Annotated in this window: 52 protein-coding genes (2 of these 52 only partly in view); 29 read left to right on the top strand and 23 right to left on the bottom strand. The window is 69.5% G+C overall.

Annotated elements, in window-relative coordinates; translation table 11 throughout:
* Positions 1–178, top strand: partial view of a VOC family protein gene (locus ACQ4L4_RS28120; protein ID WP_377157031.1) — the end only. Its footprint begins 206 nt before the window's first position; only the last 178 of its 384 coding nucleotides appear in the window; the start codon falls outside the window, past its left edge; it ends in the stop codon at positions 176–178.
* A gap of 31 nt (positions 179–209) precedes the next feature.
* Here the strand turns inward: ACQ4L4_RS28120 and ACQ4L4_RS28115 are convergent, their stop codons facing one another.
* From ACQ4L4_RS28115 to ACQ4L4_RS28065, 11 genes are all read right to left on the bottom strand, one after another.
* Positions 210–686 (bottom strand): hypothetical protein, encoded by a 477-nt coding sequence (locus tag ACQ4L4_RS28115; RefSeq protein WP_431102056.1) that lies wholly within the window; start codon positions 684–686, stop codon positions 210–212.
* A gap of 180 nt (positions 687–866) precedes the next feature.
* Positions 867–1832, bottom strand: a complete 966-nt coding sequence (locus ACQ4L4_RS28110) for a tripartite tricarboxylate transporter substrate-binding protein (RefSeq protein WP_431102055.1) — start codon at positions 1830–1832, stop codon at positions 867–869.
* A 279-nt stretch (positions 1833–2111) separates the two neighbouring features.
* Complete coding sequence (locus tag ACQ4L4_RS28105) at positions 2112–3404, bottom strand: phenylacetate--CoA ligase family protein (protein ID WP_431102054.1); 1293 nt, start codon at positions 3402–3404, stop codon at positions 2112–2114.
* Positions 3404–3694 carry a hypothetical protein gene (locus ACQ4L4_RS28100; protein ID WP_431102053.1) on the bottom strand — a complete coding sequence of 97 codons (291 nt, stop codon included), beginning with the start codon at positions 3692–3694 and terminating at the stop codon, positions 3404–3406. The genes ACQ4L4_RS28105 and ACQ4L4_RS28100 overlap by 1 nt, the downstream gene beginning before the upstream one ends.
* Positions 3695–3808: 114 nt before the next feature.
* The gene (locus ACQ4L4_RS28095) at positions 3809–4675 is read right to left on the bottom strand and encodes an ABC transporter ATP-binding protein (RefSeq protein ID WP_431102052.1); all 867 of its coding nucleotides are present in this window, start codon (positions 4673–4675) and stop codon (positions 3809–3811) included.
* A gap of 44 nt (positions 4676–4719) precedes the next feature.
* Positions 4720–5982: an ABC transporter substrate-binding protein gene (locus ACQ4L4_RS28090; RefSeq protein ID WP_431105033.1), complete on the bottom strand. Its 1263-nt coding sequence runs from the start codon at positions 5980–5982 to the stop codon at positions 4720–4722.
* A 131-nt stretch (positions 5983–6113) separates the two neighbouring features.
* Complete coding sequence (locus tag ACQ4L4_RS28085) at positions 6114–7178, bottom strand: branched-chain amino acid ABC transporter permease (protein WP_431102051.1); 1065 nt, start codon at positions 7176–7178, stop codon at positions 6114–6116.
* A 33-nt stretch (positions 7179–7211) separates the two neighbouring features.
* Positions 7212–8141, bottom strand: coding sequence for a branched-chain amino acid ABC transporter permease (locus tag ACQ4L4_RS28080; RefSeq protein ID WP_431102050.1), 930 nt, complete (start codon positions 8139–8141; stop codon positions 7212–7214).
* Between the two features lie 28 nt (positions 8142–8169).
* Entirely contained in the window at positions 8170–9108 is a 939-nt protein-coding gene (locus ACQ4L4_RS28075) for an ABC transporter ATP-binding protein (protein ID WP_431102049.1), read from the bottom strand.
* Positions 9108–11054 (bottom strand): AMP-dependent synthetase/ligase, encoded by a 1947-nt coding sequence (locus ACQ4L4_RS28070; protein WP_377157042.1) that lies wholly within the window; start codon positions 11052–11054, stop codon positions 9108–9110. The genes ACQ4L4_RS28075 and ACQ4L4_RS28070 overlap by 1 nt, the downstream gene beginning before the upstream one ends.
* Before the next feature lie 149 nt (positions 11055–11203).
* Complete coding sequence (locus ACQ4L4_RS28065) at positions 11204–12031, bottom strand: hypothetical protein (protein WP_431102048.1); 828 nt, start codon at positions 12029–12031, stop codon at positions 11204–11206.
* A 261-nt stretch (positions 12032–12292) separates the two neighbouring features.
* Between ACQ4L4_RS28065 and ACQ4L4_RS28060 the strand changes: the two genes are divergently transcribed.
* A complete protein-coding gene (locus ACQ4L4_RS28060; protein WP_377161525.1) occupies positions 12293–12949 on the top strand; it encodes a Crp/Fnr family transcriptional regulator in 657 nt (218 codons plus the stop codon).
* A 60-nt stretch (positions 12950–13009) separates the two neighbouring features.
* Here ACQ4L4_RS28060 and ACQ4L4_RS28055 read toward each other — a convergent pair whose 3' ends face one another.
* Positions 13010–13600 (bottom strand): GNAT family N-acetyltransferase, encoded by a 591-nt coding sequence (locus tag ACQ4L4_RS28055; RefSeq protein WP_431102047.1) that lies wholly within the window; start codon positions 13598–13600, stop codon positions 13010–13012.
* Positions 13601–13934: 334 nt separating this feature from the next.
* On the opposite strand from ACQ4L4_RS28055, the gene ACQ4L4_RS28050 reads away from it, so the two are divergent.
* Entirely contained in the window at positions 13935–14618 is a 684-nt protein-coding gene (locus tag ACQ4L4_RS28050) for a response regulator transcription factor (RefSeq protein ID WP_431102046.1), read from the top strand.
* Positions 14608–15963 carry a sensor histidine kinase gene (locus ACQ4L4_RS28045; protein WP_431102045.1) on the top strand — a complete coding sequence of 452 codons (1356 nt, stop codon included), beginning with the start codon at positions 14608–14610 and terminating at the stop codon, positions 15961–15963. Before ACQ4L4_RS28050 ends, ACQ4L4_RS28045 begins: the two co-directional genes overlap by 11 nt.
* Before the next feature lie 25 nt (positions 15964–15988).
* Here ACQ4L4_RS28045 and ACQ4L4_RS28040 read toward each other — a convergent pair whose 3' ends face one another.
* Positions 15989–16546: a hypothetical protein gene (locus tag ACQ4L4_RS28040; RefSeq protein WP_431102044.1), complete on the bottom strand. Its 558-nt coding sequence runs from the start codon at positions 16544–16546 to the stop codon at positions 15989–15991.
* 276 nt (positions 16547–16822) lie between these two features.
* Here ACQ4L4_RS28040 and imuA point away from each other — a divergent pair, with 276 nt between their 5' ends.
* Genes imuA through ACQ4L4_RS28025 form a run of 3 tightly spaced genes read left to right on the top strand, consistent with a single transcriptional unit; the run spans position 16823 to position 22436 of the window.
* Positions 16823–17701 carry a translesion DNA synthesis-associated protein ImuA gene (imuA, locus tag ACQ4L4_RS28035; RefSeq protein ID WP_431102043.1) on the top strand — a complete coding sequence of 293 codons (879 nt, stop codon included), beginning with the start codon at positions 16823–16825 and terminating at the stop codon, positions 17699–17701.
* Entirely contained in the window at positions 17652–19046 is a 1395-nt protein-coding gene (locus ACQ4L4_RS28030; protein WP_431102042.1) for a Y-family DNA polymerase, read from the top strand. The genes imuA and ACQ4L4_RS28030 overlap by 50 nt, the downstream gene beginning before the upstream one ends.
* Positions 19047–19079: 33 nt before the next feature.
* A complete protein-coding gene (locus ACQ4L4_RS28025) occupies positions 19080–22436 on the top strand; it encodes an error-prone DNA polymerase (RefSeq protein ID WP_431102041.1) in 3357 nt (1118 codons plus the stop codon).
* On the opposite strand, the gene ACQ4L4_RS28020 is transcribed toward ACQ4L4_RS28025, so the two are convergent.
* Positions 22430–22828 carry a type II toxin-antitoxin system VapC family toxin gene (locus ACQ4L4_RS28020; RefSeq protein WP_431102040.1) on the bottom strand — a complete coding sequence of 133 codons (399 nt, stop codon included), beginning with the start codon at positions 22826–22828 and terminating at the stop codon, positions 22430–22432. The genes ACQ4L4_RS28025 and ACQ4L4_RS28020 overlap by 7 nt on opposite strands.
* Before the next feature lie 20 nt (positions 22829–22848).
* Complete coding sequence (locus ACQ4L4_RS28015) at positions 22849–23124, bottom strand: AbrB/MazE/SpoVT family DNA-binding domain-containing protein (RefSeq protein WP_431102039.1); 276 nt, start codon at positions 23122–23124, stop codon at positions 22849–22851.
* Between the two features lie 262 nt (positions 23125–23386).
* Here ACQ4L4_RS28015 and ACQ4L4_RS28010 point away from each other — a divergent pair, with 262 nt between their 5' ends.
* Positions 23387–24196 carry an esterase/lipase family protein gene (locus ACQ4L4_RS28010; RefSeq protein ID WP_431102038.1) on the top strand — a complete coding sequence of 270 codons (810 nt, stop codon included), beginning with the start codon at positions 23387–23389 and terminating at the stop codon, positions 24194–24196.
* 122 nt (positions 24197–24318) lie between these two features.
* Here ACQ4L4_RS28010 and ACQ4L4_RS28005 read toward each other — a convergent pair whose 3' ends face one another.
* Positions 24319–25365: a hypothetical protein gene (locus ACQ4L4_RS28005; protein ID WP_431102037.1), complete on the bottom strand. Its 1047-nt coding sequence runs from the start codon at positions 25363–25365 to the stop codon at positions 24319–24321.
* Positions 25366–25748: 383 nt separating this feature from the next.
* Between ACQ4L4_RS28005 and ACQ4L4_RS28000 the strand changes: the two genes are divergently transcribed.
* The 3 genes from ACQ4L4_RS28000 to ACQ4L4_RS27990 all read left to right on the top strand — a co-directional run bounded on the left by ACQ4L4_RS28000 (position 25749) and on the right by ACQ4L4_RS27990 (position 28984).
* Positions 25749–27185, top strand: coding sequence for a hypothetical protein (locus ACQ4L4_RS28000; protein WP_431102036.1), 1437 nt, complete (start codon positions 25749–25751; stop codon positions 27183–27185).
* 255 nt (positions 27186–27440) lie between these two features.
* Positions 27441–28331 carry a class D beta-lactamase gene (blaOXA, locus tag ACQ4L4_RS27995; protein WP_431102035.1) on the top strand — a complete coding sequence of 297 codons (891 nt, stop codon included), beginning with the start codon at positions 27441–27443 and terminating at the stop codon, positions 28329–28331.
* A gap of 158 nt (positions 28332–28489) precedes the next feature.
* The gene (locus ACQ4L4_RS27990) at positions 28490–28984 is read left to right on the top strand and encodes a copper chaperone PCu(A)C (RefSeq protein ID WP_431102034.1); all 495 of its coding nucleotides are present in this window, start codon (positions 28490–28492) and stop codon (positions 28982–28984) included.
* Between the two features lie 26 nt (positions 28985–29010).
* On the opposite strand, the gene ACQ4L4_RS27985 is transcribed toward ACQ4L4_RS27990, so the two are convergent.
* Positions 29011–29946, bottom strand: coding sequence for a LysR substrate-binding domain-containing protein (locus ACQ4L4_RS27985; protein WP_431102033.1), 936 nt, complete (start codon positions 29944–29946; stop codon positions 29011–29013).
* 162 nt (positions 29947–30108) lie between these two features.
* Between ACQ4L4_RS27985 and ACQ4L4_RS27980 the strand changes: the two genes are divergently transcribed.
* Together ACQ4L4_RS27980 and ACQ4L4_RS27975 are read left to right on the top strand one after the other, a co-directional pair.
* Positions 30109–31149 carry a zinc-binding alcohol dehydrogenase family protein gene (locus ACQ4L4_RS27980; protein ID WP_431102032.1) on the top strand — a complete coding sequence of 347 codons (1041 nt, stop codon included), beginning with the start codon at positions 30109–30111 and terminating at the stop codon, positions 31147–31149.
* Positions 31150–31383: 234 nt separating this feature from the next.
* Positions 31384–32373 carry a hypothetical protein gene (locus ACQ4L4_RS27975; protein WP_431102031.1) on the top strand — a complete coding sequence of 330 codons (990 nt, stop codon included), beginning with the start codon at positions 31384–31386 and terminating at the stop codon, positions 32371–32373.
* A 64-nt stretch (positions 32374–32437) separates the two neighbouring features.
* Here ACQ4L4_RS27975 and ACQ4L4_RS27970 read toward each other — a convergent pair whose 3' ends face one another.
* A complete protein-coding gene (locus ACQ4L4_RS27970; RefSeq protein WP_431102030.1) occupies positions 32438–33571 on the bottom strand; it encodes a hypothetical protein in 1134 nt (377 codons plus the stop codon).
* Positions 33572–33721: 150 nt separating this feature from the next.
* Between ACQ4L4_RS27970 and ACQ4L4_RS27965 the strand changes: the two genes are divergently transcribed.
* Both ACQ4L4_RS27965 and ACQ4L4_RS27960 read left to right on the top strand, forming a co-directional pair.
* Positions 33722–34294, top strand: a complete 573-nt coding sequence (locus ACQ4L4_RS27965) for a phasin family protein (RefSeq protein WP_431102029.1) — start codon at positions 33722–33724, stop codon at positions 34292–34294.
* Positions 34295–34449: 155 nt separating this feature from the next.
* Positions 34450–35052: a DUF642 domain-containing protein gene (locus tag ACQ4L4_RS27960; protein ID WP_431102028.1), complete on the top strand. Its 603-nt coding sequence runs from the start codon at positions 34450–34452 to the stop codon at positions 35050–35052.
* A 141-nt stretch (positions 35053–35193) separates the two neighbouring features.
* Here the strand turns inward: ACQ4L4_RS27960 and ACQ4L4_RS27955 are convergent, their stop codons facing one another.
* Both ACQ4L4_RS27955 and ACQ4L4_RS27950 read right to left on the bottom strand, forming a co-directional pair.
* The gene (locus ACQ4L4_RS27955) at positions 35194–36690 is read right to left on the bottom strand and encodes a carboxypeptidase M32 (RefSeq protein ID WP_431102027.1); all 1497 of its coding nucleotides are present in this window, start codon (positions 36688–36690) and stop codon (positions 35194–35196) included.
* 65 nt (positions 36691–36755) lie between these two features.
* Positions 36756–37238: a YqaA family protein gene (locus ACQ4L4_RS27950; protein WP_431102026.1), complete on the bottom strand. Its 483-nt coding sequence runs from the start codon at positions 37236–37238 to the stop codon at positions 36756–36758.
* A gap of 21 nt (positions 37239–37259) precedes the next feature.
* Between ACQ4L4_RS27950 and ACQ4L4_RS27945 the strand changes: the two genes are divergently transcribed.
* From ACQ4L4_RS27945 to ACQ4L4_RS27915, 7 genes are all read left to right on the top strand, one after another.
* The gene (locus ACQ4L4_RS27945; protein ID WP_431102025.1) at positions 37260–38174 is read left to right on the top strand and encodes a substrate-binding periplasmic protein; all 915 of its coding nucleotides are present in this window, start codon (positions 37260–37262) and stop codon (positions 38172–38174) included.
* A gap of 222 nt (positions 38175–38396) precedes the next feature.
* Entirely contained in the window at positions 38397–39518 is a 1122-nt protein-coding gene (dusB, locus tag ACQ4L4_RS27940; protein ID WP_431102024.1) for a tRNA dihydrouridine synthase DusB, read from the top strand.
* Positions 39515–39748, top strand: coding sequence for a helix-turn-helix domain-containing protein (locus tag ACQ4L4_RS27935; RefSeq protein WP_088406111.1), 234 nt, complete (start codon positions 39515–39517; stop codon positions 39746–39748). Before dusB ends, ACQ4L4_RS27935 begins: the two co-directional genes overlap by 4 nt.
* Positions 39749–39865: 117 nt before the next feature.
* Complete coding sequence (gene purH / locus ACQ4L4_RS27930) at positions 39866–41446, top strand: bifunctional phosphoribosylaminoimidazolecarboxamide formyltransferase/IMP cyclohydrolase (RefSeq protein WP_431102023.1); 1581 nt, start codon at positions 39866–39868, stop codon at positions 41444–41446.
* Positions 41447–41661: 215 nt separating this feature from the next.
* Entirely contained in the window at positions 41662–42180 is a 519-nt protein-coding gene (locus tag ACQ4L4_RS27925; RefSeq protein WP_431102022.1) for a porin family protein, read from the top strand.
* 263 nt (positions 42181–42443) lie between these two features.
* Positions 42444–43853 (top strand): coniferyl aldehyde dehydrogenase, encoded by a 1410-nt coding sequence (locus tag ACQ4L4_RS27920; protein WP_431102021.1) that lies wholly within the window; start codon positions 42444–42446, stop codon positions 43851–43853.
* Entirely contained in the window at positions 43850–45454 is a 1605-nt protein-coding gene (locus ACQ4L4_RS27915) for a GMC family oxidoreductase (protein WP_431102020.1), read from the top strand. The genes ACQ4L4_RS27920 and ACQ4L4_RS27915 overlap by 4 nt, the downstream gene beginning before the upstream one ends.
* A gap of 52 nt (positions 45455–45506) precedes the next feature.
* Here the strand turns inward: ACQ4L4_RS27915 and ACQ4L4_RS27910 are convergent, their stop codons facing one another.
* Positions 45507–48269: a hypothetical protein gene (locus ACQ4L4_RS27910; protein WP_431102019.1), complete on the bottom strand. Its 2763-nt coding sequence runs from the start codon at positions 48267–48269 to the stop codon at positions 45507–45509.
* A 251-nt stretch (positions 48270–48520) separates the two neighbouring features.
* On the opposite strand from ACQ4L4_RS27910, the gene ACQ4L4_RS27905 reads away from it, so the two are divergent.
* The 3 genes from ACQ4L4_RS27905 to ruvC are packed head-to-tail and all read left to right on the top strand — an operon-like array spanning position 48521 to position 50702.
* The gene (locus tag ACQ4L4_RS27905; protein WP_377157097.1) at positions 48521–49150 is read left to right on the top strand and encodes a lysophospholipid acyltransferase family protein; all 630 of its coding nucleotides are present in this window, start codon (positions 48521–48523) and stop codon (positions 49148–49150) included.
* A complete protein-coding gene (locus tag ACQ4L4_RS27900) occupies positions 49147–50133 on the top strand; it encodes a phosphatidate cytidylyltransferase (RefSeq protein ID WP_431102018.1) in 987 nt (328 codons plus the stop codon). Before ACQ4L4_RS27905 ends, ACQ4L4_RS27900 begins: the two co-directional genes overlap by 4 nt.
* 20 nt (positions 50134–50153) lie before the next feature.
* On the top strand, positions 50154–50702 hold the full coding sequence (gene ruvC / locus ACQ4L4_RS27895) for a crossover junction endodeoxyribonuclease RuvC (RefSeq protein ID WP_331616849.1): 549 nt from the start codon (positions 50154–50156) through the stop codon (positions 50700–50702).
* A gap of 15 nt (positions 50703–50717) precedes the next feature.
* Here the strand turns inward: ruvC and ACQ4L4_RS27890 are convergent, their stop codons facing one another.
* Positions 50718–51227, bottom strand: coding sequence for a cupin domain-containing protein (locus ACQ4L4_RS27890; protein ID WP_431102017.1), 510 nt, complete (start codon positions 51225–51227; stop codon positions 50718–50720).
* Between the two features lie 83 nt (positions 51228–51310).
* The gene (locus ACQ4L4_RS27885) at positions 51311–51649 is read right to left on the bottom strand and encodes a DUF805 domain-containing protein (protein WP_431102016.1); all 339 of its coding nucleotides are present in this window, start codon (positions 51647–51649) and stop codon (positions 51311–51313) included.
* A gap of 178 nt (positions 51650–51827) precedes the next feature.
* On the opposite strand from ACQ4L4_RS27885, the gene ACQ4L4_RS27880 reads away from it, so the two are divergent.
* The 4 genes from ACQ4L4_RS27880 to ACQ4L4_RS27865 all read left to right on the top strand — a co-directional run.
* Positions 51828–52205 carry a COG4315 family predicted lipoprotein gene (locus tag ACQ4L4_RS27880; RefSeq protein ID WP_431102015.1) on the top strand — a complete coding sequence of 126 codons (378 nt, stop codon included), beginning with the start codon at positions 51828–51830 and terminating at the stop codon, positions 52203–52205.
* 28 nt (positions 52206–52233) lie between these two features.
* Positions 52234–52767: an RNA polymerase sigma factor gene (locus tag ACQ4L4_RS27875; protein WP_431102014.1), complete on the top strand. Its 534-nt coding sequence runs from the start codon at positions 52234–52236 to the stop codon at positions 52765–52767.
* Positions 52768–52777: 10 nt separating this feature from the next.
* Entirely contained in the window at positions 52778–53674 is an 897-nt protein-coding gene (locus ACQ4L4_RS27870; protein WP_431102013.1) for an anti-sigma factor family protein, read from the top strand.
* Positions 53675–53738: 64 nt separating this feature from the next.
* Positions 53739–54860, top strand: the 5' portion of a protein-coding gene (locus ACQ4L4_RS27865; RefSeq protein ID WP_431102012.1) for an ABC transporter ATP-binding protein. It continues 636 nt past the right edge of the window; 1122 of the gene's 1758 nt are visible here — the first part of the coding sequence; the start codon lies at positions 53739–53741; its stop codon lies off the right edge, out of view.

The raw sequence follows: 54860 nt of genomic DNA, 5'->3' as shown, positions 1-54860 counted from the left end.
GCTGGCGGCGTCAACCCGCGCGCAGGTCGACGCGGTCTACGCCGCCGCCATCAGTGGTGGCGGCAAGGACGACGGTCGCCCCGGCCCGCGCGAGAACTACGGGCCCAACTTCTACGCGGCCTACTTCCGCGATCTGGACGGCAACAAGGTGGGTGTGGTGTGCCGGTCGCCGGCGTGACGATGCAGAACGCCGACAACGCTGACCGACATCAATCAGAGTCGGAGTCGGAGTCGGAGTCGGCGTCGGCGTCGGAGTCGGCGTCGGAGTCGACCGTTTCACACTCGAAGCGAATGCCGCTCTTCTCGTCGAGCCAGCCGTGGAGCCGGTGGTAGAACGAATCGTCGGACTCCCCCTTCCACTGCACCGGATCCCATGACACGGTGGGGATCGCCGTCGGTTTCAACGGCGATGCCTTGCTGGCGGATGCCTCGGACGCGCTCGCCCTGGCGTCGCGATTCATCTGCTCGGCGCGTTCCAGCAAGTCCGCTTGCTGGCGACCGCTGCTCAGCGGCCACTGTCGCTGCAGTTCAGCCATGCCGCTGGCATAGAGGCGCCTGCTCAGCGGATCCGTGTGGGGGTTGCCCTCGCTCAGGGCTTTCAGCCGTGCCCAGCCAGCATCACTCTGCGGCGAGGACTTCGGATGGCTTTCAGGCTGGGCCGGCATTGCCCGGTGAACCTGCGACACCGCGCACTCCCAATTTCCATGCCACATGTCGATCGCCCCATCGGCAAGTTGGAAAGGCAATCAGTTGGTGCACGGAACGCCAAGGTTCGCGTCATGCAGCAATGAAAAAGCCCGCCATTGGGCGGGCTCCGGAAACTGGCCTCGAAGCGGCGGAAGCCGCTTCGGCGGTTTGCCAGTCGTTCAGTCGGCGTACTGTCCGGCCGCCTTGATCACCGGCGTCCACTTGGCGATCTCGTCGGCGACGAACTTCTTGTGCTCGGCCGGGTTCACGCGGTTGTCGGTGACGATGACCGCGCCCAGCGCTTCCTCGCGCTTGTGGAACTCGGGATCTTTCAGCGCCGTCTTCAGCGCCGTGTTGATCTTGTCCAGCACGGCCTTCGGCGTGCCCTTGGGCGCGTACATGCCGTGCCAGATCGTCACGTTGAAGCCCTTCAGGCCGGACTCGTCCAGCGTCGGCAGCTTGGCGAGCGAACCGCCCAGGCGCTTGGGCGTCGACACCGCGTAGGCCTTGACCTTGCCGCCGTCGATCTGCGTCGTGGTGTTCGTCGTCTGGTCGCACATCAGGTCGACCTGGCCGCCGATCAGGTCGGTCATCGCCGGGCCCGTGCCCTTGTACGGGACCGTGGTCATGTCGATCTTGACCGAGCTCATGTACAGCAGGCCGCACAGGTGCGAGGCGGAACCCAGGCCCGCATTGGCCAGGTTGATCTTGCCCTTGTTCGCGCCCAGCCACTTCACCAGGTCGGCGTAGTTGGCGGCCGGCAGGTTGGGACGCGAGATCAGCGTCATCGGCACTTCGTTGATCAGGCCCAGGTACTCGAAGTCCTCCAGCGTCTTGTACTGCAGGTTGCGGTACAGGGCCGGCGAGGTCGAGATGCCGATGTGATGCAGCAGCAGCGTGTAGCCGTCCGGCGCGGCCTTGGACACCTTGGTGGCGCCCAGCGTGCCGCCGGCGCCGCCGACGTTCTCGATCACGATCGTCGCGTTGAGCGGCTTGCGCAGCGCCTCCGCCAGATCGCGCGCGACCTTGTCGGTCGGGCCGCCGGCGGCGAACGGGACGACGATGGTCACCGGCTTGTCCGGGTATTCGGCCCAGGCGGCGCCGACGCTCAGCGCGGCGACGGAAGCGAGCAAGATCTTCTTCATGGTGTCTCTTCCTCGTTGGAAGTGTGGGTGATGGCGCGGATGCTAGGTCTCCCTCCCACATTGCAACTTACGGAAACTACGTAAGCCGGGATACCCCCGAGCCGTGAAAACGAGGGGCCATCGGTGCCATCCCCCAACAAACTCCGAAGGGCTCGCCCTGTGCAAGCCTCGGCCCCAAAACCTCTGTGGGGCCGGAGTGGTGCGAGGGGGTCCAGGAGGGAGCCCCCTCGCTCCGCGGAGAGCCCGCGCCTGGCGGGGGCAGTCCACCCGCCGGGCGTGTCAATCGAACTTCCGAAGATCCTCGATGACTTTTCCGTCGTTCGGCAGCGCGCCCGCCGCGACGAACACCACCTCGCCACGCAGCTTGGTCACATCGCGCAGCGCCGCCGCCAGACCGTCCGCAAGACCTGCAAGCGCGCTGCCGTCGGTCTCGACGCGCAAGGTCATCCGGTCCTGCGCCATCTCGCCCTCGACGACCAGGCGCCCACGCCGCGCCTGCGGAAACCGCCGCAGCACCTCGGCCACCTGCCCGGCGTGAACGAACATGCCGCGCACCTTGGCGCTCTGGTCCGCGCGTCCCATCCAACCTTTGATGCGCACGTTGGTGCGCCCGGTCGGGCAGGTGCCGGGCAGCACCGCCGACAGGTCGCCGGTGCCGAAGCGGATCAGCGGATAGTCGCGGTTGAGCGTCGTGACGACGACCTCGCCCACCTCCCCGTCCGGCACGGGGTCGCCGGTGCCGGGCCGCACGATCTCGAGGATCACGCCCTCGTCGACGACCAGCCCCTGGCGCGCCGCGGTCTCGTACGCGATCAACCCGAGGTCGGCGGTGGCGTAGCACTGGAAGCCGGCGACGCCGCGTTCGCCGCACCAGTCGCGCAGCGCGGCCGGGAAGGCCTCGCCGCTGACCAGCGCCTTGCGCACGGACAGGGGCTGGCCCTGCTCCGCCGCCTTGTCCAGCAGGATCTTCAGGAAGCTCGGCGTGCCCACGTAGGCCTGCGGCCGGAGCTCGGCCATCGCCTGCAGCTGCAGCTCGGTGTTGCCCACGCCGCCGGCGAAGACCGTGCAGCCCAGCGCCTCCGCGCCGCCTTCCATCATGGCGCCGGCCGGCGTGAGGTGATAGCTGAACGAGTTGTGGACCAGATCCCCCGCGCGCAGACCCGCCGCATGCAGCGCGCGGCCGACGCGCCAGTAGTCGCGTCCGTGCCCTTCGGGCTCGTAGAGCGAGCCTGGCGACTGGAACACGCGACGCGCGCCGGCATCGCGCTTCAAGCCGCGCCAGCCGATCGTCGAGAAGCCGCCGAAGGGTTCGAACGGCACGCGCTCCGCGTCCGCGCGCACCGCCTGCTGGCGGGCCAGCAGCTCCGACTTGCGCGTCACCGGCAAGCGCGCCAGCGCGACGCGCGTGCGGATCAGGTCCGGCTCGACGTTGCCGAGCAGCTCAGCGAACGCATCGGTGTTCTGCCGCGCGTTGGCCACCTGGTGCGGCAGCGCCGCCAGCAGCGCGGCCTCGCGCGCGCCGGGATCGCGCGTCTCCAGCGCGTCGTAGAAATCAGCCGCGGCGGCGCCCATCACTCCTCCGCCCATTGCGCCAGGCGACGCTTGAGGTCGTCCTGCAGCTTGCGCACGTCGGCCGCGTTGCGGCAGACGCGCGTCTCCCAGTCGGGGCTGCGCGCCGGCTTCTTCGCCAGCTTCGCGGTGATCTGGCCGTCGCCGGCCGCGAGCTGGAGCACCTCCTGGTTCTCGAAGCTCCAGCCGGTGCCGCGCTCCGTCAGCGCGCGCAGGTCGCGCAGCGCGCGCCTCAACTGCACGAGGGCCTCCTCGGCCTTGAACGGCGGGGGCGCGAAGAAGTCGTTGTCCATGAACTGCTCTCCCATCAATCCTTCAAATCGAGCGATGCCAGAGAAGCCGGCGACGAGAGGGATGCCGGCGACCAGCCTCGTCGCGATGTCGTCGCGGTGTCGTCGCGGGCCTGCTCAGGCGAGCCAGCGCTTGCGACGCTTGTAGCTCTTCACGTCGCGGAAGCTCTTGCGATCGGTGCCGCCCATGCCGAGGTAGAACTCGCGCACGTCCTCGTTGTCGCGCAGGGCCTGGGCCTGGCCGTCCATGACGACGCGGCCGTTCTCGAGGATGTAGCCGTAGTCGGCGTATCGCAGCGCCATGTTGGTGTTCTGCTCGGCCAGGAGGAAGGTCGTGCGCTCCTTCTGGTTGAGGTCGCGCACGATCTCGAAGACCTCCTCGACGATCTGCGGCGCCAGGCCCATCGAGGGCTCGTCCAGCAGCACCATCTTCGGATCGGCCATCAGGGCCCGCCCGATCGCGCACATCTGCTGCTCGCCGCCCGAGGTGTAGGCCGCCTGCGAGGTCCGCCGCGTCTTCAGCCGCGGGAAGTAGTTGTAGACCTTCTCCAACGTCTGCGCGACCGCCGCCTTGCCGTCGGTGCGCGTGTACGCGCCGGTGAGCAGGTTCTCCTCGATCGTCAGGTGCGCGAAGCAGTGCCGTCCCTCCATCACCTGCACCACGCCCCGGTGCACGAGGTCCGCCGGCGTGAGCCGCTCGATGCGCTCGCCGCGCAGCTCGATCGAGCCCTTGGTGACCTCGCCGCGTTCGCCCGCGAGCAGGTTGGAGACCGCGCGCAGCGTCGTGGTCTTGCCGGCGCCGTTGCCGCCGAGCAAGGCCACCACCGCCCCTTCGGGCACGCGCAGCGAGACGCCCTTGAGCACCAGGATCACGTGGTGATAGATGACCTCGATGCCGTTGACGTCGAGCAGCGCGGGGGCCGCGGCGGCGGTCCCCGTCGCGCCGGACGACGCGGAAGCGGAAGGAACGGAAGTGGCTTGCATGGCGGTGGTGCTCAGGCAGGGTTCGGACGCGGCGCGGGAGACCTTCATCCGCAGCTGCGCGGCTTCAGGTTCTTGTCCTTGGCGTACTTGGCGGCGTACTCCTTGACCAGCGGATCGATGTGGGTCTTGTCCGACTGGTACCAGTCGGACGCGAGGTTCCACTTCGCGCCGTCCCACTGGACGATGCGCGCCCAGTCCGTGCCCATGTGGTTAGCGCAGCTGGTCTGCACCGGGCGCATGACCTCGCCGAAGCCCAGCGCCTTGAGCCGGTCCGCGCTCAGGTTCAGGTTCTCGAAGCCCCAGCGCACCTGCTCCGGCGTCATGACCTTGCCCTTGCCGAACTTCTCCTGCGCGGCGCGGATCGCCTCGACCTGCAGCATCGAGATCATCATCCCCCGCGTGTGCGCGATCGCGCCGATGCCGGTGGCCGGGCCGGTGCCCTGGCCCTTGTCGTAGACGAACTTCTTCAGCTCGTCGTGGACCTTGTCCTTGGCCGAACTGTTGTGCAGCGTGATCGCGTTGTAGCCCTTGGCGCCCGCGCCGATGTCCTTGACGTCGTGGTCCGAGCCGGCCCACCAGATCGCGTAGATCTTCTCGCGCGGATACCCGCTGGCCTGCGCCTCGCGGATGCCCGCGGGCGTCATCACGCCGGCGGACCAGAACAGCACGTAGTCCGGCCGCTGCTGGCGGATCTGCAGCCAGGTCGACTTCTGCTCGACCCCGGGCGGCGTGACCGGGTACAGCAGCACCTCGAAGCCGTCGGCCGCGGCGCGTTTCTGGATCAGCGGGATCGGCTCCTTGCCGTAAGGGCTGTCGTGATAGACGAGCGCGATCTTCTTGCCCTTGAGCGTGCCCTTCTCCTTCTTCGCGATGTCCTGCAGCATGACGTCCGCGGCGGTCCAGTAGGTCCCGAGCAGCGGGAAATTCCATTCGAAGACGGTGCCGTCGGCCGACTGCGACAGGCCGTACCCCGGGGTCTCGACGACCACCTTGTCGACGAAGGCCTTGTCGGTCACCGCGAAGGTGATGCCCGTCGACTGCGTGTCGAAGCCCGACGCGCCGCCGCCCTTGCCCTTCAGGCGCTCGTAGCACTCGACGCCCTTGGCGGCGTCGTACGCGGTCTCGCATTCCTCGAAGGCGAGCTTGACGCCGTTCACGCCGCCGTCGCGCGCGTTGATCAGCTTCAGGTAGTCCTGCTTGCCGTCCGCCCAGGGCATGCCCAAGGGCGCGAACTGGCCGGTGCGGTACACCAGCAGCGGGATGAACTGCTCGGTCGCGGCTTGCGCCTGCGCCACGGCGGGCAGCATCGTCGGCAGCGCGGCTGCGACCAGCGTTGCCGCGCCTAGCGCGCCACGCGCGAAGGTCTTCAAGCTCATGGTGTCGTCTCCTGGTGGTGCACTCTGCGGTGCGGTTTGAAATCTCGAGGGGTACTGCGAGTTCAATGCGGGAAAGGCCACAGCCTCAGCTTCTGGCGAGCGGTGGACCAGAGTCGGGCGAGCCCGTGCGGCTCGACGATCAGGAAGAACACGATCAGCGCGCCGAAGATCATGTGCTCCAGGTGAGAGGCCGCGCCCGTGGACAGCGGCAGCCCCAGCCAATGCGGCACGTGGTTCAGCAGCAGCGGCAGCAGCACGATGAACGCGGCGCCGAAGAAGCTGCCCGCGATGGACCCGAGCCCGCCGATGATGATCATGAACAGCAGCTGGAAGGACTTGTCGATGCCGAAGGCGGCCGGCTCCCAGGCGCCCAGGTGCACGAAGCCCCACAGCGCGCCGGCCACGCCGACGATGAAGCTGCTGACCGCGAAGGCCGTCAGCTTCGCGTGCACCGGCCGGATGCCGATCACGGCGGCGGCGACGTCCATGTCGCGCATCGCCATCCACTCGCGGCCGATGGCGCCGCGCACCAGGTTCTTGGTCAGGATCCCGCACACGACCACCAGCGACAGGCACAGCAGGTAGCGCTGCGCCGGCGTCTCCAGCGCCAGGCCGAACAGCTGCAGCGTGCCGACGCTCACCGAGCCCGACGACGAGTTGTTCGTCACCCACGGCACGCGGTTGGTGAACCAGTCGATGAAGAACTGCGCCGCCAGCGTCGCGACCGCGAGGTAGAGCCCCCGGATGCGCAGGCTCGGCAGCCCGAACAGCACGCCGCAGACCGTCGCAGCCAGGCCGCCGCCGATCAGCGACAGCAGCAGCGGCATGCCCTCGATGCGCACCTGCAGGTTGTAGGCCGCGTAGGCGCCCACGGCCATGAAGGCGCCGGTCCCCAGCGAGATCTGCCCGCAGTAGCCCACGAGCACGTTCAGGCCCAGCGCCGCCAGCGACAGCACGAGGAAGGGGATCAGCACCGCGCGGAAGGTGTAGTCGCTCGCCAGCCAGGGCACGGCGACGAAGGCGATCAGCGCGAGCGCGAGCACCGCCCGGCGGTCCTGCGCGACCGGGAACAGCGCCAGGTCCGCGCGGTAGCTGGCCTTGAACTGGCCGTTTTCACGATAGAACACGGTCGTCTCCTTGATCGCTCGTCGAGTGCGGACTCAGACGCGATCGATGATCTTGTCGCCGAAGAGGCCTTGCGGCCGCACCAGCAGGAAGCTCAGCGCGAGCACGTAGGCGAACCAGTTCTCGATGCCGCCGCCGACGGACGGACCGAGGTAGATCTCCGACAGCTTCTCGCCGACGCCGATGATCAGCCCGCCGACGATCGCGCCCGGCACCGAGGTCAGGCCGCCGAGGATGACGACCGGGAAAGCTTTCAGCGCCACGAGCGAGATCGAGTACTGCACGCCCAGCTTGCTACCCCAGATGATCCCGGCCACCAGCGCGACCAGCCCGCCGACGGACCAGACGATCACCCAGATGCGCGACAGCGGGATGCCGATGGACTGCGCGGCCTGGTGGTCGTCGGCGACCGCGCGCAGCGCGCGGCCGGTGCGGGTCTTCTGGAAGAACAGCGACAGCAGGCCCACCAGCGCCGCGGCGATCACGGCCGAGTACAGGTCTTCCTTGTTGAGCAGCAGCCCGCCCGGGAACGTGTCCTCGAGCACGAACAGCGGATCCTTCGGCAGGCCCACATCGATCTTGTAGGTCGAGCTGCCGAAGATCAGCTGGCCGGCGCCGTCGAGGAAGTAGCTGATGCCCAGCGTCGCCATCAGCAGCGTGATCGCCGGCTGGTTGACGAGGCCGCGCAGCGCCAGCCGCTCGACCAGCCAGGCGACGACGACCACGCAGGCCGCGGCCGCCGCCAGCGCCAGCACGTTGGCCAGCAGCAGGCTCTCGAAGCCGAACCACTGCGGGAACCATTCGGCGAAGCGCGCCATCGCCAGCGCCGCGAACAGCACCATCGCGCCCTGCGAGAAGTTGAAGACGCCGGAGGCCTTGAAGATCAGCACGAAGCCCAGCGCGACCAGCGCGTAGAGCATGCCCGCCATCAGGCCGCCGAAGACGGTTTCGAGGAAGAAGCCCATGATCGTTTCCTTTGCCTGCTTCCCGGCGTCACTCGCCCGCGCCGAGGTAGGCGCGGATCACTTCGGGATTGGCGCGCACCTCGTCGGGCGTGCCGTCGCCGATCTTCTTCCCGTAGTCGAGCACCACGACACGGTCGCTGATGTCCATGACCACGCCCATGTCGTGCTCGATCAGGACGATGGTCGTGCCGAACTCGTCGTTGACGTCGAGGATGAAGCGGCACATGTCCTGCTTCTCCTCGACGTTCATGCCGGCCATCGGCTCGTCGAGCAGCAGCACCTTGGGCTCCATCGCCAGCGCGCGGCCCAGGTCCACGCGCTTCTGCAGCCCGTAGGACAGGCCGCCGACCGGCGTCTTGCGATGCGCCTGGATCTCGAGGAAATCGATGATGCGCTCGACCTTCTCGCGGTGCTCGATCTCCTCGTGCACGGCCGGACCGATCCGCAGCGCCTGCCACAGCAGGTGGCGCTTCATGTGCAGGTTGCGGCCGGACATGATGTTGTCCAGCACGCTCATGCCCTTGAACAGCGCCAGGTTCTGGAAGGTGCGCGCGACGCCGCGCTCGGCCATGCGGCGCAGCCGCGTGCGGGGGCTCCACTGGCGCACGTCCTCGCCGCGATAGCGGATGTCGCCCTGCTGCGGCTGGTAGACGCCGTTGATGCAGTTCAGCATCGAGCTCTTGCCGGCGCCGTTGGGGCCGATGATGGCGCGGATCTCGTGCTCGCGGACGTCGAAGCTGATGTCGTTGAGCGCCTTCACGCCACCGAAGGACAGCGAGATGTGCTCGACCTCGAGGATCACGTCGCCGATGCGCCGGCCCGGTGCCGGGTCGCCTGCGGAGCGCGGCGATGCCGCGCCTTGCGCCGGCGTCGTCGGCGGCACGGCCTGGCCGGCCTCCTGGAACTGCGCGCCGGCCGGGGCCGCGGCGCCGCCGCCCGCTGCATTGACGGTCAGACTGGCGCTCATCAGGCGGCCCTCCGGGTGTGCGGGAAGGTGGTCGCCTCCTCGATGCGCAGGTCGGCGCTGACGCTGCCGCTGCGGCCGTCCTCGAAACGCACCGCCGTCTCGATGAACTGCGAGGTCTTGCCCTCGTAGAGCGCATCGATCAGCACGCGGTACTTGTCGGCGATCGCGCCGCGGCGGACCTTGCGCGTGCGGGTGAGCTCGCCGTCGTCCGCGTCCAGCTCCTTGTGCAGCACCAGGAAACGCGTGATCTGGCTGCCGGCCAGGCGCTCGTCCTGGGCGAGGTCGGCGTTGACCTTCTCGACGCAGTCCTTGATCAGGCCGAGCACCTCCGCCTTGCCGGCCAGGTCGGTGTAGCCGGCGTAGGCGAGGTTGCGGCGCTCGGCCCAGTTGCCGACGGCCTCGAAGTCGATGTTGATGAAGGCGCAGACGCGGTCGCGGCCGTCGCCGAAGGCCACCGCCTCCTTCACGAAGGCGAAGAACTTCAGCTTGTTCTCGACGTACTTGGGCGCGAACATGGCGCCGTCATGCGCGCCGCCGCGCAGCCGGCCGACGTCCTTGGCGCGATCGATGATCTTCAGGTGGCCGCCCGCGTCGAGGAAGCCCGCATCGCCGGTGCGATACCAGCCGTCGGCGCCGAGCACCTCGGCCGTCGCCTCCGGGTTCTTGTAGTAGCCCTGGAGCAGGCCCGGCGAACGCACCAGGATCTCGCCGTTGTCCGCGAGCTTGATCTCGACGCCGTCGATGGGCACGCCGACGGTGTCGGACTTGGCCTCATGGTCCGGCTGCAGGCAGACGAAGACGGCGGTCTCGGTCGAGCCGTAGAGCTGCTTCAGGTTGATGCCGATCGAGCGGTAGAAGCTGAAGAGATCGGGGCCGATGGCCTCGCCCGCCGTGTAGGCCACGCGCACCCGCGAGAAGCCCAGCGCGTTGCGCAGCGGACCGTAGATCGCGAGGTCGCCGAGGCGGTACTTGAAGCGCTCCCAGCCGCCGACCGGCTTGCCGTCCATCAGCGCCGGGCCGACGCGGTTCGCCAGCGCCATCGCCTTCGCGAACAGCCAGCGCTTGGGCGCGCCGGCGTCCTCCATGCGGATCATCACGCTGGTGAGCAGGCCCTCGAAGACGCGCGGCGGCGCGAAGTAGTAGGTCGGACCGATCTCCTTGAGGTCGATGCTGACGGTGCTGGCCGACTCGGGACAGTTGACGACGTAGCCGCAGGCCAGCCACTGCGCGTAGCTGAAGACGTTCTGGCCGATCCAGGCGCAGGGCAGATAGGCGAGGACCTCCTCGTCGGCGCCGAGCTTGTCGAAGCGCGCGCCGGCCTGGGCGCGGTCGATCAGCGAGGTGTGCGTGTGCACGACACCCTTCGGATGGCCGGTGGTGCCGGAGGTGAAGAACATCGCCGCCACGTCGCCGGCGCGGCCCGCGTCGACTTCGCGTTCGAACCAGCCGGGATGCCGCAGCGCATGCGCGCGGCCGTCGTCGCACAGGCCATCGATCGAGGCGAGTCCGTCCGCGGCGTAATGGCGCAGGCCGCGCGGATCGTCGAACCAGATGCGCCGCAGCGCGGGGCATTGATCGCGGATCTCGAGCAGCTTGTCGACCTGCTCCTGGTCCTCGACGACGACGAAGGCGACGTCGGCGTTCTGCAGCGGGTACGCGAATTCGGCGGCGACGGCGTCCTGGTACAGCGGCACCGGAATCGCGCCCAGCGACTGCGCCGCGAGCATCGAGGCATAGAGCCGGGGCCGGTTCTCGCCGATCACGACCAGGTGCTGGCCGCGCGTCATGCCGGCGGCGGCGAAGCCATGCGCGAGGTCGCGCACGAGCGCCGCCAGCGCCGCCCAGTCGAGCGTCTGCCAGATGCCGAGCTCCTTCTCGCGCAGCGCCGGCGCATGGGGGCGCTGGGCGGCGTGAGCGAGCAGCAGGCGGGGGAAGGTCTGTTCCACCGTCGTCTCCTTTGTGCTTCCCCGCTGTCGCCATCTCTGATGGAGGCGCTCTGGCCGCGGGGTTGCGCCGACTGTAGGCCGGCTCTTTGACGTCGTGTTGTCGTTGCGACGACAGTCCTAGGGAGACTTCGGGGGAGCGTTTTCCCGGATCAGACGGGCGTCCTCTCCGCGGCGTCCGTGCCTACGTGGCGGTCGACGGACTGTGGCGGTGCTGACGCGATGGTCAGCACCGTGCGTCCGCGATGAGACGCGAACCCAAGCCAGGGCAGCCCGAGAAGACGCGGAGATTCGGCGATCCGGATGGCGGCACACAAAGCCCGGAAGTCTCCCTGAAGCTCGGCCAGGGCGTCGGGCTTCTTCAGGTCAACGCGCCAGCGATGGTGGAACGCCGTGAGCCGCTGCGCCTTGATCCCTTGGTCGCGATCCAGGCAGCGGCCCCTGAGTTTCCCGATCAGGTATCCGAATTGGGCAACGTTACCGGGAATGACGATCTCATCCGGGCACGGCGATTCCGGTTCGGTCCCGTCGCTGGTCAAGTCCTTGACGGCGATCGACAGCATGCAACGGTTCAGGGACATCAATTCGTCGAGATAGCGCTGGCGCCTCTGCGTGGAAGCGCCGGGATCTTCACTTCGCGACTCCTGCGCCGCCTTCAGCAGCACCCCGGCCCGCTCCACGAAGCATCTGAGACCGCAGTGTTCGCTCTTCATGAGACGGTCGACCGTCTCCTTGACCACGATCGAGTGAGCGGCCTGCGCCTTGATCGCGGTCAGGACGTCCTCAGGGGAAGCGAGCCGCTTCGTGGCGTGCCGATCCAGCAGCGCGTCGGTCTGCCTGGTGATGCCATTCAGCTGCGAGCGGACCTCGGCGTGGTACTGGTCCTTGGCAAGCTGGTCCTCGGACGTCCACCGGCTGACCGGGATGGTGGCGCCAACAGCGATTGGAAAAGAAGGCGTCGTCGTTCTTGCAGAAAACATCAGGCCACACGTCAAAAAGGTAAGAAGCTGCGCTAGTGAACTGGGTTGTCAAACAGGTTCCTGCTCCGTGTTTCCCCCAGGGCACCGCGTCAGGTTCCTGTCATGCGCCGGCGCGATGAACGGGGGATGGCCCCGACCCCCGACACCGTTGTCCACGCCGCGCCAGGTTCCCCCCTGCATGCGGCCCTGCAGCCGCCCCTCTCGGGGGCTGTGCCGACGCAGCCGATCCGCTTGCGCGCGCGGGCCGCGAGCGCGCAGGAGATGAGCGCCATTCCGTGGCTGAAGGCGATCGAACCCGAACTGCGCGAACGCGTCGCCTCCAGCATCCAGGTGGCGGAGGTCGAGGTCGGCGAGCGGATCTGTCGCATCGGGCGCGAGGCCAACTTCTGGTTCGGTGTCATCGACGGACTGCTGAAGATGAGCAACGACGAGGCGGCGGCGCGGCAGGTCACCTTCACCGGCGTGCCGCCGGGCGGCTGGTTCGGCGAGGGCACGCTGCTCAAGCGCGAGGCCTACCGCTACAACATCCAGGCGCTGCGGCGCAGCGTGGTGGCGGGGCTGCCGCTGGAGAGCTTCCACGAACTGCTGGCCACCAGCCTGGCCTTCAACCGCTACGTGCTCAACCAGCTCAACGAGCGGCTCGGCCAGTTCATCGCCGCGCGCGAGATCGACCGCCAGAGCGACCCCGACCTGCGCGTGGCGCGCAACCTGGCGGCGCTGTTCCACCCGCAGCTCTACCCCGGGGTGAACGGACTGCTGCGCATCACGCAGCAGGAACTGGGACACCTGGTGGGGCTCTCGCGCCAGCGCGTCAACGAGGCGCTGCGCCACCTGCAGGAACAGCGCCTCATCGCCGTCGAGTACGGCGGGCTCAGGGTGCTCGATCTGGCGGGGTTGCGGGTGTATCCGCAGCAGTAGGGATGCGCTCGTCTGCCCCGTCGACGATGGACTCGACGACGACGGTCGAGGCGGTCGGCCTCACGCCCCGAACGGCGTCGCTTCCGGCGGTTCCTGCGGCAGCGCCGCGTACTGGCCTGCGTTGATCTCGTAGAGCAGGCTCGCGGCCTCGCCCGGGCAGTCGGCGACCGAGCCGGTCAATCGCAGGCCGACACGCTCCAGCGTCTTGCGCGCCGCCGTGTTGCCCGGCGGCAGCAGCGCGTGCACCGACGTCGCATGCAGGCTCTCGAAGGCCAGCGTCAGCGCCGCGGTCGCCATCTCCGCCGCATAACCCCGGCCCCAGTGATCGGACAGGAAGTGGAACTCCAGCAGCAGCGCCGGCGCGCCGCAGATGCGGCCCCGGCTCAAGCCGCCGAAACCGATCGCGCCGAGCGAGGGCTGCTCCCGCAGCGCCACCGCCCACGGCCCCAGGCCGTCGCGCGTCCACAGCGCGCGCCAGAGCTCCAGCCGTTCCGACGCGGCCGGACCACCCGCGTCGAATCGACGATTCGCGGGATCGGTCAGCAGGTCGCGGAAGGCGCGTGCATCCGCCGCGGCAGGCGGACGCAGGCTCAGCCGGCGGGTCGCGGTGAGCCGCTCGACGGCGGGGATGGAGATGAAGGGCGCAAGCATAGGGTTAACCCGCAAATTATGCGCCCAACCCGGATTTCAAGTGCAGCGTCGACCGGGCGGTCGGTGACAGGCCAGGACTTGCGTCACGAAACGTGACCAAGTGGATGGAACCGCAGAAGCTTTGAGCCGGTCGCGCGCCAATCGCCCACCTCGTGTCCGCATCACAGGGGGATGCCCCTCGCGAGGGGGTGCCGACAGCCCGCGGACAGGTCGAACGGGCCCCGCTCGCATAGCATTCCCGGCATCCGCGGGTCTCGCGGGGGGCTTCTCCCCCTTCGGCACCCGTCCCTCAGGACGACGCGGCGCCCGGCGCCGCAGGAACGAGAGCCTCGTGATGAAGCTGCTGGTCATCGAAGACAACCCGGACATCGTCGCGAACCTGTTCGCCTACCTCGAGCCGATGGGCTACGCGCTGGACGTGGCCCGCAACGGCCTGGGCGGCCTGGCGCAGGCCGCCGCCGGCTCCTACGACGCGATCGTGCTGGACCTGACCCTGCCCGGCCTGGACGGCCTGGATGTCGCCCGGCGCCTGCGCAAGGACTTCCGCCGTCCCACCCCCATCCTCATGCTGACCGCCCGCGACACGATCGCCGACAAGGTCACCGGCTTCGAGAGCGGCGCCGATGACTACCTCGTCAAGCCCTTCTCCCTGGTCGAGCTGGAGATCCGCCTCAAGGCGCTGATGCGGCGCTCGCACGGCCTGAACCTCAGCTCGGCGGTCAGCTACGCCGACGTCAGCTTCGATCCCGACACGCTCGAAGCCACCCGCGCCGGCAAGCCGCTGCAGTTGACGCCCACCGGCTACAAGCTGCTGTCCGCGCTGCTGCGCGAGGCGCCCAAGCTGGTCCGCCGCGAGGACCTCGAGCGCGAGGTCTGGGGCAACGATCCGCCCGACAGCGACGCGCTGCGCACCCACATCCACGCGCTGCGCGCGGCACTGGACAAGCCCTTCCCCATCCCGCTGCTGAAGACCCATCCGGGCATCGGCTACCGGCTGGTGTCGCCCGATGCGGGATGAGCCGCGGCGAGACCCCGGCGATCCACGCGGCCACCCTCGCGGCGATGCACGCGCCGGCCGCTCGACGGCCGCGCCGACCACGCTGCGCACGCGCGTGGCCGCCGCCTTCCTGCTGCTGACGCTGCTGGTCTGCGGCGCCTTCGCGGTCGCCGCGGTGCGCATCGCCTCGAGCATCGAGGACCGCCTCGTCGACCAGCGCCTGGACCGCACCGCCGACGAGCTGATCGCCCGCGAGAAGCAGGGCCTGGAAGCCGACCTGCCGCCCAGCGTCACGCTCTACAAGGGCGATGCCATCCCGCAGGCACTGCGCGGCAAGCCGCCGGGCAAGTACACGCTGCCGCAGGAGGACGCCACCTTCACCGCCCTGGTCCGCGACGACCTGGGGACGGTCTTCGTGCTGACCGACCGCGACGAGGACTTCGCCAAGATCGAGGCCGGCGTCTACGGCCTGCTCGGCCTGGCCTTCGTCTGCTGCCTGGGATTGGCGCTGTTCCTGGCGCAACTGACCGCGAGCCGCATCGTCGCCCCGGTCACCGCGCTGGCCCGCGCCGTCGAGACCGACACCGCGCCGCGCGAATATCCGCTGCTGGACTCGACCGACGAACTGGGCGTGCTGTCGCGCGCGTTCGCGGCCAAGACCGAGGCGCAGCAGCGCTACCTGGACCGCGAGCGCTGGTTCACCGGCGATGTCAGCCATGAGTTGAGAACGCCGCTGGCTGTGATGCTGGGCGCGGCCGAGATCCTGAAGGCGCGGCTGCACGATCGCGACGACATGGTCGAACTGGCCGAGCGCATCCGGCGCACCGCGGCCGACACCAGCGAGCGCGTTGTCGCGATGCTGCTGCTGTCGCGCGACCCGGCCAGCATCGGCGCGCCGCCGACCGCGCTGCTGCCGCTGCTGCGCCAGGAGATGGAACGCTGCCGGCCGCTGCTCAAGGGCAAGGAGGTCGAGATGACGCTGCATGCCGCGTCCGCCGATGCCGGCCTGGAAGTGCCCGCGCGGCCCGAGCTTGCGGCCATCGCGCTGGGCAACCTGATCCGCAACGCCTGCCAGTTCACCGACCATGGCCGCGTCGACATCCGGCTCGAGGCCGGCCGCGTGGTCATCGAGGACACCGGCATCGGCATCCCGCCGGCGGTGCGCGACCGGATCTTCGACCGCTTCATGCAGGTCGACCCGGCGGGCGCCGGCAGCGCGGGCCTGGGCCTGGCCATCGTCAAGCGCGTCGCCGAGCACCTGGGCTGGACCGTCAGCCTGGAAGCGCCGGCCCGTGGGGGGACGCGATTCGTGCTGGCGTTCGGCAGCGGTCATGCCGACGGCAACGAGCGCCGCACCACGAGCTGAGTCGGTCAACCACCAAGTGAGCGGTTCAACCGAGCAGCAGAGGCGTTGTTCCCTTCCGCTTGCAGTCTTGCAAGTACGCGTCGACGAACTGCTCATACACGGGACGCATCCTGAAAAGGCTCTCAGGATCCCGATCCTTCATGGCCAAGCCGGCGTCAAGCCACGCGCCCTGTTCAGGCGGGACGCGCGACCAGATTCCTTCGAGTTGCACAAATGCGACCTGGAGGTCGACGGCATTGCGGGGTGCATGCCGCCACGCCCCGCGTAGGTTGCTTTCGAACATGCTGTCCGGGTCACGGCATGCCACCAATGATTCCATTTCCTGCGCATGGCAGCGAAGCTTGGCCTCGGTGTCCGGGGACGGCGCACCCCGGCCCAATGTGTAGGCGGACTCACGCACGATGCCCGCCCGTTCGCGGTAGGCGTCCCTGACATCACGGGGGAGCTTCTTGTACGCCTTCTCGATCTCATCGATCCGGGCATGCGTTTGTGCTCGATGCGCCGTGTCCGGCGGCGCCGTGTCGCGGTGATGCGCCTGTTCGGAAGGGTGGGAGTCAGAGGGTTTGAAACGGTTGAGGAACATGTCGGCATTTCATCGTTGAGTCCTTCCAGTCCTCCGCCACCGCCCGAAAGTTCACCTCGAGATCCTGTCGCCCGCGATCTGTAAACGTCCTGGACGGGTCAGCTGCCCATCTATACTGTATGCAAATACAGTGTCGAAAATTCGCACCTTCCCATGCCATCCCTACCTGCCGGGGAGGGTCGCCTGTCCCCGCCTCCCAGCGGTGACGATGGACTGATCTCTCCCACCCAGAATCTCGTCCTCGATGCAGCGCACCATGCGCTGCGGATCGGGCCCATGCCACTTCCGCCTGCCGTGGCAGAGGCGATCTGGCGCGGCGATGCGCTGGGCCGCGGCACCGACACCGTCTGGCCGAGCGGCTTCGACGCGCTCGATGCCGAGCTGCCAGGCGGTGGCTGGCCGGGGCGCCAGTTGACCGAAGTGCTGCTGCCGCAGTTCTCGCTGGCCGAATGGCGGCTGGCGGGACCGGCGCTCCGACGCGTCGTCGCCGACGGTGCCGCGGTGGCGATGGTCGGACCGCCCAAGCGCCCCCACCTGCCCGGCCTGATGCACCTGGGGCTGGATGAGCGCCACCTCGTCTGGATCGACGCGCGCGCGCCGTCGGAGCGGCTCTGGTGCACCGAACAGCTGATCAAGTCCAACGCCGCCGGCGCGGTGCTGGCCTGGCTGCCGCAGGCCGCGCCCGAGCAGTTGCGGCGGCTGCAGGTGCTGGCGCAGTCATTCGAGGGACCGGTGTTCCTGTTCCGTCCGCTGGCAGCCCGCCATGACCCGTCGCCGGCGCCGCTGCGGGTGCTGGCGACGATCGATGTCGACTGGGCCCTGGACGTCCAGATCCTCAAGCGCAAGGGCCCCGCCCACGAGACTCCGCTGCGGCTGGCCTCGATCCCCGGCGGACTCGAGCATGTCCTGACCCCGCGGGTGATGCGGCCCAGCACGATGCGCCCGGTGGCGCCGATGACGGTGCCGGGCGTCGACGTGGCTGACGTGGCCGACACCGTCAACGAGTCGGCCGGCAAGGCCCAGGTCAGTGCCGGGCCCCTGCTCGAGACGGTGTCCGAATCCCTCCACGAGCCCGTTGCGCTCACCCTGTTCCCGGAGTTCTCCCATGTTGTGGGTCGCACTGATCCTGCCGCCTCGTCCGCCGGCACCGTTTGAGGACCCGTCGACCGCGCCCCCGCCGCATCCCTGGGGGATCTGCGCGGAGACGCAGGCGGGCCTGGCGGTGTGGTGCCTGCAGTTCACGCCGCGCGTGGCGCTGATGGAGGACGCCGTCGTGATGGAGGTCGAGGCCAGCCTGCGGCTGTTCCGCGGCCTGCCCGCGCTGAAGGCGCGCCTGAGCGACGAAGCGCCCGACCTGGGCGCCGTGGGCATCGGCTGGGCGCCGTCGGCCACCGCCGCGCTGGTGCTGGCGCGTTGCGGCGTGCTCGACCTCGGCGGGCGGCTGCTGCAGGCGGTGCTGGACCCGTTGCCGCTGCAGGCGCTGAGCGCCGGCGCGGAACACGCGGAACCGCTGAGCCGCGCCGGCATCAACACGCTGGGCCAGTTGCGGGCGCTGCCGCGCGGCGGCATCGGCCGACGCTTCGGCGCGGCGCTGCTGACGATGCTGGACCAGGCCTACGGCCTGCGGCCCGAGGCGCATGCCTGGGTCGCGCTGCCCGAGGACTTCCACGCCCGCGTCGAGCTCCCCTGCCGCGAGGACCACGCGCCCGCGCTGCTGCTGGGCACGCGGCCGCTGCTGATGCGGCTGTGCGGCTGGCTGGCCGCGCGCCATGCGGGCGCCACCGGCGTCACGCTGCACTGGATGCACGATTCGATGCGCGCCAAGGACGCCGGCGAAGGTGGTTGCCTCACGATCCGCACCGCCGAGCCGATCCGCGAGCTCGAACACTTCTGCCGGCTGATGGCCGAGCACCTGGCCAAGACCCAGCTGCTGGCGCCGGTCGGTGAACTGCGGCTGGAGGCGGTCGGCGTGCAGGCGCTGGTGGAGGACAGCGGCTCGCTGCTGCCCGACGTGGTGCGCACCGGCGAGACGCTGTACCTGACCCTGGAACGCATCGCCGCGCGGCTCGGTCCTGAGCGCGTGCAGCAGCCGGTCCTGGGTGACGATCACCGACCCGAATGGCAGACGCGCTGGCGACCCTGCGGCGACGGCCGGACGACCTCCCGCCGCAAGGGTCGGCAGGCGGCGGTGCGCGCGCCGGCCGTGCCGGAGCCCGCCTTCCTGCTCGACCCGCCGCTGCGGCTGGCGGTGCGCGAGCACCGGCCGCACTACCAGGGCCCGCTGACGCTGCTCGTGGGACCGGACCGCGTCGAGGGCGGCTGGTGGGACCGCATCCCCGACACGAAGGCGCATCGCCAGGTCACCCGCGACTACTGGATCGCCGTCAACGAGAACGCCGGCGTGCTGGCCGTCTATCAGGAACGGCTGAGCGGGACGGGCAACGGCGACGACGACAAGTCCGCCGTGCAGGCGTGGTTCCTGCACGGGATGTATGCCTGATCAGGCGCCCTCCGTTCGTACAGGCCGCTCACCATGTCCGCCCTCCCTGGCGCCTCGGTCCTTCCCGACTACGCCGAGCTGCGCTGCCTCAGCAACTTCAGTTTCCTGAAGGGGGCGAGCTGGCCCGAGGAACTGGTCCTGCGCGCCAAGGAGCTCGGCTACGCCGCGCTCGCGATCACCGACGAGTGCAGCATGGCCGGCATGGTGCGCGCGCACGTGGCCGCGAAGCAGCACGGCATGACGCTGCTGGTGGGCAGCCAGCTCCTGATTGAACCCAGCGGCGCCTCAGGGCGCGTCTCAGGCGCGGTCGGCGCGGTCGGCGCGGTCGGCACGTTGGGCGCGTTGGGCGAGCAGGATGCGGAGGACGAAGGCCCGTTCACGCTGGTGGTGCTGGCCTGCAGCCTGAACGGCTACGGCAACCTGTGCCAGTTCATCTCGCGGCTGCGGCGCTCGTCCGAGAAGGGCACCTACCGCTGCACGCGGGCCGACATCGGCCCGCAGACGCTGGACGACTGCGTCGTGATCGCCTGCCCGGACCGGCAGGCGACGCCGGCGCAATTGCTGTCGATGGCGCGCTGGCTGCTGACGCGCTTCACCGGGCGTTGCTGGCTGGGCATCGACCAGCCCCAGCACGCCGACGACGAGATCCGCCTGCTGCGCCTGCGCGAGGCCGGCGCGCTGACCGAGATCCCGCTGGTGGCCGTCGGCGACGTCACCATGCATGTGCGCAGCCGCAAGCCGCTGCAGGACGTGCTGACGGCCACACGCCTGGGCAAGCCGCTGACCGAGTGCGGCCAGGCGCTGGACCGCAACGCCGAGCGCCACCTGCGCCACCGCGGCCGCCTCGCGCTCAGCTTCCCGGCGGACCTGCTCGCCGAGACGCTGCGCGTCGTCGAGTGCTGCGGATTCAGCCTCGACGAACTGCGCTACCACTACCCGTCCGAGGTCGTGCCCGACGGCCAGACGCCTGCCGGTCATCTGCGCCGCCTGACCTACGAGGGCGCGGGCCGTCGCTGGCCCGCGGGCGTGCCGGCCGCGGCCAGCGAGCAGATCGAGCGCGAACTCGCACTGATCGAGGAACTGCGCTACGAGCACTACTTCCTGACGGTGGCCGACATCGTCCAGTTCGCGCGTTCACAGGGCATCCTGTGCCAGGGCCGCGGCAGCGCGGCGAACTCCATCGTCTGCTACTGCACGCATGTGACCGAGGTCGACCCGGAGCGGATGCAGGTGCTGTTCGAGCGCTTCATCAGCAAGGAACGCAACGAGCCGCCGGACATCGACATCGACTTCGAGCACGAGCGCCGCGAGGAGGTCATCCAGTACCTCTACCGCAAGTACACGCGCGAACGCGCGGCGCTGGCGGCGGTGGTGATCTCCTACCGCGTGAAGAGCGCGCTGCGCGACGTCGGCAAGGCACTGGGCTTCGAGCCCGAGGTGCTGGACACGCTGTGCGGCAACCATCAATGGTGGGACGGCCAGACCATCGATGCGGAACGCCTGCGCGAGTCCGGGCTCGACGCCGACGACCTCGCGGTACAGCAACTGGTCAAGATCACCTCGGAGCTGCTGGGCTTCCCGCGACACCTGTCGCAGCACCCGGGCGGCTTCGTGCTGACGCACGGGCCGCTGACGCGCATGGTGCCGGTGGAGAACGCGTCCATGCCGGACCGCACCGTCATCGAGTGGGACAAGGACGACCTCGACGCGGTGGGCCTGCTCAAGGTCGACGTGCTGGGGCTGGGCATGCTCACGGCGATCCGCAAGACGCTGGACTTCGTCGGCAAGCGCCAGCGTTATCCGTTCGAGCTGAAGGACATCCCCGACGGCGACGACGACACCTACCGGATGATCCAGCGCGCCGAGACCATCGGCGTGTTCCAGATCGAGAGCCGCGCGCAGCGCAGCATGCTGCCGCGGCTGAAACCGAAGGAGTTCTACGACCTGGTCATCGAGGTGGCCATCGTGCGTCCCGGGCCGATCCAGGGCGGCATGGTGCACCCCTACCTGCAGCGACGTCAGGGCTTCGAGGAGGTCGTTTATCCGCAGGGACTGGAGACGGTCCTGAAGCGCACGCTGGGTGTCCCGGTCTTCCAGGAGCAGGTGATGCAGATCGCGATGATCGCGGCCGGATTCTCAGGCGGCGAGGCCGACGAACTGCGACGCTCGATGGCCGCGTGGAAGCGCAAGGGCAACCTGGAGAAGTACCGCGCGAAACTGATCGACGGGATGCGGGAACGGAATTACCCGGTGTCTTTTGCCGAGCAGATCTTCGAGCAGGTCAAGGGCTTCTCGGAATACGGCTTCCCGGAGTCGCACGCCGCGTCGTTCGCGCTGCTGGTCTACACGAGCAGCTGGCTGAAGCGCCATCATCCGGCCGAGTTCCTCGCGGGCCTGCTGAACTCGCAGCCGCTCGGCTTCTATTCGCCGAGCCAGCTGGTGCAGGAGGCCAGACGCAAGGGCGCCGACAAGGAGGCTGTCGAGGTGCTCCCGCCCGACGTGATGCACAGCGAGTGGGACTGCACGCTGGAGCGCGCGGATGGACGCGTCATCCGGCCGGCGCGGCGCGGCGCGGCCGCACAGACGCTCGATGCATTGCCGCTGGACGAGGACGGCATCGTCCAGGAGGACGACGGCGACCCGCTGCTCGACGCGGACGAAGCCCTGGCGGCCGACGCGGCGCCGGTCAAGGTGCGATTGGGTTTGCGGCTGGTCAAGGGACTGCAGCAGGCCTCGGCGGCGCTGATCTGCCGCGAGCGTCGGAACGGTCCGTTCAACGATGCGGAGGACCTGGCGCGACGCACCGGACTGAACCAGCAGCAGATGACGATGCTGGCCGCGGGCGATGCGTTGACCAGCATCAGCGGCCACCGCCGCCAGCAGATGTGGGATGCGGCCGCGCAGCATGCGCCGCCGCCGCTGCTGGCTTGTGCGCCGGTGCAGGAGGATTTCCTCGCGCTGCCGCAGGCGCCGGAGGGCGAGGAGATCGTCTTCGACTACGCGTCGCTGGGCCTGACGCTGCGCCGCCATCCGCTGTCGCTGCTGCGGCCGCTGCTGCGCGAACAGCGCTGGATGTCGGCCGAGGAACTGAACGAGTTGCCCGACGGCCGACCGGCGCGCGGCTGCGGGATCGTGACGGTCAAGCAGCAGCCGGCGACGGCCAAGGGCACGATCTTCATTTCCCTGGAAGACGAGACCGGCGACATCCAGGTCATCGTCCACCGCGCGCTGTGGCAGCGACAGCGGCACGTCATGCTGCATTCGCGCCTGATGGCGGTGAAGGGCAAGTGGCAGCGCAGCGGCGACGTGCGCAACCTGATCGCCGGACACCTGCAAGACCTGACCCCGATGCTGGGACGGTTGAGGACGGAGAGCCGGGATTTTCATTGATCCGGATCCCCGGACGTCTGCGATGGCGCCTGGGCTTCGATCGCAAGGCTCCTCAGCACTCGAACCGCCTTCTTGTCGAATGTCATATGGATCTCTCCCCCCAGGGACGCCCCCTCGAAGGCAATCACGCCATCTGCAAAGTCGCCTCCGCAGTCCAGCACGTCCAAACCGGCCTCCACCGCCTCCCAATCCACATCGACAGCCCTGGCACTGAGCAAGGTTTTCATCACGGCCGCGACATCAGCAGTTGCAAATCCATAGGAATTCCGCAGCACCCACGCAAACTCACAAAGACATGAAACACCGATAGCAACCGCCTCAGCGGTCGAGAACAACTTCCGCGCAGCAGGTGTCTGCTTCAAGTCGTCCTCCACCACGATGCGAATCAGCACATTGGTGTCCAGAGAGACCCTCACGGCTCACTGCCCCACATCTTCTCGATTGCTTCGTTCATGTCCCCGATGGAGACATCCCCTTCCACCCGGCGCGGCTTGTGTGCAAGAAAGCCGACGATGTCCCGGATATCGCCGGTGCGGGCCGCCCTGATCACGCAACGACCACGGGACATGAGATAGACCTCCAACTGCCCTCCGGGCTTGACGTTGAGATGGTCAAGCAGTTCACGATCCATAGTGATCTTCCGGCGGCTCGACACGGTCATCGGTGGAACTTCGACAAAGTCTTTCATCTGCGGCACTCCTGGCCTTGCGAACATCAAGGACTGAAAGCCTAGCTCCGGGCCGCACTGAAAAACCGCCTCTCCCTCTGACTTCCGTCAATGGTGGGAGAGATCGCAGGCCATCCCCCGGATGTAGGTCCCGTCCGACGATCACATGCGACCTTGTGGGGATGCCCGTGGAACGCGGCCTGCGGAAAGATCGACTCAACTGTCCTTCTGCCGACCTCGCCGCCGACCTCGCAGGTCACGCCGGAAAGGCGGCCTCAAGACCATGAAGAAGATCGCCGCCCTTCCCGATGCGATGCCCGTCCCGGCACCGGTCATCTGTTCCCCGTCCTGGGCCCTGCTCGGCATCGAGCCGCTGCGTGCCGCGATGGAATACGCCAGTTGCCGCATGATGGACCGCAGCGGCCATCCGCCCGGCGACGGACACCCCGTCATCGTGTTCCCCGGCCTGGCCGCGGATGCGCAGTCGATCGCGCCGCTGGTGGGCTTCTGCCACGGGCTCGGTTATGCGGCACGCGACTGGGGACGCGGCATCAACACCGGTCCCATCGGCGACATCGACCTGTGGCTCGACACGCTCGCCGCCGACATCGAGGCGCTCGTCGCCGGACAGTCGCAGCCGGTGTCGCTGGTGGGCTGGAGTCTCGGCGGCATCTATGCGCGCGAGATCGCCAAGCGCATCTCGCTGCCGGTGCGCCAGGTCATCACGATCGGCACGCCGATCACCGGCGAGGCGACGCAGACCAACGTCAGCCTGATCTACCGCTGGGTCAACGGCACGCTGCCGGTGCTCGACGACGACTTCAAGTCGCGTCTCATCGCCGCGCCGCAGGTGCCGACGACCTCGATCTACAGCCGCAGCGACGGCGTCGTCGCGTGGCAGGCCTGCGTGCAGCCGGAGGACCATCCGATGGTCGAGAACGTCGAGGTCGACGGCAGCCATTGCGGCCTGGTCTGGAATCCCGCGGTGCTCAAGGTCGTGGCGGATCGGCTGTCGCATGCGCCGGATACGTGGCGTCGATACGGCGAGCACGTCGAAGCGGTGTCCGCGCTCGCGGGCCATCCGGTGAATTGAGCGCGCGGGACCAGGTCCCGCGCGCTCCCCGTCACTACCAGATCAACGCGATCAGGATGATGATGGGAATGGGCACGCCCAGGAAAAAGAGCAGCAACGATCGCATGTGAGTTCTCCTTGTCTCAGTCGATGAGGTCGCGTTGCCGACCGCCGAAGGTGGCCAGCAGACTTGCGGTGAACGCGCCGATCAGCAGCGCGACAACCATCCACAACGCCGTCGTCAGCGCCGTCTTGCGAGCGGCGTCGGCGGCTTCACGGGCACGGGTCTCCAGGGCTTGCGCCTCGGCGCGGGCCCGCTGCAGCGTCTCGGTGACGCGCCGCTCCGCCTCCGCTTGCGTCAGGCCGGTACGCTGCGCCACCAGTTGTCCCGCAGCGCGCGTGTCCTCCGGCGACAGCGTCCCGCCGTCGCGCAACGCACGCACCAGCAGGCGATTCAACGACGCCGACGACTGCTCGTCCGCATGGACCATCGAGGCATCCGGCCACGTACGCAGCGTCGCCGGATTGGCCCCGGCGGGCGTCGAGGAGGACGTCGATGCCGTTGTCGGCGCCGTCGCCGCGGGCCGCAGCAGCGTGTCCACGTAGTAGCCGAAATCACCGCTCCCCAGCGAGGTCCGCGCCGTGGTTCCCGAGGAAGCGCCCTTCGCGCCCGACTCCTCCGCCGCGGCGCCAGTGGCCGCCGTCGCGGCAGTCGCCGCGGTCGCCGCCGTGCCGGCCGCCACCGCCGCGCCCTTCACGCCGATCCCGGCGATCGCGCCGACCGAGGCGGTCAGCACGGCGGCGGTGAACAGCGTGGCCACTGCCCACGACAGCAGGCCATGGGCCGTGTCGCGGAAGTGGACCTCGTCCGCGTCGGTATCGCGCCATCTCACGCGCAGCCGGCCGGCGAGATAACCGCCCAGTCCCGACGCCGCCAATTGCGTGAACGCGAGCCAGACGATGCCCGCCACGCCCAGCGTCGCGGCGCTCGCGCCATCGCCGGCCCAGGGCGACGCGGCGGCCAGTCCCAACCCCGCGCCGAGCAGCAGCAGGATCAGCGACAACGCCGCGGCGGCAGCGGCGCCGGCCAGCACCGCGCCCCATGACACCGCGGAAGTCGACGCGCGGGGCGCGACGATGCCACCAACGTCGGCGTCGCCTGGATACCAGGCCTCATTCTTTGCCACCATGGCAGTCCCCTCGAGTTGTGATGAACAGCTACAGGCAAGGGGCGGGCCTGACGTTTCGTTACCCTCCTGGCCGACACCCACCGGCCGATACCCAGCTCCGCAGCTCCGCAGGTCCGAGCATCGGCACATCGGCACATCGGCACGTCGGCACGTCGGCAGGTCGGCAGGTCAGAAGCAGAAGGTCCACGGTCAGCGGTCAGCAGGTCAGCAGGTCAGCAGGTCAGCAGGTCAGCGGTCAGCGGTGAACAGGCCGACCCCGCGTAACACACGCACGTAACGCCCGTTACGCCGATGCCGTCACACCGCCGAAGCGCCCGGCGCAGAATGCGCCTCCAATGACCGCTCCCGCCGCCTCTCTCGTTGCCGCCGCTCCAGCCGCCGACATGCCTCTGCATCGCATCCAGTTGCTGCCGCAGGGGCTGCGCATCGACGGACTGCCCGAATTGCGCGGCCGGCTGCTGCCGCGCCTGCTCGCGGCGCTGCTGCAGGCGCACGAGCAAGGACTGGCGCGCATCGACAGCCCGTGCTCGCGCGCCGAACTGCGCGAGCGCATCGCCGGCATGGCCGAGCTGCATCGCACCCAGGTCTGGCGCGCGCTCGCGCTGCTCGACGACGGACCGCTGGCCGCGCTGATCGAGGCCAGCGCCCGCAGCAGCGGCCCGTTCTGGCTCAACGCCGCGCTGCTGCCGACCTGCCGCTTCGAGATCGACGGCGAACCCGCCACCGGCGAAGCCCTCGCCCGATGGCTCGGCCAGCAGCGCCCGGTGCGCGCGCCAGCCGCCGCGCCGCTGCTCCCGCTGGCCTACGCCGAGGCGCTCGCCCGCGCCGACTACCTGCTCGACCGTGGCGAGCTCTATCCCGCCCGCCTCGCGTTGCAGCAGGCCGCGCCGCACGTGCCGCCGGGAGACGACGCCGCCGCCGCCGCGCTCGGCCTGCGCCGCGCCCGCATCGCGCGCCGGCTCGGCGACTGGGCCGCACTGCAGGACGAGCTGCGCGACCTCGGTCAGACGCTCAACAACAGCCGCCTGCCGCGCCTGGAGCGACGTCAACTGCGCGCCCGCGTCGCCATCCTCGCCGCCTGGCACTGGTTCGGCAGCCTCGGCCAGGCGGCACCCGCGCTGGAGAAGCTCGACGAGGTCGATCCCGACGTGCTCGCCGCCGACTCCACGCTGCGCTGCGACCACGGCAACCTGCGCGGCATCGTGCTGCGCGACCTCGCCATCGCCCGCGGCGACGCGGCGCTCGCGACGCAGTCCCTGGCCAGCCTCGGCGACGCGCTGCGCAGCGCGTCGCTGGCCGGACTGCCCGACGCGCTCCAGGTCTGCGCCGCCAACCTGTCCAACGCGCTCGGCCGGCTTGTCGAAGCCGACCTGCTGCCCGCCGACGGGCCCGGCATCGAAGACGCGCTGCGCTGGCTGCTGCTCAGCGACGCGCTCTGCGCACGCTGGCAGCTGGGGCGCAGCTCGCTGCTGAACACCATCTTCCTGCTGCGGCTCGCGGCGCTCGGACGCCTGGACTTCGCGGCGCTCCAGCGACTGGCCACCACGCAAGGCCTGCCCCTGCCGGCCACCTCCTTCGGCGACCTCGCGGCGCAGCGCTGGGCCTCCTGCCGGGCACGGCAGTCGCAGATCCCGGCCGACCAACGCTGTGCGTTCCTGCTGCTGTGGGCGCGGCATGCGCTCGATGAAGGTGATGCGTTCAGCGCGACCGACCTCGTGCGTCAGGCCAGGCTGCAGGCGCGAAAGCTGCGCGACGACGGGGCACGGCGGCGCTATCTCGATGAGGCCGAGGCGTTGATGCCGCAGTCGCGGCAGGCGTGAGGTCCTTTGAACACGGCGGGAGGTCGAGCGCGGGCACTCCACGACGTGGGAGGCGTCGCCTCCGCGAACCCCCCACATCATTCCGGCCCCGGCAACACTCGCTGTGATCGGGCCTTGGCGGAACAGGAAGCACGAAGCACGGAAGCAGCAGGTGCAACAGGCGGACCGGGCGCAACGGGCGTAACGGCACTTCGATGCGTTCCGGGTCGGTGGACTTCGCACACTGGCGGCATCCCTCACAGACCGGAGACCGCCATGTCCTTGCCACGCCTGATGGCGAGCGCCCTGCTCGCCTGCCTCGCCCTCACCGCCTGCCGCGCATCGATCGCGCAGTCGCCGTCCACCGCCTCGGGCGCCGTCGCCGCCGTGCCCGCCGATCAGCGCGAGCGCTGGGAAACCCGGCCCGAGCTGCAACGCCACTTCACCGAGCTCGGGACGAAGGGCACGCTGGTGCTGCTCGACACCCGCGCGCGTCGCTGGATTGCGTCGGACAGTGTCCGCGCCTTCGAAGGTTTCCTGCCGGCGTCGACCTTCAAGATCCCGATGTCGCTGATAGCGCTGGAGACCGGCGCCGCCGTGGACGAGACACAGGCCTTCAAATGGGACGGCACGAAGCGCCGCATCGAGGACTGGAACCACGACCAGACGCTCGCCTCGGCCTACAAGGTGTCGGCGGTGTGGGTGTTCCAGTCGCTGGCGCGGCAGATCGGCCAGCCGACGGTGCAGCAGTTCGTGCGCGACTTCCGCTACGGCAATGCCGTCGCCGGTCCGATCGGCGACCGCTTCTGGCTCGACGGCGACCTGCGCATCTCGGCGGTCGGCCAGATCGAGTTCCTGCGCCGCGTGCACGACCGCGCGCTGCCGCTGTCCGACCGGACCTACGACATCGCGCGCCGGGTGATGTTGCGGGACCAGGGTCCCGGCTGGCGCCTGTACGCCAAGACCGGCTGGGCCGACAGCACCGAGCCGGGCCTTGGCTGGTTCGTCGGCTGGCTGGAGCAGGACCGCGACGCGCGTCCCATCTACTTCGCCCTGAACATGGACATGACCGACGCCGCCTTCTCCCCGAAACGGGCGGAGATCGTCCATCAGGTCCTCCGCACCCTGGGTGCCATGGGCAACTCCGCCACCGACCGCAGTCCATGAATCGATGCCGGCCCCGGTCCGAGCCTGAGGGAACACAGGGCCCCCGGCCGACTTGGGGAGCCTGCGAGTCGTAGGAGGCCGGGGGCCCTGTGTTCCCTCAGGCGGGCGATCGCGGATACTTCACAGATCGTCGATTCACCTCTGACAGGACGCCCCCGATGAAGTTCCGTTCCCTTGCCCGCCTGGCGCTTGTTCCCGCCCTGCTGCTGACTGCCGGTCTGGCGCAGGCCCAGGTCGTCGTCGCCGACGCCTGGGTGCGCGCGACGGTGCCGCAGCAGAAGGCGACAGGCGCCTTCATGCAGATCAAGTCGCCGACGGACGTGAAGCTGATCTCGGTCAGCACGCCGGCGGCCGGCGTGGCCGAGGTGCATGAGATGGCGATGGACGGCGACGTGATGCGCATGCGGCCGGTGGCCGCGCTGGCGGTGTCGGCGGGCAAGCCGGTGGAGCTGAAGCCCGGCGGTTATCACGTGATGCTGATGGACCTGAAGGGTCCGCTGAAGACGGGCGACGCGGTGCCGCTGACGCTGGTGTTCGAGAGCGCGGACAAGTCCCGCTCGACGGTCACCGTCCAGGCCCCGGCAAGGACTGGCCCCGTCGTCTCGCCCGATGCCAAGGACCCGCACGCGGGTCACGGCGACCACAAGCATTGAACGGCTGCTGAGCGGCTCCTGGCGCGTCAGCGCCTGAGGCCCTCCGCCAGGTGATCCACCAGCGCCTTCAGCCGTTGCGGCAGGAAGCGCTGGCTGGGCATCAGCGCATGCAGCGGCATCGGCCGTCCGACCCAGTCCGGCAGGACCTCGACCAGCGCGCCGCTCGCGAGACTGTCGCGGATGTCGAGGCAGCTCTTGTAGGTCAGTCCCCGCCCTTCGAGGGCCCACTGATGGGCGATGCCGCCGTCGTCCGCCGTGCGGCGACCTTGCACCGTCACGTCCAGCGGCGCCGCCTGCATCGCGTCGCGTCGCCAGAAGCGCCATTCGCGCTCCAGCCGGTCGCCGATCTTGAAGCGGATGCACTCGTGCTGCGTGAGTTCCCCGGGATGCGACGGCCGGCCGTGCCGCTTCAGGTAGTCCGGCGAGGCCACCAGCAGCCGGCGTCCGTCATGGAGCTTGCGCGCAACCAGCCGTGAGTCGGCCAGCTCGCCATACCGCAGGGCCAGGTCGACCTCGTCGCGCACGACGTCCTGCAGCGCATCGCCCACGTTGAGCTGCAGCTCGACCCCGGGATGCCAGTCGAGGAAATCATCCAGCAGCGGCAGCACGATGCGCCGCGTCAGGTCGCTGGACGCGCTGACGCGGATCCGCCCGCGCAGCGCCGTCGCCCCGCGCCCCTTGGCGGCGGCCTCGTCGCCGCCCTCCGAGATCAGCGCGAGGCCTTCATCGAGCAGCTCGAGCGCGCGCTGCGCGTAGTCCCTCAGCCGTTCGCCGGCGGCGGTCAGCCGCAGCGCCCGGGTGCTGCGCTCGGCGAGCCGCACGCCCAGCCGCGCCTCGAGCTTCTTCAGCATCGCGCTGGCCGCCGCGGGCGTGATGCCCATCTGCCGCGACGCCGCCGTCAGGCTGCCGCCGCGCGCGCATTCGATCAGCAGGCGCAGTTCGGCGGTGTTCTCGATGTCCATGGCGGCTCCCTCCGGCGATCTTCAATCCTGTGTTGAAACTGATAGCGATTCAGCGCTCTTCATTGATTCTGCCGGAAGGCTCACCATTCGTTCCCACAGCATCCCGCTACCTCCGTCTTTCCCCACCTTTTCCAATCCATCCGAACCTCGAGGAATCCCGCCATGAAAGCCGTCGGCTATTTCAAGTCCCTGCCCATCACCGAGGCCGAGTCGCTGATCGACCTCGAGCTGCCCACGCCCGCCCCCGGTCCGAAGGATCTGCTGGTCGAGGTGGCCGCCATCGCCGTCAATCCGGTCGACACCAAGATCCGCATGCGCCGTGCCAGCGCCGACGGCACGACGCCCGTGATCCTCGGCTGGGACGCCGTCGGCACGGTCCGCGCGATCGGACCGGAGGTGACCGGCTTCGCCGTCGGCGATCGCGTCTGGTATGCCGGCGACATCACCCGTCCCGGCAGCAACGCGCAGTTCCAGTGCGTCGACCATCGCATCGCCGCAATGGCGCCGACCTCGCTCAGCGACGCGGAAGCCGCCGCGCTGCCGTTGACCGCCATCACCGCCTGGGAGCTGCTGTTCGACCGCCTGCAGGTGCAGCAGCAGCCGGAGCGTCCGGTCAGCCTGCTGGTGACCGGCGCGGCCGGCGGCGTGGGCTCGATCCTGGTCCAGCTGGCACGTCGGTACGACCACCTGACGGTCATCGGCACCAGTTCCGAGCCGGACGGTGAAGGCGGCAAGTGGCTCCAGGCGCTGGGCGCGCACCACGTGATCAACCATCGCGAACCGATCGCCCCGCAGATCGCCGCGCTGCAGAAGCAGGGTGTGCCGCCGCTGCGCTACGTCACCAGCCTCACCCACACGCCGCAGCACTTCCAGGGGCTCGTCGAGGCGCTGGAACCGCAGGGCAAGCTGGCGATGATCGACGACTTCGGCGCGAACGACCTGGACGTGATGGCGCTCAAGGGCAAGTCGCTGTCGCTGCACTGGGAACTGATGTTCACGCGCAGCATGCATGCGACGCACGACATCGCCGCGCAAGGCCGTCTGCTGACCGAGGTCGCGGCCCTGGTCGACGCCGGGAAGATCCGCACGACGCTGTCCGACGTCGTCGGCCCGATCACCGCCGAGAACCTCCAGCGCGCCCACGCGCTGCAGGAGAGTCAGCGCCAACGGGGCAAGCTCGTGCTGCAGGGCTGGCCCGCCTGAGCCTCGTGCGCTGTACGGCCTGCGTTGCGCGCATGCCGCACTTCCTGTCACGACTGTGACGTCTTACCGCCCCGGCCCGCCGGGGCGTTTTCATTCGTGGGGACTTCCGGGAAAACCTCCAGTGCGCGCGCCCTCCGCGCAGGCGATACCTCCGGACTCGGACGCCACAAAGCAGTTCGGGCGACAAAGTCAACGAACGGCCGACCACGGCCACGAAGAACAAGAGGGATCGTCATGAACATCCGCAAGGTCCTGGCCGGCGCCCTGGCCGCCGTGCTGCCGGTCGCATGGCTGTGCGCCGCCGCGCCCGCCGCCGCCGCCACCATCGGCGTCATCCTGCCGGGCAGTTATCCGAGCGCCGAGCAGGCCGAGGAACTCCAGCTCGGCATGACGCTGGCACTCAAGACCTGGCCCGGCGACGCCGCGCCCAAGCTGATCGTCAAGGACAGCGGCTGCGACGCCCGCAAGGCGCTCGCCATCTCCCAGGAATTCATCGCGGCCAAGGTGGACGTCGTGCTGGGCAACTGGTGCGAGATCAACGCCGGCGCGGACGCGCTGCGGATCGCGGGCATCCCCCTCATCTCCAGCAACGCGGAACGGATGAAGGACCAGGACCTGCAACTGCAGCTGGGCCGCATCGAGCTCAATGCCGGCGAGAAGATCGCTGCCGACCTGCGTCGCCAGACCGGCCTGCGGATCAGCGCGCGGACCTCGTGCTGGATGGACTTCGACGCGACCTTGTCGGATCGCGTCGATGCCGTGCTGTGCCCGGTGCTGACGATCGACCGCGGCCGCTGGGACCAGGTGGCCAACACCTACGGGGCCGCGTTCCGCAAGCCGTTCACGGCCTCGGCCGCGCGCGGTTATGCGGCGATGGAAGTGGCGCTGAACTATCTGCGCCGCGCCAAGGGCATGAAGCCCGCGGCCGCGCTGAAGGAAACCCAGTCGATGGCGACGCTGCTCGGCCCGGTGCCCGCGCTGGACGCGCCCGCCCCGACGACAGCGTTGCAGCTGGTCTTCAAGCACGAGCTGCCCAAGCTCAATCCGCAGCAGTCACAGACGCTGGACAAGCTGGTCAAGACCAAGGGCTGCGGCTGCCCGGGCGGGACGTTGCGCAACGGCTGCCCGCGCGACTCGGGCCCGTGGGGCGAGCTGCCCTTCGTCGTGCGCGGCGGCGGCACGCCCGCGGCCTGCGCGAAGCCGATCGGGGTGCTGGAGCTCTGACCGGCAGCCGCCCACGGCGCGCCCTGCGTGTTCATGCGGGCGCCAGGCTCACGGCGCGCCGGGATCACTTCAGCAACAGGGAAGCCAGACGCATCGCGATCTCGATCAGCGTGGGCGGAGAACCTCCACCCGACGACGAGGGCCACCCCGACGACGACCATTCGCGCCCGCCATCACGGCGGCCCTCGCGACGCTCGTTCTCCGCGTCGTAGCGCTTCTCGTACTTGCCCTTCCAGAACAGGCCGTGCTTGCCGCCGGCCGGATCGCGCTGCTCGAAGTTGTAGGAGGCCAGCCGCGCGCGGCGCTCGCGCTCGAGCTGCTCGTCGGCCTCCTGCCCATCGTGTTCGAGGGCGTCGAGCAACGGCTCCAGGTCTTCCATCGACGGCGCGACGACCGTGTGATGGCAGCGCCCGCAGCGCGTCTCGCGCGTCGGGTCCATCGGCGCGCCGCAACCGCGACAGGCCCAGCCGACCGGCCTGCCGCCGTTGGGCATCAGCAGCGGTTCCGACGGCGAGCGCCTGCGCAGCGCATTCGCCAGGCGCGGCATGTCCACCATCAGCAGCGGGCTCTTGCACCAGGCGCAGTCCTCGCTCTTGCCGTCCGCCGGGCCGCCGCAACTCAGGCACGACAGCGTGCGCTTCTCGGCCTGCAGCGCGTAGCGCTCGCCGGGCAGCAGAGGACGGACCAGGCCGCGCTCGGCCAGCATGCCGGCCTGGCTGTGCAGATGGCCGCCGCAGCTGCCGCACTCCAGCACCGGGAAGCGGCCGTAGCGCGTGAGGTTGCGGACCTCCTTCAGCGCCTTCGCGCACAGCGGGCAGGCGCGGTTCGGCTGATGGGGACGATCGCTCTGGCGCAGGCGATTCAGGTCGCGAAGCAACTGGATCCAGGCCGCCGTCGAGAGGTGCACCGACTCGCGCGCATCGAACCAGACCAGGCCGCAAGGCTCGCAGTGATCGATGTCGACCGTGGCCGGCGCGTGGTGGCCGGGCAGGCTCACATGGCGCATCGGCGCGCGGCATTGCGGACAGTCGATGAACGCGCCCTTGCGCAGCGGCAGCTCGCCCGCCATCACCAGCGGCGGCAGGGCCGAGGACGCGTCAGGCAGCGGCTGGGGCACGGTGTCGGGGAATTCGTCGCCGGGGTGGCGGCCCCGCGACGAGGTCGGCAAGGAGGGCGGCAAAGAGGGCGGCAAGGACATGACCAATATTCTGGTCCCTGCACCCATCGCCCCGATGGGGGGTTGCGGGTCAGGTCGAAGTCAGCGTGAGGCACGACACGCCGCCTATAGTCCGGTTCTCGGCGAGCGACGGGCCTCAGATCCCTCGCCCCACGACGACAAGGAATGCCCATGGTCAAGAAGCAACAGAAGACGGCCGCGCCCCTGCCCGCGCAAGGCCGCCGCAAGGATGCCGGGTCCGCCTCGCCAGACTCGGCCAAGGCGGTCAAAGCATCCAAGGCCAAGGCGGCCGAAGCCGCGGACACGCCGTTCGCGGAGCAGGTGAAGACCTCGGCGCAGCAGATCTGGTCGGCGGGGCTGGCGGCGTTCGCGAAGGCGCAGGACCAGGGCACCACCACCGTCGGCAAGGCCGAGGCGACGATCGACGCCACTGCGCGCCGCATGAGCGATCTGGCCGGCGAAGTCGGCTCGCGTGCCGGCCAGCATTGGGACAAGCTGGAATCGATCTTCGAGGACCGCGTGGCGCGCGCGCTCGCACGGCTGGGCATGCCGTCGGCGGACGACGTCGCGCAGTTGAAGGGACGCATCGAGGCGCTGTCCGCGGAGGTCGCCATGCTGCGCGCCGCGCAGGCCGGCGTGGCGCCCAAGCCGGTGGCCAAGGCCAGCCCGAAGCGCCCGGCGACAAAGGCCGCGAAGGCCACGAACGCCACGAAGGTCACGAAGGGCGGCAAGCGCACCACCTGACCCCCGGCGCGCCGCGCGGCGGCGTGCACTGCGTCACGAAACGCATCGCCATCCCCATCGCCCAGGGGGATGGCACCCGGGAGACGGTCTCGAACAATTCGACACAAGCGCAGACGTTCCTGCGCACCTCCTGTCGAACTTCCCGAGCCTGTCCCATGAAGCGCCTCCTCGCCGCCGTCCTCTTCGCCGCCCCGCTGGTCGCCCTGGCGGCCCCGGTGAACCTGATCAACAACGGCAGCTTCGAATCGAACGCGATCGGCAACGGCAGCTACAGCATCGTCGGCAGCACCGCCGGCTGGACCGTCGGCCCGAACGGCCTGGAGATCCGCAACAACGTCGCGGGCAGCGCGTTCAGCGGCGGCAACTACGTCGAGCTCGACACCACCGGCAACAGCTGGATCAGCCAGACGCTGAACACCGTGGCGGGCGCGACCTACACGCTGTCGTTCTCCTACGCCAACCGCCCCGACTTCCGCAGCGCCGCCAGCAACGGCATCGACTGGAGCATCGGCGGCCTGAGCGGCCTGGTCGGCAACAACACGACCACCACCTGGCAGACCCTGACCACCACCTTCACCGGCACCGGCAGCCCGATGACGCTGCGCTTCGCCGCGGCGGGCATCAGCGATTCCTACGGCACCTCGCTGGACAACGTCAGCGTCAGCGCCGTGCCGGAACCGCAGAGCATCGTGCTGCTGCTGGCCGGCCTGGGGATGATGGGCATCGTCCTGCGCCGCAAGGCCGCCGGCAAGGCCTGACCCCGCCAGGGGCGAGCCGCCATCCAGCATTCGAGTCCTCGACGACTCGTTGGGAGCGCCGTGGGTAGAGACCGCGGACGCGCAAGGAGAAAAGGGCACCCCACGCGGGGTGCCCTTTTCCATTGGCGATGCGGCGTCGCGTCAGCCGAGGTAACGCGCTTCCAGATGGCGGCGGAAGTGCGCCGGGTTCAGCGCCTCGCCGCTGGCGCGCTGCACCAGCTCCGGCGTCTCCCAGCGGCTGCCCTGCGACCACACGCGGGCCTTCAGCCAGTCGAAGACCGGCGTGAGTTCGCCGCGCGTGATCTCCGCATCCAGCGTGGGCCGCTCGCGGCGCATCGTCGCAAACCACTGCGCCGCGTACATCGCGCCCAGCGTGTAGCAGGGGAAGTAGCCGTAGAGCCCGCAGCCCCAGTGCACGTCCTGCATGCAGCCGTCCTTGTAGTTGCCGCGCGTGTCCAGGCCCAGCAGTTCCTGCATCTTGGCGTCCCACAGCGCGGGGATGTCCTCGACCTCGATCTCGCCTTCGATCAGCGGGCGTTCGATCTCGTAGCGCAGGATCACGTGCGCCGGGTAGGTCACCTCGTCGGCGTCCACACGGATGTAGCCCGGCGCGACGCGCGTCATCAGCTTGTGCAGGTTGTCCGCGGCGAATCCCGGCTGCTGGCCGAGGTGGCGCTCCACCAGCGGCTGCAGCAGTCCGGCGAAGCCGGGATGCGAGGCCAGCTGCATCTCGAAGGACAGGCTCTGGCTCTCGTGCAGGCCCATCGATCGCGCGCCGGCCACCGGCAGGCCCAGCCACTCGCGCGGCAGGTTCTGCTCATAGCGGCCGTGGCCGGTCTCGTGGATGGTGCCGGTGAGGCTCTGCAGGAAGCCGTCGTCGCGATAACGCGTCGTCATCCGCACGTCCTCCGGCACGCCGCCGCAGAACGGATGGGCGCTCTCGTCAAGGCGACCCGCCTCGAAGTCGAAGCCCAGCAGCTTCATCGCATCCAGGCCCAGCGCGCGTTGCGACGCGGCGGGGAACGGCCCGTGCGGATGGATCACGCTGTCGGCCGACTGACGCGCCATCACCTGCCGGATCAAGCCGGGCAGCCACTGGCGCAGATCGCCGAAGACGCGGTCGATGTCGGCCGAACGCATGCCGGGCTCGTAGTGGTCGAGCAGCGCGTCGTAGCGGCTCAGGCCCGAATCGTCGGACAGGCACTGCGCCTCTTCCCGCGCGTAGCGGACGACCGGGCGCAGGTTCTCGACATAGCCGGTCCAGTCGTTGGCCGCGCGCTGATGGCGCCACTCATGCTCGCAATGCGAGTTGGCCAGCGAGCGCGCCTCCACGAGCCGCTGCGGCACCGCGTTCGCCGAGCGCCACACGCGGCGCATCTCGCGCAGCGAGGCGCGCTGGAAGTCGTCGAGCGGCTCCTGCGCCGCGTCGTCGAGCAGTTGGCGCAGCGCCGGGTCGGTGCCCAGCTGGTGCAGCAGCCCGCCCATCTCGGCGAGCGATTCCGCGCGGGCCTGCGCGCCGCGCGCCGGCATGAAGGCGGACTGGTCCCACGAGGCGATCGCCTGCAGGTGGGACAGACGATGGATGCGCTGGTGGCGCTGGCACAGGGCGTCGTACGCCGGGGTGCTGGGGGTGCTCATGGGGGGTCTCCTCTTGGGTCCCGGAATTGTGCCGGGAAGCGCCCCCCACCCGCGGCCGACGCGGGTCACTCGAAGATCGCGATGCCGATGGCGGTCATGAGGAGGTAGCGCATGAACTTGCCCACCGCCATGTAGGCCACGCAGGGCCAGAACGGCAGACGCAGCCAGCCGGCGAGGGCGCATAGCGGATCACCGACGATGGGCAGCCAGCTCATCAGGCAAGTCCTGGCGCCGAAGCGACGCAGCCAGCCGAGCACGCGCTGGTCCCGCGGCGTATGGTGCACGGCAGCTTCGTACGCGCGTTCCGCGCCGTAGCCCATCCACCACGTGATCGCGCCGCCGATCGTGTTGCCGGCCGTGGCCACGAGGATCGCGGGCCAGAAGAGCTCCGGCTTCGCATGCACCAGCAGCAGCACGACGGGCTCCGATCCCATCGGCAGCAAGGTCGCCGAGACCAGCGCGATGACGAATACCGCGCCCAGTCCCACCTGCGGGAGAGATAGGGTCTCCAGCATCAGGTGAATCATCTGTTGCAGCCAAGCTTCCATGCGTGGGATTATCTGAAGACCATGTCCTTGCGCCGCCTTGCCGTCTCGTCGTTCGCGTTGATCGGCCTGACCGTCGCCGTGTCGGGGCCCGGCGGGTCGCCGCGGTGGGGAGTCGCCGCGATGGCGCAGACCGCGCCGCCGCAGTCCGCCTCACAGGCAAGCGCGGCGCCCGCTCCGTCGACGTCCCCGCAGACACCCCCGGCACCGATCGCCGGCTGTCCGATGCTGATCGCGTCCGGCAATCCTCAGTATCCCCCCTACCTCTGGCGCGATCCGGCGGACGAGCAGAAGCTGGTGGGGGCCAATGCGGACATGATGCAGTGGTTCGCCGCGGAGATCGGCATCCCGATCGAGACCCGCTACGTCGGTCCGTGGGGCCGCGTGCAGGAGGAGATGCGCGCGGGCCGCATCGACCTGATCGCGGGCGCCTTCTTCACGCTGCCGCGCACCGAATACATGGACTACTTCCACCCCGCGTTCCGCGAGACGCGCAGCGTCATCTGGACGCGGACCGCGGCGCCGGTCGCGTACAAGCGCTGGAGCGACCTCGCGCCCAAGCAGGGCGTGACGGTGATCAACAACAGCTTCGGCGTCGAGTTCGACAACTACGCACGCCAGTCGCTGAAGATCAGCCAGGTCGCGAGCATCGAGCAGGCGATCCTGATGCTGCAGCGTGGCCGCGCCGATTACATGATCTATGAGGACACGCCGGCCGAGGCCTATGCCGCGCGCAACGGCGGTCCGGCGATCCAGCCGCTGATGCCGGCGATCGCGCGCGAGGGCCTGTACGTGACGCTGTCGCACCGCTCGCGTTGCAACTCGCCGGAGCTGCGGGGTCGCATCGCCCGCGCGGTCTACAAGCTGTCGCAGGACCGCGTGATGAACCGCTTCGTCGAGCAGGGCTTCATGCTCTGGCGCAAGCAGCCTTCTCTCTAGAACGCCCCCCAACGCAGTCCTCGCCAACTGCCGGATGGTCCTCGTCCGGAGCCCACGGGAACCCGGGGGCCCCCGACGATTTTTGGAGCCTGCGACAAGTATGAGGAGGGGGCCCCCGGGTTCCCGTGGGCGATCGCCCGCGATCACAAGCCCCGCACTTTCGAGGTACCCAACGGCGGTATACTTCTGCCTCTTTTTTGTGCAACCGCCTCACTGTTCCCGATGCCCACGCCGCTGCCCGGCCCTCTCACGCTGGGTCCCTACGTCCTGCCGAACCGTCTGTTCGTCGCCCCCATGGCGGGTGTGACCGACCGGCCCTTCCGCGTGCTGTGCAAGAAGCTCGGCGCGGGGTATGCGGTGAGCGAGATGGTGACCTCGCGCAAGGACTTGTGGAACAGCCTGAAGACCTCGCGCCGCGCGAACCATGAGGGCGAGTCGGCGCCGATCTCCGTGCAGATCGCCGGGACGGATGCGTCGATGATGGCCGAGGCCGCCGCGTACAACGTGGACCGTGGCGCGCAGATCATCGACATCAACATGGGCTGCCCGGCCAAGAAGGTCTGCAACAAGTGGGCCGGTTCGGCGCTGATGCAGGACGAGGCGCTGGCGCTGGAGATCGTCGAGGCGGTGGTGGCTGCGTGCGCGCCGCGCGGCGTGCCGGTCACGCTGAAGATGCGCACCGGCTGGTGCCAGGCGGAGAAGAACGCGGTGGCGCTGGCGCGCGCGGCGGAGTCCGCCGGTATCGCGATGGTCACCGTGCACGGCCGCACGCGCGAGCAGGGCTACAGCGGCCGCGCCGAGTACGACACGATCGCCGCGGTGAAGGCGGCGTTGCGCATCCCGGTCGTCGCCAACGGCGACATCGACACGCCCCTCAAGGCGCGCGAGGTGCTGGCCGCCACCGGCGCGGACGCGATCATGGTCGGCCGCGCGGCGCAGGGCCGACCGTGGATCTTCGCGGAGATCGCGCACTTCCTGGCCACCGGCGAGGAACTGCCCGCACCGCGCATCGCCGACGCCAAGGCCTGGCTGGTCGAGCACCTGCACGACCACTACGCGCTGTACGGCGAGTTGACCGGCATGCGCAGCGCGCGCAAGCACATCGGCTGGGCCGTGCGCGCGCTGCCCGGCGGCGAGGACTTCCGCCGCCGCATGAATACCCTCGAGAGTTGCGACGGCCAGGTCCGCGCGCTGACGGACTGGCTCGACGCGCTGGCGGACGACCATGACCGGCTGCCCTACCTGCCGGCGAACGACGACAGCCTCGAAGACGACAACACTGACGCAGCCGCCGCCGCGAACGACGAACAACACCAAGACCAAGAAAGAAGGCTGACGGCATGACGCCCAAACCGATCGACTCCTGCATCCGCGAAAACCTGGAGGTCTACTTCCGCGACCTCGGCGGCGAAGTCCCGCACTCGATGCACGAGATGCTGATCCGCCTCGTCGAGAAGCCGCTGCTGGAAGTGGTGATGCAGCACAGCGACGGCAACCAGAGCAAGGCCGCCGAGTGGCTCGGCATCAACAGAAACACGCTGCGCCGCAAGCTCGTCGAACACAAGTTGATCTAAGACCACCCCTACCGGCTCCCGCCGGCCCCTCAGGGGGCGAGCGCAGGAGCCCGGCAGAGCCGGTTCTCCGCGCTCCGTCTGGCCCATACCCGAATCCCCCGCTTCCAAGGAATGTTCATGGCTCAACTCACCGCCCTGATCTCGGTCTCCGACAAGACCGGCATCGTCGACTTCGCCAAGGCGCTGCACGCGCTGAACGTGCGCCTGCTGTCCACCGGCGGCACCGCCAAGCTGCTGGCCGACGCCGGTCTGCCGGTGACCGAGGTCGCGCAGCACACCGGCTTCCCGGAGATGCTGGACGGTCGCGTGAAGACGCTGCATCCGAAGATCCACGGCGGCCTGCTGGCCCGCCGCGACCTGCCCGAGCACGTCGCCGCGATCCAGCAGCACGGCATCGACACGATCGACATCCTGGCGGTCAACCTGTACCCGTTCGAGGCCACCGTCGCCAAGCCCGGCTGCACGCTGGAGGACGCGATCGAGAACATCGACATCGGCGGTCCGGCGATGGTCCGCAGCGCGGCCAAGAACTGGAAGGACGTGACGGTGCTGACCGACGCGTCGCAGTACGCGCAGGTGCTCGAGGAGCTGAAGGCCGACGGCAAGACCAGCGACAAGACGCGCTTCGCCGCGTCGGTGGCCGCCTTCAACCGCATCGCGCAGTACGACGCCGCGATCAGCAACTACCTGAGCGCGCGCCTGGAAGACGGCTCGCTGTCCGAGTACCCCGCGCAGATGAACAGCAGCTTCATCAAGGTCCAGGACCTGCGCTACGGCGAGAACTCGCACCAGACCGCCGCGCTCTACCGCGACCTGCATCCGGCGCCCGGCTCGCTGGTGACCGGCAAGCAGCTGCAGGGCAAGGAGCTGAGCTACAACAACATCGCCGACGCGGACGCCGCGTGGGAATGCGTGAAGAGCTTCGACGTGCCGGCCTGCGTGATCATCAAGCACGCCAACCCCTGCGGCGTGGCCGTCGCCGCGACCGCGGCCGACGCCTACGCGAAGGCCTTCAAGACTGACCCCACCAGCGCCTTCGGCGGCATCATCGCCTTCAACCGCGAGGTGGACCGCGCCGCCGCGGAGCTGGTGTCCAAGCAGTTCGTCGAGGTGCTGATGGCGCCGTCCTTCAGCGCCGAGGCGCGCGAGGTCTTCAAGGGCAAGGTCAACGTGCGCCTGCTCGAGATCGCGCTGCCGCCGGGCGGCGCGCGTCCCTGGGACCAGGGCCGCAACGCGCAGGACGTCAAGCGCGTCGGCTCGGGCCTGCTGGTGCAGACCGCCGACAACCACTTCCTGACGAAGGCCGACCTGAAGGTCGTCACGACGCTGCAGCCGACAGCGCAGCAACTGGACGACCTGATGTTCGCGTGGACCGTCGCGCAGTACGTGAAGAGCAACGCGATCGTCTTCTGCGGCGGCGGCATGACGCTGGGTGTCGGCGCCGGCCAGATGAGCCGCATCGACTCGGCGCGCATCGCGTCGATCAAGGCAGAGAACGCCGGCCTGGCACTGACCGGCTCGGCCGTGGCGAGCGACGCGTTCTTCCCGTTCCGCGACGGCCTGGACGTGCTGGCCGACGCGGGCGCCTCCTGCGTGATCCAGCCGGGCGGCTCGATGCGCGACGAGGAAGTCATCGCCGCCGCCAACGAGCGCGGCATCGCGATGGTGTTCACGGGCGTGCGCCACTTCCGTCATTGAGCGCGAGGGCGCCTTCACCGTCGCGTGAAGGCGTCGTCAACTCCGCATCCGAGCCTCGCCCCACGTTGGCCCCGCGACGGTCTTGCCGTCGCGCGGGGACAACTGCGGAAAGAAATGTGACATGTTCGCGGCGCTGGCGATCGGGTTTCCCCTGATCCCGGTGCTACCTTGCGCCCCGGCACCGTTCTGGTGCTGTTGTTCAAGAGCAAGCAAACATGAAAAAGATCTCCGCCATTGCCGCCGCCCTCCTGCTGGCCGGCGCCGCCCAAGCCCAAGCACCGAAGCCGGAGCTGTACGGTGAGGTGGGCTACAGCTTCATCACCATCGATGCCGGCGGCACCGACCTCGAGCCGGGCCTGCTGCGCGGCCTCGTGGGCTGGAACGTGCACCCCTACCTGGCCGTCGAAGGCATGCTGGCCACCGGCGTCAAGGACGACAAGACCTTCGGCGTCAAGACCAAGGTCTCGAACGCCTACGGCGTGTACCTGAAGCCGAAGTACGACTTCGGCAACGGCTTCGAAGTGTTCGGCCGCCTGGGCTACGTGCACACGAAGATCAAGTCCAGCTTCGGCAACGAGTCCGGTTCCGACAGCGACGGCGACGTGTCGTACGGCGTCGGCGTGAGCTACGCCTTCAACAAGCAGTGGTACGGCGCGCTGGACTACACCAGCTACTACAACAAGGACAGCGTCAAGGCGACCGGCGTGACGCTGGGCGTCGGCTACCGCTTCTGATCGCCGCGATCGCCTCGCGGCGATCCGGACGGGCTCCTCGGAGCCCGCGAGACAAAGCCCGGCTTCGGCCGGGCTTTTGCGTTGTCAGGGCGGATGAGCGTCAGCGTCCATCCAACTGGCCAGTTGGCACGCCGTGACCTCCTGTCCGAAGTGACTGACGCGGATTAGTCATTGGTCTCTACTCGGGATCGCACGGCCTGGGCGCGGCCCTGGAGCGGGCGTACGCTTGCTCCCATTCAAGAACGACAAGGCGGAGACACCCCATGGACCAAGCCCTGCACGAGCGCCTGCACCTTGTGTTGGAGCAGCAGCGCGCCGCGTTCGATCGCGAGCGGATGCCGACCTGTGCGCAGCGCCGGGACCGTCTGGCGCGGCTGCTGCGGATGAGCGTCGAGCACGCGGAGGCGCTCGCCGATGCGATGTCCCGCGACTTCGGCCACCGCTCGCGGCACGAGAGCCTGCTGGCCGATCTGTTCACCGTGCAGTCCGGCGCCCGGCATGCGATGCGGCATCTCAAGCGCTGGATGGCCGTCAAGCGCGCCCCGACCGCCCTGCACTTCCTGCCCGCCGGCAACCGGCTGATGCCGCAGCCGCTCGGCGTGGTCGGCATCGTCGCGCCGTGGAACTATCCGTACTACCTCGCGATGGCGCCCGCGCTCGCGGCGCTGGCCGCCGGCAATCGCGTGATGATCAAGCCGTCGGAGCTGACGCCGGCCACCTCGGCGCTGATGGCCAGGCTCGTCGCCCAGCACTTCGCGCCCGACGAGATGACCGTCGTCACCGGCGATGCGGAGGTCGGCAAGGCCTTCACGCAACTGCCCTTCGACCATCTGTTCTTCACCGGCTCGACGCCGGTGGGTCGTCTGGTCGCGCAGGCCGCGGCGCAACGCCTGACCCCGGTCACGCTCGAACTCGGCGGCAAGTCGCCGGCGATCGTCGACCGCAGCGCCGACCTCGCCCGCACCGCCGAGCGCATCGCCTTCGGCAAGCTGCTCAACGCCGGACAGACCTGCGTCGCGCCGGATTACGTGCTGGCACCGAAGGAGCTCGTGCAACCGCTGGCCGATGCGATCGTGGCCGCCGTGCGTCGGCTGTATCCCCGCATCGAAGGCAATCCGGACTACACCGCCATCGTCAGTCCGCGCCATCACGCGCGGCTGAAGGGTCTGCTGGAAGACGCGCAAGCCCGCGGCGCGGCGCTGCGACCCACGCACGACGACGCCCCCGCGGACCGTCGCCTGGTCCCGACGCTGCTGCTCGACACCAGCCCGGAGATGGCGGTCATGCGCGAGGAGATCTTCGGCCCGCTGCTGCCGATCGTGCCGTACGGTCATCCGTCCGAGGCGATCGCGCACGTCAACGGCGGCGACCGGCCCCTGGCCTTGTACTGGTTCGGCGAGGACAAGGCCGCGCGCGACGACGTGCTCGCCCGCACGCATGCCGGCGGTGTCACGGTCAACGACTGCATCTGGCACCTGGGCCAGGAGGAACAGCCCTTCGGCGGTGTCGGCGCCAGCGGCATGGGCGCGTATCACGGCGTCTGGGGCTTCAACACCTTCAGCAAGCTCAAGCCGGTGTTCCTGCAGTCGCGCTTCGCCGGCACGAAGCTGTTCCATCCGCCGTACGGCGCGACCTTCGACCGCCTGCTCGGCCTGCTGAAGAAGATCGCATGAGCGCGGCGGACGGAGGCGATGCCGACATCGTGATCGTCGGCGGCGGCTCCGCGGGCGCGGTGCTCGCGAGCCGGCTCAGCGAGGATCCCGGCTGTCGCGTGCTGCTGCTCGAGGCGGGAGGCCGGGGCGACAGTTGGGTCACGACCACGCCCTTCGCCGGGGTGCTGCAGGTCGCCGCCAAGCTCAACAACTGGGGTTTCCAGACCGAACCGCAGCCCGGTCTGAACGGCCGGCGCGGCTACCAGCCGCGCGGCAAGGCGCTGGGCGGATCGTCCGCCATCAACGCGATGGTCTACACGCGCGGACACCGCAGCGATTACGACGCGTGGGCCGCGGCCGGCAACGTCGGCTGGGGCTACGACGACCTGTTGCCCTTCTTCATCCAGGCCGAGCGCAACGAGCGCTTCGGCGCCCCGTGGCACGGGCAGGACGGACCGCTGCGCGTCGGAGACCTGCGCACCGATTCGCCGATCCACGCGGCGTGGCGGGCGGCCGCGCGGGAGTCGGGCCACGCGGTCCTCGAGGATTTCAACGGCGCCGACCTGGAGGGCCTCGGCGTCTATCAGGTCACGCAGCACGAGGGCGAGCGGTGGAGCGTCGCGCGCGCTTATCTCGAACCGCATCTGGGCCGGCGGCCCAACCTGCGCGTGGAGACCGGCGTGCGCGCGTTGTCGCTGGTGCTCGACGAGCGGCGTGCGGTTGGCGTCGAGGTGTTGCAAGGCGGCCATCGACGTACGTTGCGAGCAAGGCGCGAAGTCATTGTCTGCGCCGGCGCGCTGCAGTCGCCGCAGTTGCTGATGCTGTCGGGCATCGGCGACGGCGCGCAGTTGCAGGCGCACGGCATCGCGGTGCGGCACCACCTGCCCGGCGTCGGTCGCAACCTGCACGACCATCCGGACTTCGTCTTCGGTTATGAGTCCGATTGCCTCGATCTCGCGGGCATCTCCGCGCGCGGCAGCGCCCGCTTCGTCGGACACCTGCAGCGCTATCGCCGCGAACGGCGCGGGCTCGTCACCAGCAACTTCGCCGAGTGCGGCGGCTTCCTGTCGACGCGACCGGGCCTGCCCGCGCCGAACGTGCAACTGCACCTGGTCGTGGCCCTGGTCGAGGACCACGCGCGCAAGCTGCGCATGGGTCACGGTCTGTCGTGTCACGTGTGCCTGCTGCGGCCGCGCAGCCGCGGCGTGCTGACGCTCGCCAGCGCCGATCCGCTGGCCGCGCCGCGGATCGATCCGGCGTTCCTGCAGGATGCCGAGGACGTACGCGAACTGATCGAGGGCTACAAGCTCACGCGCAACCTGATGCGCGCGCCGTCGATGAAGGCGTTCTGGAAGAACGAGACCTGGAGCGCCGGCGTGGACGCGGACGCCGACATCGAAGCGCTGCTGCGCCGACGCGTGGACACGGTCTATCACCCGGTCGGCTCGTGTCGCATGGGCCACGACGACCTGGCGGTCGTCGACGACCGCCTGCGCGTGCGAGGCATCGAGGGACTGCGCGTCGTGGACGCATCAATCATGCCGAGCGTGGTCAGCGGCAACACGAACGCGCCGGTGGTGGCGATCGCGGAGAAGGCGACACAGTTGATCCGCGCTGAATGAGAACGCCTCGTGCAGGGCGGGCGTCAGCCGGTGACGGGGCCGTTCGCGGCCTTCAGATCACCGAGGCGTTGAGCGTGAACTGAAGCGAACTGGTCGGACTGATGTTCAAGTAGGCGTCCGTGACCTGCACGAGCAGATTCTTGACCCCATCGGCACCGAAGACCGAGCCTGGAATCTCCCCGCCACTCTGCCAGTCCGACCAGTGTTGACCGTTGTCGAGGCTGTAGTGCAGATAGTCCGCGCTTCCCAGGCCCGATACCTCCACGGTCCCATCCGCCGTGACGAGGTCCGAGTGGTCCGAACCGGCGTCATTCTTCAGCTTCAGGTCCGGCGCGTGGGGCGCTATCGTGTCCGCGCGCACGGTCAGCACGCGGGTCGACGTGTTGCCGGCCTTGTCGGACGCCGCGATCAGCAAGGTGCTCTGTGCCGGCGCATTGCTGGTCTGTCCAGCGCTGAAATAGTCCGCGGCCCAGTTGGCCCCGCCATCCACGCCAAAGGCGTAGCTTGAGCCGCCGATCCTCACCTCGACGACGTCGCTGCCGTGGGTCGCCACCGTGACGCTGCTCCGTCCATTGAGTTGCAGGAGCGAGTCGCTCGCGAAGGCGGCATTGGGGGCCGTCACCTCGATCACGGGCGGCGTCGTGTCCAAGGACAGCTGCACCGTGCTCTCCGCCCCGGCATTGCCCGCGGCATCGATCTGCCGGACCTCGACGGTATTGGCGCCCTCATCCAGGACACGCGTCGCCAGCTGCGTCCCAGGGCCTTCGCGCCAATGCTCGTCACCGTTGACCTTGAACTCCCAGCTCGCACCCGGCTCCAGCCCGTCGATCGAGACATGGCCGCCGGCATTGATCAGGTTGTCCGGCGCCGCAACGCCGCCCGCCCTTTGGACACTCGCCAGCACGGCGTCCGGGGCGACGCTGTCGACGCTGACCGCGAACGATTCGACTTCGCTCACATTGCCGGCCAGGTCGGTCTGGCGCACGTCGACGGTCTGCGGGCCTTCATGCAGCGCTGCGGCCGCCAACGAATCTCCGGTCCCGGCCTGCCAGTCGTCGCCGTCGATCCGGTATTCCCAGGTCGCGCTGTCCTCCAGCCGATGAACCAGCAGGCTGCCCTGTCCGTTGATCGCGGGCTGGCCGTTGCTGGTCGTCAGGTCGGGACGGTCCGGCGCCAGACTGTCCCGCGTGACGGTGATCGCGCTCACGGCGCTGTCGTGGCCGGAGGCGTCCGTCTGCATCAGCGCCACGTCATTGCGACCTTCGACCAGATAGTTCGCCGCCAGCTGCGAGCCGCTGCCGACGTGCCAGTCGCCCTCGCCGTTGACGCGGTACTTCCAGGTCGCGTCGGTCTCGAGGTTGTCGAGGACCACCGATCCCTGCAGAGGCACCAGATCGCCGCGGCCCCCTTCCAGGTGGGCGTGCAGCATGTCGGGCGCATGCAGATCCTGGCGAACCGTCAGTGTCGCGGCGGCGCCCGGGTTGCCGGCCGCATCGACCTGCAGCACCTCGAGCCGGTTCTCGCCATTCGACAGCGCGGTCGCGGGAATGCGCCCGTCCTGCCCTTCGATCCAATCGCCTGGCCCGTTCACGCGGAACTTCCAGCTCGCGCCGGCTTCAATGCCCGAGACGTTGATGAAGTCCTTCGTGTTCAGCAGGTCGGTGCCGCTGCTGGTCTGCAGCACCGGTGCGTCCGGCGGCGTGAGGTCGAGCGTCACGGTCAGGTGGCTCAGCGGACCATGCTCGCCGCCGGCGTCGACCTGGAAGGCCTCGACCTTGTTCAGGCCCGCGACGAGCACGCTCCCCGGCACCTCGCCGCCCGACCCCTGGACCCAGTCGGCCGCGTCGTTCACCCGGTAGAACCAGGTCGCGCCCGGCGCGAGGCCGGAGACGGCGATCGTGCCGTCGTTGGTCAGCCCGTCGTTCGACGCACTGCCAGCACTGCCGTTGTCGTGCGCCAGCGTCAGCGTCGGCGCGAGCACCTCGTCGTGGACCCGCACCGCGAGCGTGGCGACGTCACCGCGGCGGCCTTGATCGTCGAGCTCCGCGACCATCACCGCGTGCACGCCGCGGTTCAAGGTGGCGGCATCGATGCGGCTGCCCTGGCCGGCGTGCCAGGTGTTGTCCCCGTCGATGCGGTACACCCACGCGCCGCCCGGCGAGGCGAGCGCGACATCGACATGCCCCGCGCCATCGATCGTGTCCTTGCCGGAGCTGGTGGACAGCCGCGGCGCCGCGGGCAGCGGGGCTTCCGGCGGTGCGGGGGGAGCCGGAGGGGACGGCGGGGACGGCGGCGGCGTGGGCGCCGACGGCGTGGCGGCGGCCGAGGCGCGGCTGTCGCCGGCATGGCTGTCGCCGCCATGGCCGCCCGCGCTCGCGACACCGGCCAGCAGGACCCCCGCGCCGGCGATCATCCACGGCCACACGGCATCGTGGTGGCAATCCTCCTCCGTGCCGTCGCTGTGGACCTCGCGGCAGGAGTCCGCCTGGTGCGTCGCCGCGTCCGCGTCGGCGTCGGCGCCCGCCACCTTGCCCGGGCCCTCCGTCGCCGCGGTCGGCGCCTCCCCGGACGCCGTCGGGGCGTCGGTCGAGCCGTCCGCCTCGTTCCCGCCGTCCGTCGCCTCCGGCGGAGCGGCCTCGTCGGGCTGGTGGCCTCGGGGCCTGCGGGTGGCGCCGGATGCAGGCGCGCCGGCGGACAGGAACACGGCGGGCAGGGACGCGGCGGGCAGGGCAAGGTCGGCCACCGGCGTCGTGGTGGGCACGGGCGGCATCCCGATCGTGGTCTTGCGGGCTGGGGCAGGAGTGGAGGTCGTCATCGGCGTGCTGCGTAACCGGAAAGGACAGAAGACTCCCAGTGTCTTGTCATACGCCCGCCGGAGACGATGACCGGTTCTTGCAAGATTTCCAACGAAACCGACTTACTTGAGTTGTACCACTCGTTGAGTGGAGCCATCGTGGCGTGGAACCCTCATTGAATGGAGTCATCGTCTCCGGCGTCGGCGCAGACGGGTCCTGGGCCGGACGAGACTCCGAGCCGCCCCACCCGCAGTCCGGGATAATCCGCCCCATGGTCCTTGCCGAAATCACCGGCCTGTTCCTGTCCTGGCTGGCGCGCCTGATCACCGGCGCGCAGGGACACTGGAAAGGCTGTCCCCCGACGTCCGAACAACGCATCTACTTCGCCAACCATCAGAGCCACTTCGACTGGGTGCTGATCTGGGCCTCGCTGCCCGGCGAACTGCGCGCCCGCACCCGCCCGATCGCGGCGCGCGACTACTGGACCAGTTCCGCGCTCAAGACCTGGCTCACGAGCGCCGTGTTCAACGCGGTCTACGTGAGCCGCACGCGCGCGACCCCCGACGAGGATCCGCTCGAACCGCTGGTCGACACGCTGCAGGGCGGCGACTCGCTGGTCATCTTCCCGGAGGGCACGCGCTCCAACAAGGGCGCGCCGCAGGCCTTCAAGGCCGGCCTCTACCACCTGTCCGAACAGTTCCCGGACGTGCAGCTCATCCCCACCTGGATCGACAACGTCCAGCGCGTCATGCCCAAGGGCGAGATCGTGCCGGTACCCATCCTGTGCACCGTCACCTTCGGCGCGCCGATCCGGATCGAACCCGGCGAGGACAAGCGCGCCTTCCTGGAACGCGCGCGCTCGGCGGTGATGGCGCTGCGTCCCGGAGGGTGGAAGGAATGAGGTGGCTCAAGTCCTTGAACAGCGGCGAGCAGGTGGCCTTCCTGTTCGTCGTGCTGTTCGGCGCGCTGCTGCTGGTGAGCATCGGCTCGGTGCTGTGGTCGCTGCGCGAGCGTCCCGACGACCAGCAGGAAGCCTGGCAGGCACGCTGGGCCAGGTTCCGGCACGAACTCAACATGGTCTGGGTCGGCGCCTGCCTGTTCTGGGCCGCATGGGTGTCCGGGCCGGTGGGCGCGACGCTGCTGTTCGCCGTGTTCTCGTTCCTGGCCTTCCGCGAGTTCATCACGCTGCTGCACACCCGCCGCGCCGATCATCGCGGGCTGATCATGGCCTTCTTCGTGATCCTGCCGCTGCAGTACGTGCTGGTGGGCACGCGCCACTTCGACCTGTTCTCGGTGCTGATTCCGGTCTACGGTTTCCTGGCGATCCCGGTGGCCAGCGCGCTGGCGGACGACCCGGGGCGCTTCCTGGAGCGCAATTCGAAGATCCAGTGGGGCATCATGGTCTGCGTCTACGGCCTGTCGCACGCGCCGGCGCTGCTGCTGCTCGAGTTCCCGAAGTACGAGGGCCGCGGCGCCTTCCTGCTGTTCTTCCTGGTGGCCGTGGTGGCCTGCGGGCAGATCGCGCAGGCGATCGCGACCAGCCGCTTCCGCGCCAAGCCGGTGGCGCGCCGCATCAGCCGCTCGTTCACGATGAAGGCGTGGTGGATCGGCGCGTTCACGGCGGCGCTCGTGGGCGCGCTGCTCTACTGGATCACGCCGTTCAAGGCGGGCCAGGCGGCGATCGCCGCGTTCGTCGCGGCGGGCTGCGGCAGTTTCGGCGTGTTCGTGATGCAGGCGCTCAAGCGCGACGCGGGCATCAACGCCTGGGGCAACCGCAGCGCGATCACCGGCGCGGTCGGCCTGCTGGACCGCATCGCGGTGATGTGCTTCGCGGCGCCGGTGTTCTTCCATTCGGTGCGGTGGTATTTCCGCGCCGGCACCTGAGACTTGAAGGAGTCGACGGCATGCGCATCCTCGGCATCGACCCCGGCCTGCAGACGACCGGCTTTGGCGTCATCGACGCGGACGGGCCGCGGCTGGCGTACGTGGCCAGCGGCACGATCAAGACCAACGCGCTGCCGACCGGCGACCTGCCGGGCCGGCTGAAGATCCTCTACGACGGCATCCGCGAGGTGGTGTCGCGTTACCAGCCGACCTGCGCGGCGGTGGAGATCATCTTCGTCAACGTCAACCCGCAGTCGACGCTGCTGCTGGGGCAGGCGCGCGGCGCGGCGCTGACGGCGCTGGTGTCCTGCGACCTGCACGTGTCGGAGTACACCGCGGTGCAGATGAAGAAGGCGATCACCGGTCACGGCGGCGCGGCGAAGTCGCAGGTGCAGGCGATGGTGGCGCGGCTGCTGAAGCTGCCCGGCGAGCCGGGCAAGGACGCGGCGGATGCGCTGGGCATCGCGATCATGGACGCGCATGCCCGCGTGTCCTTCGAGGCGATGGGCAAGCAGACGACGCTGCAGCGTCGGCAGCACGCGCAGTTCAAGGGCTCGCGGACGTATTGAGCGCGGCGGCCCGGTTCAGGGCTCGTCGTGCCAGTAGTCGAGATCGCCCTCGCCCACCTTGCGGATGGCCTCGAACGGTTGCGTCGCGTTGGCGGGCACGTGTTCGGCCATGAACTTGTTCGAGTCCGGATAGACGCAGATCTCCGGCTGTTCCATCGTGCTGACGGAGAGGTAGCGGATCGGCGCGTCCGAGGTGTTGATGATGTGATGCGGGTACTCGGGCCCCGCGGGGATGAAGATCACGTCGCCGGCCTTGATCGGCAGACGCTCGCCGGCGACGCGCAGCGTGCCGGTGCCCTCGAGGATGATGAACATCTCCTCCTGGGCGTAGTGCAGGTGGTACGGGCAGGTGGTCTTGCCGGGCTCGACGATGTCGTAGGACGCGCCGAGCTTGCGCGCGGCGGTCCCGCGCGCCAGACGCGCGAAGCGCGACTCGTACATCGGCTCGCGCTTGAACGAGGTCAGCTCGGCCTCGTGGAAGTTGCGGATCAGCTGGGCGGCTAGCGCCTGGGCGCGGTCGGTCATGCGGGGGTCTCCTGGCGGTTCACGATAAACCACGGTACCCGCGCACGCGGGGACTGACCAGTCCCCGTTTTTCCGTCACGCGATCACACCGGCGTCGTCGCCGTGCCCGTGCCGTAGCGATTCGGCTGGCTCGGCTGGACGAGCCAGTAGATCATCACGATCCAGCCGATCAGCGGGATGATGCCGATCAGCTGCCACCAGCCGCTGCGGTCGATGTCGTGCAGCCGGCGCGCCGCGACGGCGAAGGACGGCAGCAGCGTCAGCAGCGAAAAGACCAGGCTCAGCTTGTCCGAGAACACGCTCAGGATCGCCGAACCCAGCACCAGGAAGAGCACGAACCACCAGTACTCGGACCGGCTCGCGGTGCCGTTGAAGTCCGCGTACTTGCGCAGGCAGGTCTGGATCGAATCGCCGAAATTCATGGCACTCCCTTTTTCTCGTGTGAACATGGACGTCCCCGGATCGGGACCGCCGGATCGTAAGGGCCTGCCCCCGACGTGGCGATCCCTCCGAGGGTGGAAGAAAGTCAGTTGGAATAAGTGGCCCTCCCACCGTGTTCATGCAATACCCCCCACCTGACTTCAACCCAGGAGACTCCGCATGACGAAGACCCTCAAGCTGACCGCCGCCGCCATCCTGATGGCCGCCGCCGGCCTTGCCGCCGCGCAGTCGGCCCCCGCGACCGCCAAGGGCGACGCACTGGTCGGCCCGAACGAGATGACGCTCTACACCTTCGACAAGGACACCGCCGGCAGCGGCAAGAGCGTGTGCAACGGCGGCTGCGCCACGAACTGGCCGCCGCTGATGGCCCGCGCCGAGGACAAGGCCTCCGGCGACTGGTCCGTCATCACCCGCGACGACGGCTCCAAGCAATGGGCCTACAAGGGCAAGCCGCTGTACTTCTGGGTCAAGGACACCAAGCCGGGCGAACGCAGCGGCGACGGCGTCAACCAGGTCTGGCACGCGGCAAAGCCTTAAAAGGCCTGGCTCGCCGACCGTCTCGCCCATGCCTCTGGTCCTCGACGAAGCGCTCCCGCTGCTTCCCCGCCTGCGCCGCCACGCGCGGCTGCTGTGCGGCGACCACGCCCGGGCGGACGACCTGCTGCAGGACACGCTGGAACGCGCCGCCCGCAAGGGTGCGCTGTTCCATGCCGAACCGGGGCCGACGCGCCAGGATGCGCTGCGCAACTGGCTGCTGACGCTGATGCACCGCCTCTACCTGAACCAGCGGCGAGACGCCCGCGAGGCGCTGCACGACTCGCTCGACGAGGACGACACCCCGCAGCCGACGATCGACGAACCGCAGCAGCGCGTCGCCCTGCGGCTGGACCTCGAACGGGCGCTGGCCGCGCTGCCGGCGGCCTCGCGCGAGATCCTGCTGCTGGTCTGCGTCGAGGAACTGAGCTACCAGGACGCCGCCCGCGTGCTGGACCTGCCGGTGGGCACGGTGATGTCGCGGCTGTCGCGCGCCCGCGACCGGCTGCGCCTGTCGATGGACGGCGCCGCGCCGGGCCGCCCGCCGCTGCGGGTGGTGAAATGAGCGCCCCATCATGACGCCCGACGACATCGACTTCGACGAATCCACCCTCCACGCGTACGTGGACGGACAACTGACGCCCGAACGCGCCGCGCAGGTCGCCGACTGGCTGCTGCGCCACCCGCGCGCCGCGCAGCAGGTGCTCGGCTGGCGCGAACAGCGCGAGTCGCTGAAGGCGCTGCATCGCGACTGGCTCGACGAGCCCGTGCCGGCGTCGCTCACGACCGCGCTGCGCCCGCCGGCGGCCAATGCCGCACGCTGGCCGCGCGCCTGGGCGGCGGCACTGCTGCTGGCCGTCGGCCTGGGGGCCGGCGTCGCCGGCGGCTGGGGCGGTCATGCCTGGTGGTACGGCAAGAAGGAAGCCGCCGCAATGGCCGCCGCCGATGCGGCCGCGCGCGCCGCCGGCCGCGATCCTTCAATTCCGGAATACGTCCGCGACGCCGCCATCGCGCATGCCGTCTACCAGCCCGAGAAACGCCATCCGGTCGAGGTCGGCGCCGACCAGGCCGATCACCTGATGCAATGGCTGAGCAAGCGGCTCGGCCAGCCGCTGTACGCGCCGGTGCTGCGCGACTACGGCTGGAAGCTGGTCGGCGGCCGCCTGCTGCCGGCCGGCGACGATGCATCCGTCGGCGCGGCGCTGGCCCGCGCGCAGTTCATGTACGAGAACGAGGCCGGCGAACGCTTCACGCTCTACGTCAGCACCGGCGCGAGTTCGCCCGAGGCGCCGGTGGCCTTCCGCCTGATGCGGCGTGTCGAAGCGGGCCAGACCACGCGCAGCCTGTACTGGATCGACGGGAAGCTGGCCTACGCGCTCAGCGGCAGCTTCGACGAGCGGCGGCTGCGCGTGCTCGCCGACCTGGTCCACGCGCGCATCGGCATGATCGCGCGGGCGGCCTCCGCGCCCTGAGGCTCGCCCGGACCATGGCCCTGACCTTCCGGCGGTCAGGACCCGGCGGGCACAATGCGCGGCCATGTCGTCGTCCCTCTCTCGCCTGATCGTCGGCCACATCCGCGGCCACTGGCGGCCCTACGCGGCCAGCGCGCTGATGCTCAGCACCATCGCCGTCCTGACGGTCTGGATCCCGCGGCAGGTGGGCCACGTCGTCGACGCGCTGGTCTCGCACCGCCTCGCCGGCTGGGACCTGATCGGACAACTGGGCCTGCTCGTGCTGGCCGGCCTTGCGATCTATCTGCTGCGTGTCGGCTGGCGCCTGGCGCTGTTCCGCACCGCCTATGAACTCGGCCGCCAACTGCGCATGCGGCTGTACGCGCAACTGACGAATCAGGGCCCCGCGTTCTTCCACGCCCAGCGCACCGGCGACCTGATGGCGCTGGCGAGCAACGACGTCGACGCCATCGAGATGGCCGCGGGCGAGGCGCTGCTCGCCGCCTTCGACGGCTCGCTGACGCTGATCCTGGTGCTGGGCATGATGACGATCGGCGTCGACTGGCGCCTGGGGCTGGCCGCGCTGGTGCCCTTCCCGTTCATGGCCTACGCGTTCTGGCGCATCTCGACGCGGATCCACGTCGCCTCCTCCGATTCGCTCAAGCGTTTCTCCGCGATGAACCAGCAGGTGCAGGACAGCCTCGCCGGCGTGCGCACCGTGCGCGCGCTCGGCCTCGTGCGGCGCAGCCGCGAGCAGTTCGGCGAACTGGCCCGCGACGCCGGCGACGCCGCCTACCAGGCGCAGCGCTGGGAGGCGATGTTCGAGCCGGCCGTCGGCCTGTCGCTCGGCGCGGCGACGGTGATCGCGCTCGGCGTCGGCGCGTGGCTCGTCGGCACGGACGTCATCAGCATCGGCCAGTTGACCGCGTTCACGATGTACCTCGGCCAGTTGATCTGGCCGATGTTCGCCGCGGGCTGGGTGCTGTCGCTGCTGGAACGCGGACGCGCCGCCTGGTCGCGGCTGCAGCCGGTGCTGGACGCACCGGTCAGCCTGGTGGACACCGGGACGAGCGACGTCCCCGCGCACGCCGGCATCACGTGGGAGCACGTGTCCTTCCGCTACCCCGGCATGACGCAGCCGACGCTCGAGGACATCGCGCTGACGCTCCCGCCGGGCCGCACGCTGGGCATCGTCGGCGCAACGGGA

Source organism: Roseateles noduli, assembly GCF_050626985.1.
GTDB classification, from domain to species: domain Bacteria; phylum Pseudomonadota; class Gammaproteobacteria; order Burkholderiales; family Burkholderiaceae_C; genus Roseateles; species Roseateles noduli_A.
Note: the sequence above shows the minus strand (reverse complement) of the source record. Positions and strands in the feature narration are given on the sequence as shown.

What these genes read in the sequence shown, in the direction of transcription:
- ACQ4L4_RS28110 (WP_431102055.1), bottom strand. Translation starts at nt 1,832, where the DNA reads ATGAAGAAGATCTTGCTCGCTTCCGTCGCCGCGCTGAGCGTCGGCGCC.
- ACQ4L4_RS28105 (WP_431102054.1), bottom strand. Translation starts at nt 3,404, where the DNA reads ATGGGCGCCGCCGCGGCTGATTTCTACGACGCGCTGGAGACGCGCGAT.
- ACQ4L4_RS28100 (WP_431102053.1), bottom strand. Translation starts at nt 3,694, where the DNA reads ATGGACAACGACTTCTTCGCGCCCCCGCCGTTCAAGGCCGAGGAGGCC.
- ACQ4L4_RS28095 (WP_431102052.1), bottom strand. Translation starts at nt 4,675, where the DNA reads ATGCAAGCCACTTCCGTTCCTTCCGCTTCCGCGTCGTCCGGCGCGACG.
- ACQ4L4_RS28090 (WP_431105033.1), bottom strand. Translation starts at nt 5,982, where the DNA reads ATGCTGCCCGCCGTGGCGCAGGCGCAAGCCGCGACCGAGCAGTTCATC.
- ACQ4L4_RS28080 (WP_431102050.1), bottom strand. Translation starts at nt 8,141, where the DNA reads ATGGGCTTCTTCCTCGAAACCGTCTTCGGCGGCCTGATGGCGGGCATG.
- ACQ4L4_RS28075 (WP_431102049.1), bottom strand. Translation starts at nt 9,108, where the DNA reads ATGAGCGCCAGTCTGACCGTCAATGCAGCGGGCGGCGGCGCCGCGGCC.
- ACQ4L4_RS28065 (WP_431102048.1), bottom strand. Translation starts at nt 12,031, where the DNA reads ATGTTTTCTGCAAGAACGACGACGCCTTCTTTTCCAATCGCTGTTGGC.
- ACQ4L4_RS28060 (WP_377161525.1), top strand. Translation starts at nt 12,293, where the DNA reads ATGAGCGCCATTCCGTGGCTGAAGGCGATCGAACCCGAACTGCGCGAA.
- ACQ4L4_RS28055 (WP_431102047.1), bottom strand. Translation starts at nt 13,600, where the DNA reads ATGCTTGCGCCCTTCATCTCCATCCCCGCCGTCGAGCGGCTCACCGCG.
- ACQ4L4_RS28050 (WP_431102046.1), top strand. Translation starts at nt 13,935, where the DNA reads ATGAAGCTGCTGGTCATCGAAGACAACCCGGACATCGTCGCGAACCTG.
- ACQ4L4_RS28045 (WP_431102045.1), top strand. Translation starts at nt 14,608, where the DNA reads ATGCGGGATGAGCCGCGGCGAGACCCCGGCGATCCACGCGGCCACCCT.
- ACQ4L4_RS28040 (WP_431102044.1), bottom strand. Translation starts at nt 16,546, where the DNA reads ATGTTCCTCAACCGTTTCAAACCCTCTGACTCCCACCCTTCCGAACAG.
- imuA (WP_431102043.1), top strand. Translation starts at nt 16,823, where the DNA reads ATGCCACTTCCGCCTGCCGTGGCAGAGGCGATCTGGCGCGGCGATGCG.
- ACQ4L4_RS28030 (WP_431102042.1), top strand. Translation starts at nt 17,652, where the DNA reads ATGTTGTGGGTCGCACTGATCCTGCCGCCTCGTCCGCCGGCACCGTTT.
- ACQ4L4_RS28025 (WP_431102041.1), top strand. Translation starts at nt 19,080, where the DNA reads ATGTCCGCCCTCCCTGGCGCCTCGGTCCTTCCCGACTACGCCGAGCTG.
- ACQ4L4_RS28015 (WP_431102039.1), bottom strand. Translation starts at nt 23,124, where the DNA reads ATGAAAGACTTTGTCGAAGTTCCACCGATGACCGTGTCGAGCCGCCGG.
- ACQ4L4_RS28010 (WP_431102038.1), top strand. Translation starts at nt 23,387, where the DNA reads ATGAAGAAGATCGCCGCCCTTCCCGATGCGATGCCCGTCCCGGCACCG.
- ACQ4L4_RS28005 (WP_431102037.1), bottom strand. Translation starts at nt 25,365, where the DNA reads ATGGTGGCAAAGAATGAGGCCTGGTATCCAGGCGACGCCGACGTTGGT.
- ACQ4L4_RS28000 (WP_431102036.1), top strand. Translation starts at nt 25,749, where the DNA reads ATGCCTCTGCATCGCATCCAGTTGCTGCCGCAGGGGCTGCGCATCGAC.
- blaOXA (WP_431102035.1), top strand. Translation starts at nt 27,441, where the DNA reads ATGTCCTTGCCACGCCTGATGGCGAGCGCCCTGCTCGCCTGCCTCGCC.
- ACQ4L4_RS27990 (WP_431102034.1), top strand. Translation starts at nt 28,490, where the DNA reads ATGAAGTTCCGTTCCCTTGCCCGCCTGGCGCTTGTTCCCGCCCTGCTG.
- ACQ4L4_RS27985 (WP_431102033.1), bottom strand. Translation starts at nt 29,946, where the DNA reads ATGGACATCGAGAACACCGCCGAACTGCGCCTGCTGATCGAATGCGCG.
- ACQ4L4_RS27980 (WP_431102032.1), top strand. Translation starts at nt 30,109, where the DNA reads ATGAAAGCCGTCGGCTATTTCAAGTCCCTGCCCATCACCGAGGCCGAG.
- ACQ4L4_RS27975 (WP_431102031.1), top strand. Translation starts at nt 31,384, where the DNA reads ATGAACATCCGCAAGGTCCTGGCCGGCGCCCTGGCCGCCGTGCTGCCG.
- ACQ4L4_RS27970 (WP_431102030.1), bottom strand. Translation starts at nt 33,571, where the DNA reads ATGTCCTTGCCGCCCTCTTTGCCGCCCTCCTTGCCGACCTCGTCGCGG.
- ACQ4L4_RS27965 (WP_431102029.1), top strand. Translation starts at nt 33,722, where the DNA reads ATGGTCAAGAAGCAACAGAAGACGGCCGCGCCCCTGCCCGCGCAAGGC.
- ACQ4L4_RS27960 (WP_431102028.1), top strand. Translation starts at nt 34,450, where the DNA reads ATGAAGCGCCTCCTCGCCGCCGTCCTCTTCGCCGCCCCGCTGGTCGCC.
- ACQ4L4_RS27955 (WP_431102027.1), bottom strand. Translation starts at nt 36,690, where the DNA reads ATGAGCACCCCCAGCACCCCGGCGTACGACGCCCTGTGCCAGCGCCAC.
- ACQ4L4_RS27950 (WP_431102026.1), bottom strand. Translation starts at nt 37,238, where the DNA reads ATGGAAGCTTGGCTGCAACAGATGATTCACCTGATGCTGGAGACCCTA.
- ACQ4L4_RS27945 (WP_431102025.1), top strand. Translation starts at nt 37,260, where the DNA reads ATGTCCTTGCGCCGCCTTGCCGTCTCGTCGTTCGCGTTGATCGGCCTG.
- dusB (WP_431102024.1), top strand. Translation starts at nt 38,397, where the DNA reads ATGCCCACGCCGCTGCCCGGCCCTCTCACGCTGGGTCCCTACGTCCTG.
- ACQ4L4_RS27935 (WP_088406111.1), top strand. Translation starts at nt 39,515, where the DNA reads ATGACGCCCAAACCGATCGACTCCTGCATCCGCGAAAACCTGGAGGTC.
- purH (WP_431102023.1), top strand. Translation starts at nt 39,866, where the DNA reads ATGGCTCAACTCACCGCCCTGATCTCGGTCTCCGACAAGACCGGCATC.
- ACQ4L4_RS27925 (WP_431102022.1), top strand. Translation starts at nt 41,662, where the DNA reads ATGAAAAAGATCTCCGCCATTGCCGCCGCCCTCCTGCTGGCCGGCGCC.
- ACQ4L4_RS27920 (WP_431102021.1), top strand. Translation starts at nt 42,444, where the DNA reads ATGGACCAAGCCCTGCACGAGCGCCTGCACCTTGTGTTGGAGCAGCAG.
- ACQ4L4_RS27915 (WP_431102020.1), top strand. Translation starts at nt 43,850, where the DNA reads ATGAGCGCGGCGGACGGAGGCGATGCCGACATCGTGATCGTCGGCGGC.
- ACQ4L4_RS27910 (WP_431102019.1), bottom strand. Translation starts at nt 48,269, where the DNA reads ATGACGACCTCCACTCCTGCCCCAGCCCGCAAGACCACGATCGGGATG.
- ACQ4L4_RS27905 (WP_377157097.1), top strand. Translation starts at nt 48,521, where the DNA reads ATGGTCCTTGCCGAAATCACCGGCCTGTTCCTGTCCTGGCTGGCGCGC.
- ACQ4L4_RS27900 (WP_431102018.1), top strand. Translation starts at nt 49,147, where the DNA reads ATGAGGTGGCTCAAGTCCTTGAACAGCGGCGAGCAGGTGGCCTTCCTG.
- ruvC (WP_331616849.1), top strand. Translation starts at nt 50,154, where the DNA reads ATGCGCATCCTCGGCATCGACCCCGGCCTGCAGACGACCGGCTTTGGC.
- ACQ4L4_RS27890 (WP_431102017.1), bottom strand. Translation starts at nt 51,227, where the DNA reads ATGACCGACCGCGCCCAGGCGCTAGCCGCCCAGCTGATCCGCAACTTC.
- ACQ4L4_RS27885 (WP_431102016.1), bottom strand. Translation starts at nt 51,649, where the DNA reads ATGAATTTCGGCGATTCGATCCAGACCTGCCTGCGCAAGTACGCGGAC.
- ACQ4L4_RS27880 (WP_431102015.1), top strand. Translation starts at nt 51,828, where the DNA reads ATGACGAAGACCCTCAAGCTGACCGCCGCCGCCATCCTGATGGCCGCC.
- ACQ4L4_RS27875 (WP_431102014.1), top strand. Translation starts at nt 52,234, where the DNA reads ATGCCTCTGGTCCTCGACGAAGCGCTCCCGCTGCTTCCCCGCCTGCGC.
- ACQ4L4_RS27870 (WP_431102013.1), top strand. Translation starts at nt 52,778, where the DNA reads ATGACGCCCGACGACATCGACTTCGACGAATCCACCCTCCACGCGTAC.